The organism is Mesotoga sp. UBA5557 (assembly GCF_002425715.1).
In the GTDB taxonomy this organism is placed as follows: Bacteria; Thermotogota; Thermotogae; order Petrotogales; family Kosmotogaceae; genus Mesotoga.
Window position 1 is genome coordinate 115,343 of sequence record NZ_DIMV01000055.1, and the last position, 52,979, is coordinate 168,321.

A 52,979-nucleotide genomic window follows, 5' to 3' on the forward strand; every position below is an offset into this window, starting at 1 on the left:
AACACAAAGTGGTATAAGCTTTCGGTAGAGGAAACCCTCCAGAATCTGGATAGCTCGAAGGAGGGAATCTCATCAGAAGAAGTCAAAGAGAGGTTAAACAGATTCGGTCCAAATGAACTCCCAAAGAAAAAACCCGTCACTATCCTCCAGATAATTCTCTCGCAGTTCAAGGACCCTTTGATCTACATACTCCTGATTGCTGGATTCATTTCCGTGATAATTGGTGAACCCGATGATGCAATCTTTATCCTTGCCGTAGTTGTCCTGAACGCAATTATCGGAACAACTCAAGAATTCAAGGCCGAGAAGAGCGCCGAGGCTCTATTGAAAATCATGAAAGTGGAATCAAGAGTAATACGCAATGGGGAGACCAGAACGGTAAACTCAAATGAACTGGTGCCTGGAGACATTGTTCTAGCCGAGTCGGGTGATAGGTTATCCGCTGATATCAGGTTAATAGAAACCAACAATCTTTCTGTCGACGAGTCGTTTCTAACAGGCGAATCTACTACCGTTGAGAAGAACACGGATCAACTCGACGAAGATCTTGAGATAGGCGATCGAAAGAACCTGGCATTTGCCGGTTCAACAGTGATAACGGGTAGAGCAAAGGGAGTCGTAGTCGCAACAGGCAACAGCACCGAAATTGGAAAGATTGCAGAAGTCGTAACTGGATCCGAGCAAGGGAAGGCTCCTCTCGTGATTAGGATGGAGGAATTCACGCGCAAGATTGCATATATTGTGCTGATAGCAGCGGCCGGTTTCGCTCTGCTCAGACTCTTGCAAGGATACCCTCTTTCCGACGTATTCTTTCTCGCCGTGGCGCTCTCTGTTTCCGCCATCCCCGAGGGGCTTCCCGTTGCTCTAACTGTTGCGCTTTCAGTCGCAACGAGCAGGATGGCAAAAAGGAACGTTATTGTCAGAAAGCTCGAAGCAGTTGAGAGTCTCGGCAGTTGCACCGTCATCGCCAGTGACAAAACCGGAACACTTACAGTTAACCAGCAGACTGCAAGAATTGTAAGACTAGCTTCTGGAAAGGACTATGAAATAAGTGGTGAAGGATATAACGACAAAGGAGAGTTTCAAGGAATCGAACATGAGATTCCCGAAGCTCTGAAAGAACTAATAAAGATTTCCGTTATAGCCAATGAAGGTGTTCTCGAAAAGGAGAACGACCAGTGGCATCAAAGTGGTGACGCAATGGACGTTGCTCTTCTCTCAATGGCCTACAAATCGGGTCTTTCACCGAAGTCGCTTCGTGAAGAGACTCGGGTATTGAGAGAAGTTCCATACGAATCGGAGAAGAGATACTCTGCAGCCATTTATGAATTCCAGGGAAAAAAGATATGTGCTATGAAGGGAGCGGTCGAGACGATCCTTTCGAGATGCAAAACTGTGTTGAATGATGACGGTAGCACCAATGAGCTTGACAGCAAAGAAATTGAGGCTAAAGCGCTTTCGTTGGCTGAAGGCGGCTACAGAGTGCTCGCCTTCGCTTCAGGTGAAGTAGACCGTGATGATATTGAGATTGATGAGATTAACGACCTTGTGTTCATCGGACTAGTCGGATTCATAGATCCGCTGAGGCCGGAAGTCAAAGGTGCGGTCAGAGAAAGCCAGGATGCTGGAGTCAAAGTCATTATGATAACTGGAGATCACCCGTCTACGGCCAAAGCAATTGCAGAAGAACTCGAAATCATAGGAAAGAACGACAAAGTAGTTACGGGCAAAGACCTCGAGAGCGCTGGCGACCACGAAAGCAAAGAATTTGCCAACCTATGCCTTTCTTCTAATGTCTTTGCAAGAGTTTCTCCAGTCCAGAAGCTTCATATCGTTGAAGCACTGAAGAGAGAAGGCCACTTCGTAGCAGTTACGGGTGATGGTGTGAATGACGCTCCTGCACTGCAAAGGGCAAACATAGGTGTAGCAATGGGCTCGGGTACAGATGTTGCCAAAGATACCGGTTCGATAATCATCACAGATGATAATTTTGCTTCGATAGTATCGGGAATAGAGGAGGGTAGGTTCGCGTTTGCAAACGTTCGCAAAGTGATCTACTTATTGATATCGACTGGCGCCGCTGAACTTCTGCTATTTGTTCTCGCGGTGATCTTCAATGTTCCTCTCCCTTTAGTTGCGGTTCAGATTCTCTGGCTAAACCTTGTCACGAATGGAATACAAGACGTTGCCCTTGCCTTCGAGAAAGGCGAACCCGGGGTGATGAAGAATCCCCCAAGAAGAACAGACCAGGGGATCTTCGACAGATTGATGATTGGAGAGACACTCTTGTCAGGGTTCTCAATGGGGCTTGTTGCCTTTGTTGCCTGGATGGTGTTTCTGGGTTCCGGAATGGAAGAGGACTCCGCAAGAAATCTACTTCTTCTTCTGTTTGTCCTTATGCAAAATGTTCATGTTTTCAATTGCAGATCAGAAACAGAGTCGGCCTTCAGAGTACCCCTTAGGAGAAACTACATTCTGGTTTTTGGAGTTATTGCAGCACACGGCCTCCACCTGATTGCAATGAACACTTCCTTATTCCAGAACTTGCTCGGTGTTTCTCCTGTTTCGATCTCCCAGTGGCTGATTTTGCTGGCATGTGCAGCGCCTCTGTTGGTAGTGATGGAGCTTTTCAAGCTATTCCAAAGAAGAAGCTCTTGACTGATAACGGTCATAAAACTAATTAAGCTTCAAGATCTGAGTTCTTCATAATGAAGCCTAGAAGCAGGCTGTTCAGTACGTCTGGCTTTTCAAATATTGTCACGTGACCACAATCAGGAATAACAGCGAATTCCGATCTCTGGATCCTGTCCGCCATGATTTTCGAAAACCTCCTGGGCTTCAGAATATCTTCTTCGCCACAGACTAGAAGCGTTGGGCAGCTGATTCTTCCAAGCGAATCGCTCATGTACACGTCGCTCAAGAACGTATCATATAGAGTTATCTGGCCCTCGAAGTAGTCCTCTGATACCCTTTTCAATGCATCCGCTCGCTCTTCAAGCATCTTGATATTGCTCTTGATGAAGGAATTGCTGTAGATTGTCGGCACCATATTCCAGAAGAATTTCACAGGGTCACCTTTGCCAGCTGCTTCTTTCCAATTGCGGATAAAAAGCTTTAGAACCTCGTCGAGCTCACTCACCGAATCAATGATTGAAATTGACTTAACCATCTCAGGAAAATCAATGGCAAATCTTAGAGCTACTTCGCCTCCGTAAGAAGTACCGATTATGTGCACTTTGTCAATATCCAGTTCCTTCATTAGAAGCAAAGCCTCTTCAGCATGCTCTCTGAACGTGTAAGGCCCAGCCGGTTTTTCCGAAAGAAGCTGGCCCTTGAAATCGTGAAGGAGAATCTTGTACCCGAATCTCTCAAAGACACCTGTTTGCAGCGACCAGCTGTTCGTCGAAGCCATGACTCCATTGAAAAAGGCGACCGTCTCGCTTCCTCCTTCATTGCCTCTAATCTCGTAGTAAAGTCGAGTTCCATTAATTGTCTTGTAAGCCATTTTGTCCTCCCTTTATTGCCTTGCTGCTTAATAGCATTTCATGAGCTGCGGGATACGATATTGCTCTTATAGAATGCACATCAACATATTAACATATTAACGGATTGCTTCGCTGAAGAAATTCCTGAAGCCATTACGACAGCTATAAGCACTGGCCCTTTCTTCGTCGGTAAGGTCAACAAAGTACTTACCCGACTGAACATCAACAGAGAGCGAATTCATAGGGACCCCTTCAACTCTTATCGAATGCGGCTTGCTCACAAGATAAAACGTCTCTTCTATCGTGTCATCCATCAGCCAGCGTTTTCGATCGTCGCTCAAGACAAGAAAGATGGCGTTTCTATAATGAGCCACTGTCCGCCCTCCGAGTCCGGCTACAAGCCTACTGTAGTAGTCGATCATTTCGTCGTCATTCATAACCTTGTCACCCAGCCTTCTGATCTTCACTCCCGGCTGAAGTTCAAAATCTAGGCCTTCGATGTAAAGTCAGGAGTCGCAAGCAAAGATGGGTTTGCCAATTAAGCGATAGTAAGCCTCCGCCTTTGTTTTGGCATTTTCGAGAGGACTAATTCCGGACTCCTCAACAGTCGGAAGATGATCGAGTGAACACAGGTCTTTTATCTGGAGATCCAGTCCATCAAGCATCGTCTTAGTGCTCCTCACTTTTGCCGGGTTTCTTTTACCATAGACAAGCTCCATCCTTGCACCCCTACGAACCACATTGTACTCCCTTCTTCAATGATAACACCCCGGTCATTTGGCGATCCATAATACGGATGAGGCTTCTCGCTCCTTGGCAATATGAGCTATCGGCCTATAAGATTGAAGTAATAGTCCTGCGATAACTCCAATGCAGCGAACAGATTACATAGGGTCCGTTCCAGTCGGATTGTCATATCGGTCGTATTGTGTTGGGACTCCAAAAGCATATAATGAAAGCGTAGGGGAGTCGACTTCTCACTGCCAGTTTCCTATCGAACCAATTACCCTTGCCGCCTCAATCAAAGCCACTCCCTCGACAATGGACTGGGAGGGTTCGATATGAAGCAATTTCTTATTGTTCTGTTTTTACTCCTTGTGGCTTGCAGCGCAATTTCCATGGAGTATGAAAGAGAAGACACTATAGTAATTGACGGCAGTGGAAACGCTAGAATATCGAGAGTAGAATTTGCTCCCCCTTCTGCCCTTGCTTCACTGTACAGAATTCACTGGGAATACGTCGAAAAATCCGGGGAAGAACAAGACTTCTTTTCACAGGCATCAACGGAACTGAAATTCCTGCTTCCGGGTGAGTTAGCCTGGGATTCTGCTCAGCGGGATCGTGAAACAGATTCACTTTTCAGAACTATGGAAGGACAGATAAATGGATTTTCAGTTCACAGTTCTGAAAATGATTTCTGGAAAACTGAGAAGGACCTGCTTAGCAGATGATGGAGGAGTATTTCTACTGGTTTTCTCACAGATGATGTTTCAAACAGTATTTCTCGAATCTCACGGGAAGCCCTCTAAAGAATTCCAGGATCTTTCAGTGACGGAGCAATTACTCACACGAAGATCACAAAAATCGTTCTACCCGAAGGCCAAAAGCCATCAACCTCTGAACAACTAGGATGATTGAACTGGCTGGTTGACTTCGGAGGCCGCTCAAAGGTGGCGGCCACACTCTCGGTGGCGAATAACACCCTGTACTTGATTGAGAGTCTCGATTCTTCCTTGTCATGACCAACCACGCTTTTCGAGCAAAGGGGCGTCTTTATCAAGATGCTCTATAACAACAGCAGGTTCAAGGCAGAGTATCGTCCTCCGGAGAAGGATTGTACGAACTTTACGTAGCATAAGCGATCAAAACGATGCAGGCTTCGGACGTGACGCGGGTGACTCTCGTCCAGAATTTCCCCGCTGCCGGCTCCACCCGGTCTGCCGCTACCCATACCGGTACGCTTATTGAGTCAGTTATAGCGGTTCACAGAATATAAGCTATCAAATTTCGCAGAAGGAGCAGAGTGGTTCTTGAGAATCGTCAGACAATCTGGTGGTGGAGAGCACACGTTCTCTGTCTCCAGAGGACCTCTGCTGAAAGACCGGTGAAGTGAATGAAACGCCGAGAGGAAAACCGGTTTCCGCATGATTGAAAGCAGTAGTGAGTATGCTTTTGCTTCTTTCTGAAGACTTCTCGTCTCTCGGTGTGTTACCATCTAGGTATCTCACACCAGGAGCTTCAGATGGAGAACCTGCTCGTCGCAACCGGTCTAGCACTGGACGCATTTGCCGTTTCAATATGTGCTGGAATCTCTCTGGAGGATGTAACCCGCAGACATGTTTTCAGGGTAGCATTTCATTTTGGACTGTTCCAGTTTGGAATGCCGATCATCGGATACTTCCTCGCAGCAAGCTTTCGAGACTATATAATGGATTTCGATCACTGGATTGCCTTCATTCTTCTTGGAAGTATCGGCGGAAAGATGCTGCTCGAATCTCTTGACAGGAAAGAAGAAGTCTCATGCAAGGATCGAACCAGAGGCCTTACGCTCATCTTACTTTCGATAGCTACCTCTATAGATGCACTGGCTGTAGGGAGTGCATACGCATTCCTTGGAAAACCAATCATCCTCACTGCTATGATGACGGGATTGATAACTGCAACGCTCTCCGCTCTAGGTGTAACGGGCGGACAGAGACTGGGTCAGAAATTCGGCAAGTTGATGGAAGCAACCGGAGGAATTGTGCTAATCTCGATTGGACTAAAGATCCTCTTCGAACATCTCTACTAGGTCTATTTAGGTCTATTGGACAAGTCTTTCGATGATTCCGGCTAATTGTTTCCCGCTTTCTATAAGATTCGATTTGACCTCCTTCAAATCCTGTTTAATCTGCAATCCTTTGAAGTTTTTCGTCCCGACTACTTTCGCGCCGGCCTTTTCGGCTTTTGCGGAGAATCTCTTTAGAGCTTTCTCATTTGTCTCACCTGCTCCTACACCTACTAGAAACACGCTCTTGCCTTTCAGATCGGCATTGTTCACGAAAGTATTCATCTGAGGCGAAGGATGCCAGGCGTAAATTGGAGTCAACAGCACCAGGAATTCGAAACTGCCGATATCTGGAAGCGGTTCCTTCAACGGACTTCCGAGGCCAAGCAGCGCATAGAGACCGGATATCGATTTCAAGGGCTTTTTGTCTTCAAGTTTGAAGAGTTCTGCACCAATAGAATCGGAAAAGCTTTCCGCAATTTCCTTTGTCGAACCAGATCTACTGTAATAAACTGCACATAGTTTCACACCGATCATCGCCTTTTTTCCAAAATTGATCTTCCACTGGAAATCACTTCGACTATCTGGAAATCCCGATCAATGAATAAGATGTTTGCAGAGCCTCCCCTCTTGAGCAGCCCAATTCCGTTTCTCTGCAGATGATAGAACGCAGCCGGGTTTGCCGTAAAAGGCTTCAGAGCTTCATGTATCGGAAGACCTCTGCCTTTGACCAATCTTGTGAAGGTTTTAAGAAGAGTATCGACCGGTGCCGGCCTTATCCCGACCAGGTTCTTTTCATCATCGAATCTGGGAAGAGAACCGAGGCCGTCAGAAGAGACACAGATCCTGTCGAATCTGATCTTCTTGCTGTAGATGTCTTTCAGAACCAGGTGTGTGCTTTGTTCATCTGCAGTGATGTCAATATATCCGCCCTTGTTGCTCACCCAGTCGATGCCCTGACTTAGGAGTTCCTCCGATCGACAGATGTGTGTAGGGATAATCTGTCGTGGATTGAGAGTACCGTCGGCAACTGCTTCATAAAGAGGTTTAAGCTTCTCCTGTCCATCTCCAAGATGCAGCACGGTCACTCCAGCCTTGCCGGAAAGCATTCCGGCCACACGCGCGTCCATAGCAAATCTCTGAAGCTCTGTGGAACTAAGGTTACTGCTTCTATGATCCGAGACGGCAACCTCGCCCACGCCGATTATCTCGGGAATGAATACAATATCCCTCATGACATCCCCCGTAAGCGTCTTCAAAGGGTATCTGTAAGAGCCTGTCAGCATGTAAGAATCTATCCCCGAGTTTCGGAAGTCCCTAACCTTTGCAAGCAAAGAAGCGTGATCTCTGGTAACACCATCGGTGCCCAACATTCCAACAACTGTCGTGGTACCGACTTCGGCGAATTGATGCGAAGAACCTTCAGGAGTTCTTGTTGAAAAGCCTCCTTCTCCGCCTCCCCCGATTAGATGCACGTGCCCGTCAACAAATCCGGGAATCGCATACGCCTCACCTAGGTCGAATACATCTCCCCTGAGCGACCGAACGGCCGATTCGTCGATCCCTTCATCGATTTCGACAATCCTCTCTCCAGAAATCAGAATGTCTTTCCTTCCGAGAGGTTCTGGAGCAAATACTTCAACGTTCTTAAACAGAGTTAACATCTATTCCTCCCCTTCCCATCCATAGGTCATAACGGCTTCAAAGGCTAGATCGCGCATTTCGTAATAGTCCTGGAAGGATCTCACCGCCAATATGTCCGGCATAAAAGCTTCCGATGTATCGGATGTAGTCTTCCAATAAGTGGTTGAACAACTTACGGAAATTCCCGAGTTAGGCAGCTGAAATTTCTCTACTTCACCATAGTGCCTCGGACTGCCACCGGTCGGTTCACCCACAAAGATCGCGTTTGTGCGTTTTCTCATGGAAATGGCATTGAGAACTGCCGAAGAGAAGGTTCCGCGATCGATTAGAACAAAGAGCTTTCCAGTTCTGTTCAATCTCCAATCTATCATCATTCTTAGAATAAAGGGTGCCAGAACGACAGAGCTGCCTCCTCTATTTCCCCTGAGATCAAGAACGAATTTGCTTACTGGGTTGGTCCAGGTGAATAGAAACATTCTACAATTAAACAGTATGAACGGGTTTCCTTTTTCCGAACCACATGAAGCATAATGAAAATGCAAGATCCTGGAATCAGGGTAGTACTGATACCAGTACTTCCTTCCTTGATAGGTTCTGTCTATCTCATCCGCTCTCTTCTGTAACCAATGAAATACTTCTCTTTGAGGCTTTACGGAGGCTTCAATTATCTCTCCTTCCTTTTCGACCTTAAGAAGAAGATTTCCATCCATGTCAACCATTCCCAGGCCCTTCATAATCTCTTCTTTATTCAAATAGTCAGAGTGAGATTGGAGAAATCCCCATTCATTGTCGAATGATACAACCTTTCTCAACCGTTCAAAGACATCTTCGACTTCCAGGCCTGCAATCTCAACTACTCTGCAGTTCAGCAGGTGCTTTTCACTATCCGATGTGGCGACTATATAAAGCCCGTCAGTAAACCAGTAAGTGTAAATTGGATACACGGCAAGCCTGCTATCGGGATAGATCGCAGTGTGGCCGTCTCCAATCGATGCGACGATTTCTGTAAGCCTTGTGTAGATCTCGCTGGACGACAGATTCTCCAGATCGCGTTCCAGACTTCGCAGAAGCTGTCTGAACGTACCCTCATCTGTATTGAAGAATGCATTAGGGTGAGTACTCAGCAGTTTCTCTTCGAGAAACCCGATGTCCTGCCTCCACTCGTCGGCAGTTAAATCTTCTAGACTCTTAGCGGAGAGCAGCAAAGTCAGTGAGAGCAGAAGTAAGAACACTAGTGGAATTCTCTTCATCTTTACCATCCTTTCCGATATTCGATGAGATTTTATCATTTACTTCAGGTCTTGCAGAAATCAAGCTATTCGCTCTCAAGAAGAAGCGCTTTGCCCGGTTTGCTATGTATAATTGACTTCTCATGGTTCAATAGAAGCAGAGAGTTGATATCGTGAATCCTGGGCTCAGTCGACATACAAGTGGCTCTCTCCTTTGTAAGTTGTTTAGAAGAAGATACCAAGTCATAAGCGAAATCGTAGCTCGGAAAGAAGTTTGGACTGTCAACAAGAGGAGAGATCTCTCCTCGTCAAGCATTCGGGGCATTAAGATGAGGAAAGTAATATGCTCTATGCCGGAGGAAGATTTGATGTTCATCCTGTGGACTCTCATTGGCTTTTTTTCAGGCTCAATAATGTTTTCTAAAATGATTTACGAGAAGACGACCGGTAAGAAGATCAGGGAGATTGGCGACGGCAACCCGGGATGTTCCAATGTGATAAGGGGAGCAGGACTAGCACTTGGGTTGTTTGCGATGGCGCTCGACTACTTCAAGGGGTATCTTCCCGTGTTGCTCGCCCTTTCAATTGGAGGAATTTCCGGCTGGGAGATAGTACCCGTCGCAGTCTCTCCGGTCCTGGGTCACGCTTTTTCACCCTTTCTGCGAATGAATGGAGGTAAGGCTGTAGCAGTCTCTTTCGGCATCTGGTCAGGTGTAACCCAATGGGTCGGACCTTCAATAATCGGAGCGTTTATGTTGTTATTCTCATTCGTCATTAATCCCAGGACCGATGGCTGGAAGGTAATTCTTAGCATGTGCGGCCTCCTGATCTTTCTCGTCGTTCAGAAGGACGTTATTGCTATCTCAATTTGGACAATAAACACAACAATCCTTGCTTTCAAACACAGGGATCAGCTTGCTTTTCCCATAGCATTCAGGTTTCGGAGGAAGGAAAAATGACCTCTCTTCTCTCCCAGTCAGTTTCAGTTGCTCTCTTCCTAGGTATGATGTTTTTAATTTCAGTCTCTAACGCGATTCTGATGAAAAAGATCAGCCGTTTCGAAAGGGTTCTGCATGGCCCTCTGGTTTCAGTACTGATTCCTGCCAGAAACGAAGAGAAAAACATCTCGAGGTGCGTTTACTCCCTTCTTAATCAAGATTACCGCAATCTCGAACTAATCGTACTCGACGATAGCTCATCCGACGCAACACTCCAAATCCTTGAATCAATGAGAAGTGAGTTTAACAACCTCAGAGTAATTAAGGGAGAAGCTTTGCCAGAAGGATGGCTTGGGAAGCACTGGGCATGCCACCAGCTTGCAAGAGAAGCGAAGGGAGAGATCCTCCTTTTCACAGATGCCGATACCGTTCACGCTTCCCCCACAATTTCACACGCTGTAAGCGTCATGATTAGAGAAAAAACAGATCTGTTGACGGCCGTGGTTAAGGAGAAGACCGACACGCTGGGTGAGTTGATAACTATACCATTTATGATTCACAGTGTCTTCTCGATCTTTCCACTCATTATCGCGTATGGCAAGAGGTGCAAATCACTCGCGGCAGCCAGCGGTCAGTTCATGATGTTCAGGAGGCTATCCTATCTCTCAATCGGAGGCCATGAGGCCGTGAAGGACCACGGGGTCGATGATATCTCTCTTGGCAGGCTGATAAAGAAGGCTGGGATGAAGTGGAGACTGTACGATGCTTCAGATCTTGTAGAGTGCAAGATGTACGATGGATTCAAAGCCGCATATTTGGGCTTTCTCAAGAATTACTTCTCCCTGTTTGACTACAGAATAGTCCCCGCTGCCTTTGTTTGGGGTTGGATGCTTACTTTGGATTTCTTTCCTCTCACTGTAGCTTTACTATTCATTCTTGGAGCCGCCGTTCCAGAGTCCGCCGGGATTCTGTCTCTGATTAGTCTGACACTCTCATTCGGTATGTGGCTTCTCGCCAGCGTTAAGTTTTCACTCAGGCCCCTGGTGATTATTCTGTATCCGCTGATCACACTCGTCTCATCAATTATCGGATTCCATTCGATAGTTGCTCACCTTTGTGGAGCTACGAAATGGAAAGGTAGGGTGCTTGTAAAGAAGAAATCACGGTTATTTTAGTGACTGCCTGAACCGACTGCTGAATAATCATGTAGAATCGGTTCGCATGACACAACTTTATGAGGGAATGGTTTTTTGAAGCATTGGAAGATCTGGTTAATTGTTGCCGGCATAATCGCCTACATTTTTTTGATAGAACCAAACATTCTGACGATCGAAAGGCTTACGTTCTCGGAAGAACCTTCGGCGAAAATTGCCTTCTTTGCCGATATTCACATTTGGATGAAGAAACCCATTCACGATCATCTTCTTGAAAGGCTCGTCGACGAAGGTGTAGATCTGATTCTATTTGGGGGCGATGTTTTGTCTCCTTATACAGATATGGAGTTTATGAAGAATTACTTTTCGCAACTAGTCAGAATAGCGCCCGTTTATGCCGTATATGGAAACTGGGAGGAATCCGAGACAGATGTCATGGGGAAGATCTACGAGGAGCTGGGGATAAACGTGATTCATACCCGCTCGACTGTGATTCAAATTGCAGGAAAAAAGCTGGGATTGACGGGCACTCCGTCCCATCATTACTTCTCGTGGACTAAGTTCCTTCCTGATGATGAGTATGATCTGAAGATACTCATGGTCCATGCACCTAATATGCTCGAAGAACATCCTGACATTCTTGAAAAATTCGATCTTGTGCTGGCAGGACACACTCACGGGGGTCAATTCTACATACCCTGGCTTACAGAAATCATCCTGAAGAGCTCTAGAGGTTTTAGTGGCGATTACTATCGCGGGCTTTACGAAACAAACGGAACAAAGATTTTCGTTACTAGAGGTATAGGCGGCTGGTTTCCCGGAAGACTGGCAAGTCCTCCCGAGATCTTATTCATCGAGTTCTGAATTCCGCCTATTCTCCAATGGATTTCCCTTCAGTTTCTGCTACCTTCGTCTCTTTCTGCCCGATCTCTCAAAGATGGCTTCGAATCTATGTAATACCGTGATATAATCTATCAACTTTTCTTTCTCCCTATGGAGGCTAATATGTTCTTTGCGATAATTCCGGCAGTTGTTTTTGGCTGGGCATTAGGGGCAAACGACGCTGCGAATGTATACGGTACGGCGGTTACTTCGGGACTTGTGAAATATCGTGTTGCGGTCGTGTTGTCGGCGATATTCATACTAATCGGTTCACTGCTTGAGGGTTCCCGAGGTCTTGAAACGATCTCGAGTGTAAGCACCCAGACGCTTCTTACTGCTTCAATAAGTACCATAGGAGCCGCTCTTTCCATGATTGTAATGACATATTTGGGAATTCCTTCTTCTTCATCTCAGGCAATGATGGGAGCGATTCTCGGAATCGGAATTCTGAATTCCACTGTAGACTGGTCAGTACTGACAAAGGTGGTCATTTGCTGGGTAACAACACCCATAGGAGCCGCTGCAGGTGCGTTCTTCCTTTATAAGATCTCGGCGGTATTCTTTCGAAGAATAAAGACTATCCAGGCCCAGGACTTGTCTCTGAAGGTAGGAGCTTTGATCATTGGCGCGTATGGCTCTTACGCTCTGGGCGCCAACAATGTTGCAAATGTTACTGGACCGTATGCCGGAATCATACCCCTGGAAGTCGCCGCTCTCGTAGGCGGATTGAGCATCGGCCTAGGCGTGTTGACTTTCAGCAAGAGGGTCATGTACACTGTTGGAAAGCAGATTATCCAGCTAGATCACTTCTCGGCCGTAATAGCTGTTCTCGCCCAGGCAATTACGGTATGGATCTACGCTTTAATTGGAGTCCCTGTTTCAACTTCACAGGCAATCGTTGGTGCAGTAATTGGTGCTGGACTGGCAAGAGGCTCGACAAACATCAACTACAAAATCCTTCGAAACATCGTTCTTGGTTGGCTACAGACCCCTTTGATCGCTGGACTAGTTTCAGTTGGGCTGTACCTTTCGATTAACGCTATCAGAGCTCTCTTTTGATCAAACCCTTCTCTTGAGCACGATAATTTCCATTCTGTCGGAACAGTCTTCAGAGAGATTCGCAATATCACCTATTGATAGAACAAGTTCCCGGAGCTGCCTCTTCTCTGCGAGGGACAAATTCATCTCGAAGATCTTCTTGACTAGAGCTCGCTCGTGACTGTCTTCAATGTTTTCGAGTCGTTCAGTCTCCTTGATTTTCTCTTCGGCAATGCTTAGCTCTTGAAAGAGATTGATAGCCGCTTCCTTTGATGTCTCATATGTCTCAACAGCAAGCTGTAACTGTTTTAGAAGATCGGCCTTCAGTTCTGCCGGGATCACAAGACGCTGCAGCTCAATCTGGTCAACGACATTCTCTGCTTCATTGGCCACCTTATCGAAGGATTCCGCCAGACCAAGAAAATCTCCGCGGAAGTTTGGAAGAAAAGCACCCTGATACATCGCGTTTTCCATCTCGCGTCTCTTTGCATCGGCGGCCGATTCCATTTTTCGTACCTCTTCCGAATAGATCTCCACAGAAGATAGGTCATCATTCTGGATGGAAATGAATACCTTTTCAAGGTTTTCGAGAGTTCTTGAGATGAAATCCAGATGCTCATGAAAAAGCTGAATAATCGCCACTTCTTTCTTACCAAAGAACATAAGAGGTCCACCTCCGGGCATCAGAATACTAGCAAATCTACTAGAGCCTCCGTTTCCCTTCATCTCATCACACCCTGTCATCTTTATCTGCTTTGGTGTACTTGAAAGACTCTAATAGATTCTATTATTTATATATTATGCCACTTTTACCTCAGAGTTATCCGACTGGTTCTCGAGAAAATGAACTATGATGAATTAAGCTGAGCACGAATTCAAATTCCAATATACTTATAATGTAAGTGGTGATTATCAGAATCCTATGAAGCGGCGAATGCTTCTCGGTTTCACGGAGGCGATTTTGTGAGAATAGTCGGCTACTCTAAAGAATACACAGATCAGATGTTAGCCATTCAGTGCAGTTACGAGAAAGATCACCCCTATGCGGAGAGGTTCACCGCGGATGATCTCAAGAACCCCTTGTTAAATGGGAGAAAAAACACTCTTTTGGCCATAAACGAAAGAAGAGTGCTCGGTTTCTCCAGATTTCTTTCCCGACAGAACTTCTCAAGAGTTCACTTTCATCACATATGGCTCGACATAAATGTAGCCGACTCTCCCGCTACCAACTTGATGTCACTTCTGTTCGAGGCTTCACTCCCTTTGATCTCCGAATCCACAAACTCTTTTTTTCCTGCAGCTGGAACTAGAATCTGTGTAAGGATTGCCGAAAGCGAAAAGACAAAGAGAGATTTCTTCTCGTCTTTGGGGTTCACTCGATGGAAGGATTTCAATTACATGGAAAGAGACTTGAAGGATGAAGTCGTTTCTTATCCACTTCCCGAAGGTCTATCAATGTCAAGACTTAGGCCCAGAAAGGAACCTGAGATTATCAATTATCTACGTGCAGAGCAATCGTGTTTCCCTGACTCGCCGCTCGAGTACAAGTATCTCCACTACTTCATCAACAGACCTTACTGGAAGAAAGAGGGAGTGATCCTTGCAGCATTGGACGGCAAAAGCTCAATTGCAGGCAGTGTGATGATCTATCCTGACAGACTGAACAACGAATACTGTTTCACGGAAGAGATCTTTGTCGTTGAAAAATGGAGAGGAAAGCGTCTCGCGCGGGCACTGGTCTCTAATGCCCTTGACTATCTCCGGAAGGCCGGGAAAAGGAAGGCGTTGCTCTCTGTTACTTCTGACCGTCTCGCGGCAAAACGCATCTACGAAGATGCTGGTTTCACCACAACATATAGCAAGGAAGTGCTGTCTGTAGAGATCTGAGTACTTTCACCGAGGTAGAGTGAACGATCAGATCACAGTCAGTCATCTCCAGATGATTACCCATTACATTTGATAATCCTTCTTTTGTCTATATATAAGTAAACATTGCTCTACATTGTTTGCAAAACCTTGTTTTTCTCTTATACTCTTATTCGGGAGGTGAGATAATGGAATCATCGGAGCTTTTCTGGGATAGCAGCATTGAAGAACTTGAAGCCGGCTACAAACTCCTTAACGATTCATTTGTCTGTCTTGCTTGTGGGAAGACCTTCGAAAAGGGTATTGTCTTCAAAAGCAGTAACGATCTGTTGATGGATGCCGAGAAGGCAGTAAATGAACATATTTCTTCCTGCCACGGGTCGGCCTTTAGTACCCTATTGGAACTCGATCGCAAGTACACAGGCCTATCTGAACAACAACAGACCTTGATGCGGCTATTCTACAAGGGCATGGGTGATAAGGAGATCGCAAGAGAACTAAGCCTTAGTCAGTCAACTGTTAGAAATTATCGCTTTAGGTTGAAGGAAAAGGCAAGGCAGGCAAAAATCTTCCTCGTACTCCATCTTATGATGGAAAGAAGCGTCGGCAAGGAAGACAGAATTGTTGACGTACATAGAAACGCCACCATGATCGATGAACGATATGCTGTGACCGAGGCCGAGCGCAATGAAAGAGTGGCGAGATTCTTCGGTGAAGACCGGAAATTGGCGAGATTTCCAAAGAGAGAAAAGGACAGAGTGATTGTCCTGAGAGAGATTGCTAAAGTCTTCAAGCCAGGTGTGAAGTATACCGAAGAACAGACAAATGAGAATCTGAGAAAGTTCCATGATGACTACGCTCTTCTTAGGAGATATCTGATTGAATACGGTTTGATCGATCGAAGGCCCGACGGGAGTTGTTATTGGTTGGTATTCTAGTCAATATGAACAATATCTTACACGTCTAGGGATAACTGCTCATCACTCCGAATAACGGAAATCCTCATAATAGGACTTTACACACGTTAACAATTGACGATGTTATAATGATTTTGGTTATACAAACGAATAGCTATTTCACACGGAGGTGGTTCTTTGAAGTTGCTAACAAAAACCGACAAAATAACGATCAAACGATTTAAGAATCTAGAGAAAGTTGAGAGTGATGTAGGAATAGGCAGAATCGTCGAATTCCTTCACAAGCACCTGGAAGAGTACGGTGACGATAGACAGGCCATAAGAAGATCCATAGATTACGCTTTCTCTAACGAAGAAGGAAAAGGCGGATTTGTTTTGGCGGCCATGGAGGGCGAAAAGGTTCTCGGTGTTTCGGTTATCAACGATACCGGAATGAAGGGGTACATTCCTGAACACATATTGGTCTATATTGCTGTCGACAAAACGGCAAGAGGTACCGGCATCGGAAAGAAGCTCATCAAACAGATAAAGAGATTATGCAACGGAGATATCGCCTTGCATGTCGAGCAGAATAATCCTGCAAGATTCCTTTATGAGAAGATGGGTTTCAAAACTAAGTACGCGGAAATGAGATTCACCCAAGAGTAGTATTCGAAAGAGAAAGGAAACCACTTGGAAGAAAAGGAAATATGTGAGAGAATAATAACGAGAATAATAGTCGGAGATAGGAGGTAAGATTTATGCCTAATGAAGATGATAAGAAGATTCTCGTTGTCTATTACTCTCACGATGAGAGTACTAAATCGATTGCAGAGTCTATTGCCAACGAAACGAATGCAGATTTGCTAGAGCTAAGACCTATGGAGAAGAAGGGCGGAAGAAAGGTCAGGTATATCTGGGAAGGCAAAAGCGTTAGCATGGATCCCGTGCCTGAGCTTGAACCCTATTCGATCGATCCGAATCAATATGACCTGATATTCCTTGGTTCGCCTGTCTGGGCGATGAGCTACGCACCACCGATGGAGAGCTTTTTAAAAGAAGCAAATCTCTCTGAAAAGAAGATAGCTCTTTTCTGCACTCATGAGGGCCTTATGGGGATAGTTTTTCAGGAGATGATTAGCAAACTGTCGGCCAACAAGATAATTGGAGCTGTTGATTTCTACGATCCAATCGGATCTGGCGTCAATTATGCGGCCAACGCTAGCGTCAACTGGGCTAGGCAGGTGCTGAAGTCAATCAGCTAGATTTGTAAAGAAGTTCTTGTGCAATTTAACTCTTGCCGTTTTTAAGGCAGGAGTTTTTTAAGCCCCAGCCTTTTTCAGACTATGACTTTCATGAGTTCAAAGGGAAAAGGCTAATAACCATAGTGATGCTCTTGCTCAGCTGGTCGTGCTTGACTAACTGTTGTGAACTCTGATAAGACAGACAAATGAGGTATAATCTACGCGTAGAGATCTTTGTCAGGAGTCAGAGGAGATGATTTTTAGTGGAAGATCACAGATGGATCTATCTGATAATTTTCTTGCAGGCAGTTCTCTTAGGTACTGTGCTTTTCTTCGGCGACACTCTGTTTCACTCTTCTGTAGAAAGCTCCTTTGCTCGCGAGGCAAGCATAAGAGAAACCGGCAGTTCTCTTCTTCGTGAATACATGAAGCGATACGAAGATCGTGGGCTTCCTCCGGAGTCGAGACTGACGGGATTCTTAATTGAGAATATGAAGGTCCATGAGGAATCCAACGGTATAGCCATACTAACCGCATCGATTTCCATTAAGCCTCTCGATATCGACAGCTGCAAGTGGAATTCGTTGGGTTCTCGCGAGGGAAACTGGATAAAGGACATAAGGATTTCTGTCTACCTTGAAGAGGGTCCCGATGGCAACTTTTCGATCGTGAGAACAGTCCCTTCTATTTAGCTCTGACTCTCTCTGAAAACGCGTAAGCGGTCCTTACCCTTACTTTTGGCTTCATACAATGCGGAATCGGCGCGGTGTATCATACGGTCAATATCATCCCCATCACCCAGAAAGCTGGTAATTCCAATGCTGACGGTTATTTCTGCCCTTTCTTCAATGGTTCTCTTCTTCAAGTGGTCAAGTATTCTCTCCGCCATAGATTCCGCTCCCTCCAGAGTTACTTCCGGCAAGACAATCAAGAACTCATCGCCTCCCCATCTAATAACCTGATCGGTACTCCTGATAATCATTCTAACCGACTCTACCAACCAGGAGAGAACCGAGTCACCATAAACGTGACCGAAAGAGTCGTTTATCCCTTTGAAATCGTCAATGTCGAGCATCATTAGCGACAAGGGTACAGAGTGTCTGATTGATTTTTCAATCTCTACAGAAGTGAACTTCTCCAGACCATTCCTGCTGAGTGCTCCCGTCAGAGGATCATTGTAAGTGAGTCTTGTGATCTCTCCTCTGTTCCTTATTCCATTGATGGCTTCGGCGGCATGAGCGGCCAAAATCTCTGCAAGCTCTACGTCTTCACTATCAAAAGCGTCAAGCTCGGTAGAAATCGTCTGAAACACACCGAAGTTGCCTATTGGAATGCTCAAAGCAGAGCGATAATCACTGCTTTTTGGTTTTGCCTCGATGCTTATTGAGATATCCGGGAAGACAAGTGTCTTGCCTTCCCTCAGAGTTCTTCCGGCAATTCCCTCGTGCTTGTTGTAGCAATCATCCCCTTTATCGGGAACGGAATTTGTAACTCTCTTTACTACCAGAAAATCCCCCTCCACAATATCGAGACTATATACATCGAACTCCAGTATCTTCTGCGAAGCTTCCACGATGAGGTCGTACACCCTTTCCTCACTATCGGCTTTTGAAAGCTTCAGAGCTATTTCGTGAAGCTTCTTGATCTTGTTCCTGCTTTTCTTAAGCTCAAGCTTAGCTCTTTCGCTATCTGTTATGTCGACCGAGTACTTTGCCCGGCCCGTATGCGAACCATCCCACTGAAAGTCGACAATGAGGCTCCTGAAATATCTCTTGGTCTCTTCTGATCCAACAGACTCAATGAAGGGCTTCCCTTCAGACGAAACCGATAAGGCGGAAATGTCAAAACCCGCTTCCTTCGCTCTCTTGTTGAAGAATACAGAGTCAAAGTTGCTGTCGTAAAAGCAAAGGGCAACGGGAGAATTCTCCAAGATTCTGACCAGGTTAGCGAATAGGCGTTCCCGGTTCTTGTATCTTGCCAAGTAGTGCTCGAGCTCCTCGAACACTACCGAAACGAGACTTTCATCGCTCCTTTCCGCATGACCCAGATAATACCTGCCCTTGTCAAGAACCTCTGAGCGAAACGCGAAGTCAACTTCCCTCCTAGGATGCGCGCTGAGGATGATAGAGGAAAGATCCTCCACACCAAGAACTGAGGATAATCTGTCAATGTCTTCTCCTGCCCGCGAAATCTCATTAAAAAGCGGACTAGATTCATCTAGACCACAGATTTTCTCAAGAATTGTCCTGCCATCATATAACCCGAAGACAAGTTCGAGTTCTCTATTCTCCTTCACTGAAGAATAGGGGCTTTCCGAGTCAAATCCATCTGCGAAGAAATGTAATTCGTCACACATCTATAATCATCCTCCTGCTTTTTGGATTATGCAACTCTGTGCCATCATATCGACGCATTGAACGTTTCGGCGTAAATTAGTATAATTCTACTGCCCGCAAAAATCTGAGTTTAGGATGCGATTCGCATGAAAAGGATTCACCAATGGACTACCAAAACAATTGCCGTTTTGGTCGTCCTGATCCTAATAAAATCGTTGATATTTTACGGTTATACTGCAGAGCTTGCAAGAGCATCGATATTGCTTGGAACACTAGCATGGATGTCGTTCTTGATGCTGCTTTTCTGGATTGTATTCAGGGGAAAGTTCTTCCTACTCTACTGCATAATCTCGTGTATACTATTCGTAGATTTCATATACTTCCAGTATTTCGGATTTCTACCTTCAGTTAAGGAGCTCATTCATGTAGGCCATGTTGGAGCCGTAAGAGAAAGCATTATGTATGTCCTTAATCCTATTAGCTTTATCTTCATTGTCGACTTGATTCCAATAGGACTGTATCTAAGGAAGAAGACTTTGAGAGCCTCGGAAGGAACAGTAAGAAAACCGGGGTATCCAGATACTCTTGTGACGATAATTCTGCTCATTAGTCTGCTCATCCCTTTCTCGTCAGAGTCTTTGCAGCCTTATTTTGTCTTCAACAGATATGGGGTGTTTGCCTATCACATGTTCGACCTGGTAAGAGCGATTCCAGGAGTTGATAGAGGAATAGAAGTTGATGAAAGGGTCTCTTACGAAGGCTATATCAACAAGATGGCCGATAAGGGAAAATACTTCTCCGTTGCAAAGGATAGGAACGTCATCATGATCCAACTAGAGTCATTTCAGGACTTCTTGGTAGGTTTTGAGTACAATGGGCAGGAAGTAACTCCTAATATAAATAAGATTGTCTCACGTGATTCGATTTACTTCGAGGAGATCTATCAGCAAATAGGTGCTGGCAATACATCTGACTGCGAGTTTGTTGTGCTCAACTCAATGCACGCTCTTGGGGAGGTTTCCGTTTATCAGACAAGAGAAAGCAACAGCTTCTATGCTTTGCCTTCACTAATGAAATCAAAAGGGTATCATACAGTTGCATTTCATGGAAACAACGGATGGTTCTGGAACAGAGAGAATATCTACCCTTCATTAGGGTTTTCGGATTTCGTAAGCCTTGAAGACATGGAAAGCGACGAGATCATCGGATTTGGGCTTAGTGATTCCTCTCTTTTCAGACAAACTCTGGAGCATCTAGGGCTTCTTGAGGAACCGTTCTTTGCCTTCATAGTAACGCTTACAAGCCACAATCCATACGATATGCCAGAAGAACTGAGGGGACTGAATTTGCTGCCCGAACATGAAGGCACGCTTTTTGGTAACTATATTCAGTCCGTTCATTACGCGGATGAAGCGCTCGGTCATTTCGTTGATGGGCTGAAAGAATCAGGTCTCTACGAGGATTCCGTGATCGTCCTTTACGGTGATCATGCGGGTCTATACCCGTTCAACAAGGAAAACAAGGACATACTTACCGAACTCTTGAAAACAGAATACGATTTCACACAGGCTATGAACATACCTCTGATCTTTCACATACCCGGTTCCGAAATCCAGGTAAATAGCTCTACCGTAGGAGGACAGATTGATCTGTTCCCGACACTTCTCAATCTTATGGGAATAGTGGAACGAAATGGGATTCTGTTTGGAAGGGATCTACTAAACATCTCGTTTGGGTTCGCCGCTCTCACCCATTACGTCCCCGAGGGATCATTCATAGACGATAATAGGGTCTTCATAATGTCAAGCGATGGAATACTTAAGAACAGCAAAGCAATTGACAGGAAGAGCGGTATAGAGATAGTTCCTTTCAGTTGCCTGGACGGATATAAAGATTCCATACAGCAGATAGCTGCGTCGAAGTATTTCATACTCAACGACTCGATATCGAATCTGACTGGCGCAAAAAGCGCCAAAGAAGACTAGACCCTGAAAGCGGAAGAACCAAGAGAGGTCTCGCTTTGTCGCTTTGCATTAAGCACTGTTTTGCTCTGCTGCAGAAGATGTCAAGAGATCTATCGTTTCTCTATTCTCCCTGAAGAAGTTGATATAACACGGAACTTTATCTGTTTTTTCTTGCTTATCTTATGCGCGCTCCTGGTCGACTTATTCCTTTATGCCTGTGCCGACGAGGCTTTTCACAAAGAGGTTCTGCAGCAAGAAGAAGACCAGTAATGTGGGAATCACTGCAACCATCGTACCGGCCATAATAATACCCCAATTGTTCGCAGATTCGGCATCAATTAGCATCTTGACTCCGATCTGGACTGTCTTCATTTTGTCTTCCATTGTGACTATCAACGGCCAGAGATAGATATTCCATGAATAAACGAAGTTTATGATCGCGGAGCCTGCGATAACCGATTTTGAAAGAGGCAAGAGTATTTTGAGGAAGTATTTGATCGGTCCGGCACCATCGATCCTTGCAGCGTCCTCCAGAGAAAGGGGAATCGTCATGAACTGCTGTCTCATCAGAAAAGTGTTTGTTGCGCTGGCCATAAACGGAATAGTAAGGGCCCAATATGTATTCACCCATCCAAATCTGTTCATAAGCGAGAAGAGAGGAACTATCATTATCGTCTCTGCCGGCAGAAAGAGCGTTGCAAACAGAAAACCGAAGGCCAGTCCTCTTCCGGTGAACCTAAAGTTTGAAAAGGCGTATCCCGCAAGCGTTCCCGTTACGAGCTTGCCAAGAGTAATCGCTGTTGACACGATTGCGCTGTTCAGAAGAAGGCGTGCAAAAGGAACTGTCTTGAAAGCATCGAAGTAGTTCTTGATATAAAACGCAGTCGGGAAAAACTTCGGAGGAAAGGAAAAGACACTTTGAGGCGGCTGAAGGCTCATTGTAATAGCCAAGATCACCGGCATGATGAAAATGAAAGAGACCGAAATCAGCACGACTTCAATAATCACTGTATTCAGTAGTTTCCTAGTAGACTTCTTCATAGCCGCACCTCATTGGTAGTGAACTCGCCTTTCTGCAACGGCAAAGTAGATGATAGTAACAACTACCATAATCATGAACATTATTACGCTCTGAGCCGAGGCAGGTCCTCTTTTCTGGAAAGTGAAGGCATCCAGATATAGCCTATAAATCATGTTTGTCGTGTACCCTGCAGGACCTCCTCTTGTCATCACGTCTACTATTGCAAATGAGGAAAACATCGTACTAACAATATTCATAATTACCAGATAGAAAGTTATCGGAGAAACCATGGGGAAGATGATTCTCCAGGTTTTTTTCATCACCCCGGCCCCATCAAGAGTTGCAGCTTCGAGAAGGTCTCCCGAGACGTTTTGAATACTCGCGATATAGAATATCATATTGAAAGGCAGTATCTTCCAGACAGTGGCGAAGAGCAAGGCATAGAATGCATACGGTTTCGAAGTCAACCATTCGACCTGAACTCCGAAAAGCTTCATGAACGCATAGTTGACATGACCAACAACCGGGTTGAGAAGGAAGGTCCACAGTGTGCCGGCAATCGCCGGAGAAACAGCATAAGGCGCAAAGAGAAAGGTTCTGTAAAGCTTCGTCCCCGGGACGTTTTGAGTAAGGAGCATAGCAATTATGAAGCCGAGGAATACAGATAGTGTTACAGAAAGCCCAACATAGACCACCGTTAGTTTCACTGAGGAGAGATACTGCTCATTGTTGAAAAGGTTTATGTAATTCTGAATTCCCACAAATGTCGTTTTGTTGCCAAAGGTGGAGACTCTGTAGAGACTCATCCTGAATGCTTCTACTGCAGGATAATAAATGAATAAAACAATAACTAGAAAGGTAGGTACCAGCAGAAGGTATGGTAACCACTTTCGCATTCTACACCTCCAGCATTAAGCGGAGCGGGCAGTCAGCCCGCTCCAACTAAAGAAAAGTATCAGTAGTTAGCTTCGTTATAATCGCGAATTGCCTTTGTTGCACCGTCCTCGGCATATTTTAGCGCCTGTGCAGGTGTCATTTCCCCTGCAATCATCTTCTCGATGGCAGTGGTCACAACCGTCCTGATCTCAGGAAAAGCGCCAGTTATTGCACCGTTTGTATTGTAGCTTTGCACAGAAAGCAGCAGCTGCAGTAACGCCGTTAGGTGATCGGGATAATCACCATAGTAACCACTTGCAACAAGCTTTTCAACCGAGTCTTTCCTGACTGGGAAGTAGCCGGTCGCCTTGTGCCACTCAATCTGCTGCTCTGTTCCGGCCATGAATTTTATGAATTCCCATGCTGCCCTTGTTTCTGCTTCAGGATGGCCATCAATCAACCACAGACTTCCTCCGCCGATAATCGCTCCTCCGGCCTTTGAGTCTGCCGGTCTAGGCAAGAAAACACTGCCAAGTTCAAATCCGTTTGCCTCTGCAGATTCCATCATAAGAGCTACATCTGAAGTTGAAGTCATGAGCATTGCGGCTTTCTGAGAAATGAACAGGTTTCTTGCTGCGGTCCAATCCTCAAATTTCGTGTTAATCATGGTGCCTTCTTGGGACATGGCATTCCACCATTCAAAAATCGCAAGACCCTCTGGCGTGTTAAACACAGCTGCAGTAGGTCTCCCCGTTCTACCATTGTTCTGATTGATAAGCGGAGCATCTTGAGCTGCCATAAGCTGTTCAAAGAACCAGGAATTCAAAGATACAGTAAAGCCTGCCTGCTCAACATTCCCCGAGGCATCCTTCACAGTGAGCTTTCGCGCCACATCGATGAAGCTCTCGAAAGTCGTTGGTGGATCGTTGGGATTCAAGCCTGCTTTCTCAAAAAGCGTTTTGTTATAAAATACGATGGCATTAGAAGAGTTGAAGGGCATAGAATAAAGCTTGCCGTTCACTCTGTAATAGTTCAGCACCTGAGGCATGAACTTCCCGATGTCAAAGGACGGATCGGCCTCCATCATCTCTTCGATTGGAATTGCGACCTCTCCATCAATCATCATCTGAGTACCAATTTCGAAGACCTGAACGACATGAGGAGCCGTTCCTGCCTGAACCCCGGCGATCATCTTGTTCAGAGTGTCTCTGTAGCTTCCAGTGTACTGCACTTCAACCTTGATGTCAGGGTGCAATTCCATAAATGCATCTGCCTGAGACTGCAGAAAGTCAATTCTCCAGCCACCCATTGCATGCCAGAACTGGATTGTTGTTGCAGAAAGTGCGAGTGAGAAGATCAGCACAATTGACAGAAGAAGAAGCTTTCTCAAAAGAACCACCTCCAGAATTGAGTTAGGAACTTAAGCCAAAGCAACTGCTCAGACCAACAAAGAGAAAACCGCGCAGCTTTGACAGGGGCGGTTTTCTCTTTGTCAGTACCACCATGTTTTCATTGTACTACAAAGCTTACAAAAAACAAAACATAGAATTACGCTTCCAGACTATCTGGTTTTTTCGCGGTAGTCTAGGAGGAGCCTGTCGATCTCACCAATCTTTCCACTTTCAGCCTTCCAGAAATCTTGAGACATTGTGCTGTTGAGTTCGTCAACTGTCTTCCCCTGTTGTTCAACCCAGGTATAATACTTCAAATTGTGCCATCTCATGCGGTTCTCCATTGTCCCTTCGAATATCCAGTCCGTCTTTGCTCCAAGGGCAAACGATTCGAACCTGTGCTTTGCTTCATCCCTGGTGAGGCTACCGTAAGTCTTCGTCATGTTCGCCATCACAGAATGATAACGATCCATGTTGTCTGTAGCAATGGTCACGATGTTATCTTTGTCGGTCATTTTGTAGTGCTTCGCCATCTTTATCGCACCGACAACATTCGCAACTCCCGAGATACCAAATATATCTGCCATTGTCTCTACATCTTCTTCCTTCAAAAACTCCTTCAAGAAGCTCTTGCCCTCGCCATCGGTCATAACCTGGAGCAATTTCTTGCATTCGATGTCGTCAAGCGCGACAACGGCATCGTTGTTCATCACATTGTGAATCCAGGTCACGTGTTTGTCTCCGATTCCCTGAATGTCGTGGCCGCCATAGCCATTGAGCGAAAGAGTCGGACACTGCACAGGCTCACCGGCAACGATTTTGACCTCAGGATACACTTCTTTTATCCTGTCTCCACAAGCTATTGTTCCGGCAGAACCGACGGTTGCAACGACCGCGGAGACCCTGCCGTTGCCGAGCCTGAGCTCGTCCATCATCTCCAGAATCGTGTTTCCTGTCACATAATAATGAAATCTGTAATTTCCGAGCTCTTCAAACTGATTGAGAACACGAACTTTTTCTGGATTGGCTGCCTTCAATTCTTTTGCTTTGTCGTAAATCTCCTTCACGTTCGACTCACAACCGGGGGTTGCTATAACTCTCGCACCATACTCTCTAATTATGTCGAATCTCTCAGAGGACATCTCTTCCGGCAGAATTACCACGGAATCGAATTTCATTCTGCAACCTACCCAAGCCCCGCCAATTCCATAGTTCCCCGTGGACGGCCAGACAAGGGTGTGATAAGTTGGATCTACCTCTTTTCGCAGAACCTTCTCCATCAAGATTGAATATGTAGCCCCCACCTTGTGGCTGCCCGTCGGGAAATCCTTTCCGTACAGGACAACAATATTTGCATCGACTCCTGTAAATTCTTTTGGAAGTACGAAGTAGTAGATCCTGTTTTCAATGTCTCTCCATGAGATGTTAAACAGGTTGATCGGATCCAGAGGATCTTCCTTTCTCATCTTCCAGGCGATCTCTCTCGTTTTTCTGTCGATCTTATCTGGATGCAGCATTTCTTCGAACGTTGGACCAAGCACAAACTTAGCCATTATAAGCCTCCTTGTTAACTAACTACTGTATTATGAAGAAAAATCACTTTCAGTTAGTCGAAGCACGTACTCAGGAGTAACCGGTACCTGCCTTACTCGCCTTCCTATAGCCATAGAAACAGCGTTAGCAACTGCTGCAGGAACAGGCATAAGTGAGGGCTCGCCTATCCCCTTGGCTCCATATGGCCCTTCTGGGAAGGGGTCTTCAACGACATCAATGACCAACTCATGAGGGATTTCGTGGACCGTTGGAATAATGTAAGTGTTGAAATTATCTGAAACGATCCTTCCATCTCTCTGCTTCAAATCCTCGTAAATCGCGTACCCCATCCCCTGAGCAAAACCACCTTGTATCTGACCAATAACTCCTTCGGGATTTACGGACTTTCCCACGTCATGAGCTGTGAAAGCCTTCAAAACTTTGATTGAGCCCGTTGCTAAATCGACTTCAACCTGTACAACCTGACTCGCATAAGAGTAGGTAACGTATGCCTCGCCTATCCCGTTTTCCATGTCAAAACTCAATTTTGGAGTCTCATACCAACCTGTCTCAAACAACTTGACATTTCTCTTGTAGGCCTCTTCGACTATTTCATCGAATCGCATTCTCTTTCCATCTTCATCATAAACAGAGCCGCCTCCAAACTTCACACCGGCGAGACTGCCACCCGTTATTTCGCAGAATACGCCAACCAATTTCTCTCGCAATGCAATACATGCGCTTCTTACCGCGTTCCCTGAATAGATAGTAGTCCTGGAGGCCACTGTCGGTCCACTGTCAGGGACAAAGGCCGTGTCCGGCTGATGGACAAGGATTTTTTCTATACTCTGACCCAGCTCTTCGGCAGCCATTATCGCAATTACTGTTTTTGCGCCCTGTCCCATTTCCGTTCCACCGATTCTTACTTCTACAGATCCGTCTCTATTAATCAGAACGTGCGCACCCGACTTGTCAAGAGCCTGTCCACCGGCGCCAAGACTTACTCCATAGAAGATGTGAGAAACTCCCACACCCCTCTTAAAATCATCGTTTTCCTTGTTGAACCGCTCTGTCTCTGCCACAAGTCTCTGCCAGTTCGAAGCCTTCTTGACTCTCGATAGAGTCTCCGGTGCTCCGACACTGTTAAGCAGAAGATGATCTGTAGAAGTTCTCGATCCTCTCTTTAGCGTGTTGATTTCTCGGAACTCCATGGGATCGAACCCCATCTGAAAAGCTATATCATCAAGCATACTTTCAACTGCAAAGAGAACCTGCGGCGATCCAAAACCCCTGAAAGCTCCGGGTGGAACCTTGTTGGTGTAGACGGCGCAAACATCGACGTCCACATTATCAATTTCGTAAGCTCCGGCCGCATGCACAAGCGTCCTAAACATGACGATTGGTGTGAGCGTGGCATAAGCTCCCATATCCATATAAGCCTTAATCTGCATCGCCTTGATTTTCTTTCCTTCAAGCGCAACTTTATAATAAGACTTAACTGGATGGCGCTTAGAAGTGGTCTGAATATCGATCTCTCTTGAATAAATGAGCTTCGCAGGTCTTTTTAAATTGTATGCTGCTACGGCCGCATAAGAAGCAACGTAAGACGGAACGTCTTCCTTACCTCCAAACGCTCCGCCCGTCTCGGTCTGAATTACTCTGACCCTGCTCATCGGGACACCGAGAACGTGTGACACTGCCCCCTGCACATAGTAAGGGCACTGCATCGATCCGTATACAGTGAATCCGTAGTCGATATCCGGAACCACAATTACTCCCTGAGGCTCCATATAAGCCTGCTCTTGATAATGGGCATAGAATTCCCCTTCAAAAACGAGTTCTGAGTTCTCGATATATTTCGAGGCATTGCCCTTTCTTATCCTCTTCGACACACCAACGTTCGTATCCTCATGGACCAGAATCTCATTCTTCAAAGCGTCTTCTATTGTCAAAACCGGCTCCAATTCCTGAATCTCAACTTTGACCAGATCCGCGGCTTCTTCGGCAATTCTCTTGCTTTGTGCGGCAACCACAGCTATAACATCACCGTAGAACCTGACCTTTTCCCCTTCCCTGACCAAACATGGCATATCCCTCACCACATCGCCTAGCTGATTCTCACCGGGAATATCCTTCCAGGTGAAGACACCTTCCACACCGGGGAGCCTTATGGCAGCTGAAACGTCAATCGACTTCAGAACTCCGTGCGCCTTCCTCGCGATCACGAGAGCACAACAGACCTGTCTGTCAAAAGAAACGTCGGCAGCGAATTTAGCCCGGCCATCGACCTTCTCCAGGGCATCTACCCTCTTGATTCTTCTGCCAACAACTCTCTCTTGTGAATCAGACATCTTCATCCTCCTCAACGAAAAGCGGTACGAAATCGTTCTTCTCTACATCGACGAGACCGAGATTCGTTAGCTTCAACTTGGGAATAACTGAAAGCTGAACAAAAGAGAGCGTCATGAAAAGGTCAGGAAGAATGCTTCCCATTGATCTTGTCGCTTCCTTCAACTCCACCAGTCTCTCAGCCACTTCCCTGCTTGTCAGATCCGACATCAGTCCAGCGATCTTCAGAGGCAGTTCAGATATTATCTTTCCATCTACTACTGCAACAAGACCTCCACCCATGTCAATCACTCTATTGGCGGCAAAAACCATGTCTGAATCACTAACCCCCAAGACTCCCAGATTGTGAGAATCATGACCGACAGATGTTGCCACTGCCCCCTTCTTCAACCCAGATCCCTTCGCAAATGCTACCGACATGGATTTCCCTTCACAATATCTGCAAATAGCGGCGAGCTTCAAAACGTCTCGAGAAGTATCGCTGACTGCGTTTCCTCCCTCTAACTTCGCCTCAACGATGGAGCCTCCTGTAAGAACCTCGCTCCCAAGAAGCTCTATCACCCTAATGAATTTACTTCTGGCTCGGACAGCCAGGTCGCTCTCATTGATTCTCTGGCACTTGAATGTATTCGTTTTTTCCTGCGGAAAGCTTCTGGATATCACGTCAGCAACCAATTTTCCATCTCTTGCAACCACCCTGGAGTCTTTGAAAACCATTCTGGGGTTGAAGGACTTGAGGTCATCGACCACTACTAGGTCCGCCTTGTATCCGGGCGCGATGGCACCCATCGATCTAAGATTGTAATGTCTAGCCGTATTGATGGTCGCCGCCCTTATTGCGATTATCGGATCTATCCCGTGTTTTATGGCCTTTCTAATATTGTGATCGATATGACCTTCTCTGATGATGTCGTCGGGGTGCTTGTCATCGGTACAGAAAGAGACGAACGGATAGGTCTTGTCATTTATTAGTGGAAGAAGCGGAACGAGGTTTCTCTCAACACTGCCCTCTCTCATGAGAATCTGCATTCCTCTTGAAAGCTTCTCACGCGCCTCCTCAACATATGTGCATTCATGCTCCGATCGCACAAAGGCGCAAATGTAAGCATTGAGCGGTTTGCCAAGAACTCCAGGGATATGTCCATCTATCTTCTTGTATTTGTGACGGATCAATTCGATTTTCGCTATTGAATCACGATCACCGTTTATGATATCGGGGAAATTCATCACCTCTCCCAGCCCGAGAACTCTGTTTTGAAACTTCTCCACAAAGCCTATCATATCCATTACACTGATCGTTGCGCCGGAGGTCTCCATTGTTGAAGCAGGGACGGCCGAAGGAATCATGATATACAGATTGACAGGAACACCTTCCGTAGATCTTATCATGTACTCTATACCGGTAAGCCCCATTACGTTTGCAATCTCGTGAGGGTCTGCTATTGCGGTCGTGGTTCCTCGTGCAAGAATCGTCTTGGAGAATTCGACGGGCGATACCATAGATGATTCTATGTGAAGATGCGCATCAATAAGGCCGGGCACTACGAATGAGCCTTCAAGATCTATAACTTCAACACCTTCTTCGTAATCGCCAATTCCGGCTATTCTCTTCCTGAAGAGAGCAAGATTCGCTTCTTCAACCTCGCCACTGAACACATTGACCACTTTGCAGTTCTTCAGCAGAACGTCGGCCGGCTTGTCACCCCGCGCTACCGGAATAATATCAATGATATTCGTGCCAATCGCCTCCTTTCGAGGAGTTCTCGGATAGGAAAACAAGACCCCCGCATTGCAGGGGTCTCTCTATCATTCAAAAACACTCGTGGCCCTTCTACTTTTGATCTCTTCAGAGAGCTTCTCGATAAACTTGTCGAGTTCAATGGATCCAAGATCTTTTTCACTACGCAGTCTTACCGATACCGTTCCGCGCTCTCTTTCTCTATCACCGACTATCAACATATAGGGCACTTTTTGCATCTGAGCATCCCGTATCTTGTAGTTTGTAGATTTCTGCCTGTCATCAACCTCGACTCTGAACCCCTTGTTCTTCAGTTCAGAAGCGACTGACTCGGCGTATTCGATGTGTCTGTCGGCTATGGGGATGACTGCAACCTGGGTCGGAGCAAACCACGTTGGGAAGGCTCCTGCGAAGTGCTCGATAAGTATTCCCATGAATCTCTCAACTGAGCCGTAGATGGCTCTGTGAATCATAACTGGCTGGTATTCCTCGTTGTCGGAGCCCACATACTTGATTCCGAAGCGCTCGGGCATCATGAAATCGAGCTGAATAGTGGCGCACTGCCATTCCCTTCCTAAAGAATCCTTTATATGGTAATCGATCTTAGGACCGTAAAACGCCCCATCACCTTCATTGACCTTGAACTCCATATTCTTTGCCTTCAGAGAATCTTCAAGTGCCTTTGTAGCAATATCCCAGAGCTCCACTTCGCCCATGTAATCTTCAGGCCTCGTCGAGAGCTCCGCCCTGTACTCGAAATTGAAAGGCGAGTATATCTTCTCTACGAAGTCGATCACGCCCATGATCTCCTGCTGTATCTGTTCTCTGGTACAGAATATGTGAGCGTCATCCTGAACGAAGCCTCTTACCCTGAATAGCCCATGCAGGACACCCGAACGTTCGTATCTGTGGACCTTCCCAAACTCGAAGAGCTTCATCGGAAGATCCCTGTAGCTCACAGACGAGGACTTGTAGACTATGATATGACCGGGACAATTCATTGGCTTTACCGCAAACTGCTGGTCCTCTTTCTCCGTGAAGTACATGTTGTCCCTGTAATGATCCCAGTGCCCTGATGTTCTCCACAGGGCATCCGACATGACCTGTGGCGTACTCACTTCCCTGTAACCGTCCTCTATGTGCTTCTCTCTGGAGAACTGAAGGAGTTGATTCAACACTTCCGTACCTTTCGGAAGGAAAACCGGCATCCCAGGAGCGTATTCGTAATTGATTGTAAACAGACCTAGAGCAGGACCAAGCTTTCTATGGTCCCTCTTCTTCGCTTCTTCTATCATCTTTAGATAAGCTTCGAGATCGCTCTTCTTGGCGAAGGCAGTACCATAAACCCTCTGAAGCATCTTGTTGTTCTCATCGCCTCTCCAGTAGGCCCCGGATACAGATGTGAGCTTGAAATACTTAACCTTGCCCGTCGAAGAAACGTGAGGTCCCCTGCAAAGATCGACAAATTCTCCCTGCTTGTAGAATGTGACGCTATCAGTACCAGTATCCTTTACAAGATCCTCTATCAGCTCTACCTTGTAAGGCTGGCCCTCCTTTTTCATCAGAACTATTGCATCGCTCACAGGCAGCTCGAACCTCTCCACCGTGAGATCTTCCTTGATTATCTTCTCCATCTCGGATTCGATCTTCGGCAAATCCTCTTCAGTTATTCTAATATCTCCCAGATCTATGTCGTAGTAAAATCCATTCTCAATTGTAGGCCCTATGGCCAGCTTGACTTGATCCTTGCCATAGATCCTCATGACAGCCTGTGCCAAAATATGAGACATCGTGTGCCTAAAGAAGACAGCCGATTCAGGATCTTTGTCGAGAATCAGTCTCACAGAAGCATCCCGTTCAATTGGCCTGTCCGCATCCCAGAACTCATCATTGACAACAGCACCGAAGGTTCGTCTGGCAAGGCCCTCGGAAATGTCACTTGCCAGTTCTGATGGTGTTACGCTTTGCCCGTACTCCTTGATTGTGCCATCGGGCAGCTTTATAGAAATACCCATGATATCCTCCTGATTACGGTATTATCGCCACGGCTTCCATTTCTACCAGCGCATTCTTGGGCAAGTTAGAGACTTCAACGACAGCTCTCGCGGGCTTGTGTTCCTTGAAATACGTCATGTAGATTTCGTTTAGTATCGAGAATTTCCCCATATCTCTAACATAGATGTTCACTTTCACGATATTGTCCAGACTCGACCCGCCGGCGGCGATAACCGCGAATAAATTCTCCAGTGACTGTCTGCATGCTCCTTCGAAATCCGTCACCAGTTCACCGGTCAACGGGTTGAGGGGGATCTGTCCAGAAACAAAGAGGAAACCGCCCGCCGCTATCGCCTGAGAATATGGTCCAACCGCTGCCGGCGCCTTGTCAGTACTGATAACCCTCAACACAGTAACACCTCCTATTTTGGTTAATTATATCATTACAGAATAGATGAAGTGACGCATATGCACTTTCAAAAACGCATTCGTGAAGAGAAACACTGTAGAATCTATCTGTATATGATTAAAGAGATAAGAGCAAGCAAAGCCCTTACAAAATCAGGCATCCCTTTGACGGATTTCACGGTCAATCCTTATGTTGGATGCACAATCGGCTGCAAGTACTGTTTTGCAAGGTTTATCGGCCCTTTCAAGTACAGCCGCGGCAGATGGGGCAGAGACGTTCAGGTTCGTAAGAATATTGTCTCTCTTCTGAGGAAAGAGATCACTCACCATCCCAAGCGCGCCGTGTTTCTCAGTACGGCCTGTGATCCATATCAGCATATAGAAGAAAAATACGGCATCACCCGTGAAATTCTGAGAATACTCATCTCTCACCGAATTCCTGTGTTCTTGATGTCAAAATCCGCTTTGATTAGAAGGGATATTGACCTGCTGAAAGCCTCCGAAGGAGAAGCAAGGGTTTTGATAACGGTCACTACGGACATAAACGATGTCAGAAAGATCCTTGAACCCGGTTCATCTTCCTTTGAAGAAAGGCTAGCGACAATCGACATGCTTATTGCCAACGACATCAATGTTGGCGTCTTCGTTGGTCCGGTTCTCCCGATGAACGCAGCAAGGGTTGCCTTCGAGCTTTCAAGAAGGGTCGAAGAAGTACACATAGATCCGATGAACTACATTTTTCAAGTCAGAGACATTTACAGAAAATACGGCTGGCAGAGATGGCTCACTGGCGATGCGTTTGAAAATGTTAAAGAAGAATTCTCCAGATTACTCAAGATCAATTAGCTAGAAAACAAATCCACCCACAATGTAAGGACAGAATTCGGAATTTTCGAGTGACGGCGTGAAATCGAGATTCAAACCGCCCTCAAGAAAAAGACCGGAATCGGAAACGCCTAAGCCGACCGTAACTCCGGCTGGAAGATCCCAGCCTTCGATTTTTGCTCCAAGTACGTCAATCACTCCCCTTACCTGAACCCCCAAACCGGCTTTTATGTATAGAACGGTAATGGGAAGCTTCAGATTAAGACCAACATAACTCAAGAACGGATCCGAGAATTCAATCCTTCTTTCTGAAGGCCATACTTGAGCGACAGGAATATCCAGAGAGATTGGCCCGATACTGCCGAGAAGCGAAAGCCTGGCACAGCTAAGGCTGTTTTGATCAGATTGAATAACATCCACACTCATCCCCAGATCGATCTCCACAGCTATCATAGTGGAAACTAAGACCAAAGAAAGAATCATCAGAAAGAACACCCTCACAGACAACACCCCCAGAAAGAGCCCCTACACAAAATATGCTCTAAAAACTATTATAAACCAATCGCTAGCAAGAAAGCGGATTACCAGCAGCAACTCATGATCCTTTCATGAAAGGTTGTGCGTCAGCGCGAAAGAACCGCGTTGTAAGGCAAGCGTTCATCTGATCTGCTCCTGATATTGAACTGAAACCATTTCAGAAAACAACCTCCGACTGCAATCAGTCCAACTATAGCTTGATAATCAAGCCTATTTTGAATTATTCGATCGTGATCGGCTCTGAAGACATTAAAACCATTCAAGAAAATAATGATACACTGTGCATGATGTATAATGCATCGCGTTCATTTCGTGTTAATCTTTCTTCCCAAAGAACGGGGCTTGCTATAGAAGGCCCCAAATATGGAGGTGTTTGGATGAAGTTAAGCAAGGTACTCGTAGTCGCGATTGTCTTGTTAATCGGGGTTGCGGCATTCGGAGCAACAATCAAGGTCGCATTGGTTGCGCCGTTTACCGGTCTCGGTTCGATTTTGGGCGACTACATCAAGATGGGTGCTCAGTTAGCACTGGAAGAGATCAACGCTGCCGGTGGAATTAATGGAGATATGCTTGAAATGATTGTATACGACGATGCTGCCAATCCTAGCACGGCTTCCAGTGTTATTAGAAGGGCATTATTTCAGGACAACGTAGTGGCAGTTTTTGGACCTAACATGAGCAGTGCGGTTATTGGAGTTCACCCGTTGGCTCAGCAGGCCAAGGTTCCGATGCTAGTCGGTGCTACTTCTCCTTCGTTCAGGTACTCAGTTATTCCCAATGATTTTCTTTTCAGACTCAGAGCTGACGACAAAGTAAAGGTTATTCAGCTTGTGAAATACGCGGTTGAGGTTCTTGGGATTGAAAAACCCGGAATCGTCTACGGATCTACTGATTACTGTCTTGCAGGGCTTGACGTTGCAAAAGAAGAGTTTCCCAAGTACGGAATAGAGATTGTGGCAATGGAACAGATCAAGGAAGGAGACAAGGATGCGACTGGTCAGCTGTTGAAGCTCAAAAACGCAGGCTTCGACGGTTTGATTGGACTTACTCACGAATCCGAGGCCGCCGTTACTGTCAACCAGCTAAGGCAGTTGCAGATTGATGTGCCGATTATCGGTTTCTCTGCATGGGGCGTTCCGGCATTTACAGATCTCGCTCCAGAAGCCGCAATTGGCGTCTATTCTGTTCAGGGTTTTAACCCGATCGATCCAGATCCCGCGGTCCAGGCTTTTGTTGAAGCTTACAAAGCAAGATGGGACGGAAAGGAACCGAGCGATCCCGGTCAGGCGTATTACGATGGAATGTATCTTCTAGCGGATGCCCTGAGAAATGTTGGAACCGACGGCACTAAGCTCGCACAGTACCTGGCCAATGAAGCAAATATCGTTGGTGTTCAGGGAGAACTGAAGTGCGATGAACACCATAACTTCACCAACGTCTGTCTAATCTCCCAGTTTGATGGAAAGGACTGGCAGATTATCAACAAGCTGTACTGAGCCTCTTTGCGGGAGGGGGCGTGCTCAGCCTGCCTCCCGCTTCACTTATCAAGACAAGGAGTGTGAATAATGCTTCAAGACATTCTCCAAATCATTGTTTCAGGGGCTTCAATCGGTGCTACGTATGGACTTGTAGGGCTCGGAGTTGTTTTCCTGTGGCTGACGATCTCAAGAATAAACTTCGCTAACATTTCATCAGCTATGTTAGCGGCGTATCTGTTCTATACTTTCTATACACTGGCGAATTTGGGGTTCTTCCTCTCTTTCGTCTTTTCTGTGGCGATAATTGCCTTGTATGGTCTTGGACTCAGGACGTTCATATATGAGCCGATAAGGAAGAGAGGTGGAGGTAGGCTTGAATTTGTCGTTGCAACATTGATGCTGTGTACCTTCTGGCTCAATCTGATAATCGTCACTTATGGGGCTTTGCCCAAGCCATTTCCACCGGTATTTGGGGGAAGCCAAGACTTCATTTCTTTAGGCGGAATAAGAATTCCCACTCTCTATCTCAATATCTATTTGGTAATCGGAATCCTTATGGTATTCATTTACTTCTTACTGAACAAGACGCTCATAGGAAAATCATTCCGGGCTGCCGCACAGAATAGGGAAGCCGCGGCTCTTATGGGAATAGATGTGAAAGTAACGACCTCTCTTTCTTTTATACTGGCCACGTGTGTGGTGGGAATTGCAGGTATACTTCTTGCCCCGATATACTTCGTGTCATTAGAACTTGGTGGTGGGTCAATTGGTGTCAAAGGGTTCGCATCTGCCGTTCTCGGCGGATTGACCAATCCGTACGGGACGATACTGGGCGGAATATCTCTTGGATTGCTGGAGAACTTCTCCACCCTCTACATCTCTTCTACATACAGAGACATCATATCCTTCTCGGTTCTTGTCGCCGTTCTAATACTCAAGCCTTCCGGAATATTCAACTGGAAGAGCAAGAAGATATAGGGGGTGCGAGATGAAGAAGCTGATATTGATTGTAGGAGCGATACTACTAATAATGCTATTCCCACTTTTCACGAATAACATGTATCACCTTTACCTAATGAACAGGGCCTTGATACACGCCATCCTTGCAACAGGGTTGGTCTTCCTTACAGGTTTTGCCGGGCAGATATCGCTCGGGCAGGCGGGTTTTTACGCAATTGGAGCATACACTTCGGCATACTTCACTGTGCGGCTGGGACTACCAATTCCGATTGGGGTTATTGCGGGAGTAGTTCTGAGCGTTGTTGCGGGCTTCCTGCTGAGTATCCCCTCGTTCAAACTAAAGGCCTTCTTCTTATCTCTAGTAACAATCGCCTTCGGGCAAATAGTCTGGATGCTCGTGATAAATCTCACACCGATAACCGGGGGGCCATATGGTTTCTTCGGAATCCCATTCTATTCAGTGGGAAATAACATGCTTTCCTACGGTCAGGTGTTCTGGCTTTTTGGAGGGATACTGCTCGTGTCAGTTTTCATTATGTACCGCATCAAGCACTCTCACTTCGGCAGAGCGATGCTTGCTATGAATGACGATGATGTGGCCACTGAGACCTGCGGAATATCTACAAAGAAGTTAAAGATCGCCGCTTTCGGTTTTTCGGCAGGCTTGGCAGGGCTTGCAGGAGCGCTTTACGCTCACCTAGCAGGATTTCTTTCGCCCGAACCATTCACGTTTTTTGAGTCATCGAATTTCGTTGCGATGGCCGTTGTTGGTGGTCTTAGACACATGAGCGGAGGAGTTGTCGGCGGAATCGGGCTAACTCTTCTGCCGGAATTCCTCAGATTCGGCGGCTGGGAGAACTACTACTTAATGGTGACCTCACTGATCGTTATCGTTATCATAATATTCGTACCCATGGGGCTCGGGCCGATACTTGAGAATCTCTTCAGAAAGGTCTTCAAACTTAAGAGAAGCAACACAAAGACATTGTAAGGTGGGCTGAAGATGGACATACTAAGAACGGAAAAGTTGACAAAGAGATTTGGCGGAGTTGTGGCAAACAATGAACTTTCGGTAGGAATTTCTCAGGGAAATATCACAGCTCTTATCGGTCCGAATGGCTCCGGAAAGACGACGTTCATAAATGTGGTAACAGGAGTACACCCGATTACAAGCGGAAAAGTGTATTACAAAGATCAGGATATCTCTCAAATGGACATAAACAGGATAAGTAGATTAGGTATTGCGCGCACATTCCAGAAAATCCGGCTCTTCGAGAACCTATCAGTTATAGAGAACGTTCTGGTTGCTCGAAAGTCGTTTTACAAGTCAGGCCCATTGAGCGTCGTTTTGGGAACCCCGAAGTTTAGAAGAGAGGAAAGTGAGAACAAAGAGAAGGCTCTCGAGCTCTTGAGGCTTGTTGGACTTGAGGAGAGAGCATATGACTCTCCTACCGGCATGGCATACGGATTGAGACGCTGTCTAGAAATAGCAAGAGCACTAGCCCTTGAACCTCAGTTGATTTTCCTCGACGAACCGGCAGCGGGTATGACTAGAGATGAATTCAAGGTGATCATGGACTTGATGATTATTCTTAAGGAAAGAGGAATAACGATTCTACTGGTAGAACACACGATGGACTTTATCAAGGCAGTTGCCGACTGGGTCTATGTTCTCAACTTCGGTCAGGTTATTGCTGAGGGGAAGTTCGACGAAATCGAAAAGGATCCACTTGTCCTTAAAGCCTACCTGGGGGAGGATTGATTATGGCCTTGCTTGAAACCATAGATCTTTCAGTCTCGTATAATGAGGTTCCTGCTCTCAGAAAAGTCTCTATAAAAGCCCAAAAGGGAGAGGTCGTCTCTGTTCTTGGACCAAACGGAGCAGGTAAGACAACTCTACTAAAGAGCATTTCCGGACTAGTGGCTTCCGAGTCGGGAAGCAAGGTCTTGCTTAACGGAGAAGAGATTCAACATCTGCCGCCCCACAAAATCACCAGGTTGGGGGTAATACACGTTCCAGAAGGAAGGCAGGTATTCGCAGAACTCTCCGTGCAAGAAAACCTTGAAGTTGCTGCTACTAGAATTGGACTCGCAAAGGCTCGCCCAAACATCGAGAAAGTTTATGAGCTTTTCTGGGAACTGAAGTCCCGGAAAAATCAGATGGCCGGCACACTTTCCGGTGGAGAGCAACAGATGCTCGCAATTGGAAGGGCCATCGTTTCCGATCCACTGATCATGATGATAGACGAACCTTCCATGGGACTGGCTCCTGTTATCGTGAAGAGAATATTCGAGACTTTGAAAAACTACGTGAAGGATACGGGTCTCACCATGTTGATTGTGGAACAGAACGCGAAGCTCTCACTCCCGATGAGCGACAGAGTCTACATCGTATCGCAAGGTCAAATAAAACTCGAAGGCTCTGTTGACGAAGTGAAAAGCGACGAGCGACTCCGAGAAATGTATTTTGGTGGTAAGTGAGATGAAATTCTCACTTGACTATAGAGAGAAGGAGAGGCTTCAGTTGGAAGTTCCGGCTGCCAGAGTGCTCCCTCCGACCGCGTCTCTTAAGAGAAGCGAAGAGGGCAGCTCTCTGCGCGAATCGTTACTGAAGCCGTTTGATGCTGCTCCGATCCTGGAGCTTGCGGAATCTGCGAAAGAGATAGTCCTGATCGTAGAGGATCATACAAGGCACTCTCCGATCTTTGAGACTCTCTCTTTCATGAAATCGCTTTTCGTCGAAAACAAGATTCCCTGGAGCAAAGTCTCCTTGCTTGTCGCGACTGGAACTCACAGACAAATGACGGCTGATGAGCTAAGTGAGAAGTTTGGCAGTTTTTCTCGCGATACTAAGATCATCCAGCACGATGCCGAAGCAGCGGGCAGGATGAAAGACTATGGAGAATTCCTTGGAGTGCCGATCAGGATAAACGAAGCGGTTGGAGCCGACTTCACAATTGGAGTGGGTTCGATCGTTCCTCACAGGTTCTCCGGATGGTCGGGCGGAGCGAAAATTGTGATTCCGGGCGTCTCTGCATATGAAACTGTCTTTTTGTCGCACAGGATGGCAATACTGAAGAGCAGAGCCGACGTCGGAGTTCTTGACAATGAGTTCAGGGAACTTATAGATGAAACCGGAAGACGAGTAGGACTTGATTTCATAATAAATTTCTACTACGATATCGAAGGAAGAATCGCCGGATGTGTATCGGGCAATCATGTAACTGCACACAGAGAAGGCGTCAAAGTCGCGAGAGAAGAGCTGCTCCGAGAGTACCCGGAAAGGGCCGATGTCACCGTGATATCTTCATTCCCCTCTGTGACCGATTTCTGGCAGTGTGGCAAAGCGCTGTACACATCCGATCTTGTTACCAGAAATGGAGGAGACATCGTTATGGTCTCGTCACTCGATGAAGGCTTTGGCGACCATCCTCTATTCGCCTCATTACTCAAGTTGGAGGCAGAAAAGATCCTAGAAAGACTGGACATGATTACCACCGAAGACCCGCTAGCGTATGTGGCGGCCTATGCAGTAAGGAAAGTTATTGAGAAGAAAAGGATTCACATTGTGAGTGACACAAAATTTGCAGATCAGTTCAATGAACTCGGGTTAACGGTCCATCCAGATATTCAATCGGTTGTTGACCGGGTGGCGCCGGCCGGCAAGAGCATCGCGGTTCTTCAGAACTCACTTGTGTTGCCGGAAATATCGAATAAGGAGGCACAATAATGAAACCGAAAGATCTTGATTACATGAAGCTAAATGGAACACCATACTTCGATGAATCCCGTTGGGTGAGTCCTCTCAACTATGAGAGAGAGATCCGGGGAGAAAACGCAAAAGACAGTATCTACATACACGATGTTACGTTGAGAGATGGAGAACAGACTTGCGGTCTTACCTGGAGCGAGGATCAAAGGGTGAGAATCGGAGTTGCTCTGAATGATTTGGGTGTGAAGTCCATTGAGGTCGGAATGCCGATAGTCTCCGACGAAAACAAGAGGGCGATACGAAGACTAGTTGACATGAATCTCGATTCGGAAATCGTTCCATTCGCAAGGTCTTTGAAGAAGGATATCGATGAATCTGTCGATTGCGGCGCCACACGAGTAGTTGTCGAACACGCGGTAAATCCATACGATAACGAGCTTGTCTATGGTGTATCCCCCGAAAAACTGATCGACCGAGTCGTTTCGGCAATACTCTACGCGAAGGAACAGGGCATGAAGCCAACCTTCATGGGCTGGGACGCAACAAGATCGACCCCCGATTATGTCCTGAAAGTCTTCACAGAAGTGGCAAAGCAAGCAAAACCGGAGAGTATTGTCTTTGTGGATAGCTTTGGAGTCGCCTCCCCATTTGCAATCGAGTTCATCTTCACTGAGCTTAGGAAGGCCATTCCGGACATCCCGCTGGAATTCCACGTTCACAATGAATTCGGTCTGGCAATGGGATCGGTTTTCGCCGCAGTAAGAGCTGGTGTATCAGGCATTCACAGCTCGATCAACGGGCTTGGCGAAAGGACGGGCAACGTAGCTACCGAAGAGGTCGCCGCCGGCCTGAAACTCCTGATGGGGATAGATACAGGAGTCGATCTGAGGAAGATCGGATACACTTCGCGACTGGTCGAGGATATTTCGAAAATCCCGGTGGCGAACAATAAGCCGGTCGTTGGGAAGCGTCTCTTCTGGGTCGAATCGGGCATCGTAGTTGATGCAATCGACAAGTTGAATGCGGCCGGAATTAACGCCGCCATGACCCCGTACCTTCCTTCGCTCGTAGGAATGGGCGAGATAGACGTGAAGCTCGGCGCCTTCAGCGGTCAGGCAAGCATAAAATACTGGTTGAAGAGATTAGGCATACAGGCGACAGAAGACCAGCTTGAAGAACTGACGGAAATTGTGCGAAAGGAAGGAAGAATAAGAAACACGGTCCTCGAACCTGACGAATTCAAGAGAATAGTCGGAGATTACATGAAATGAGTCTGATTCTCGTCATAAATCCCGGTTCGACATCAACCAAGGTAGCCGTCTTCAAAGATGGGAATGAAGTGTTCAAGAAGACGCTTTCTCTTGGCGATGGTATGCTCGAGCTTCCCCTTTTTCCCGATCAGTACACAATAAGGAAGGATCAGATCCTCAAAGAACTGGACAGAAACGGGATAAGACCATCCCAACTGACTGCCGTAGCGGCCAGAGGGGGGAGATTGAAACCTCTGAATTCCGGAGTTTACCGCATCAACAGAGAGATGGTCAATGACGCCAGAAAGGGCCTTCAGGGCATTCACCCTGCAAACACAGCGGTCGTGATAGCTTTTGAATTGGCTCAGGAATTCGGAATGCCGGCTTTCACCGTCGACCCGATCAGTGTGGACGAACTCGCCGAGTGGGCAAGAATAACGGGAATAGAGGAGATCAGAAGAAACTCACTCTCCCATGCGTTGAACATGAAGGCAGTCGCGAAGAAAGCTGCGACTGAACTGGGAAAGAGGTACGAAGAAGCGAAGCTCATAGTGGCCCATTTAGGTGGTGGCTCCTCGGTAAGCGCCCATCTGAACGGAAAGATGGTCGATCTCTATAACAGTGACAAGGAAGGTCCCTTTTCTGTGGAAAGAGCGGGTGCCCTCCCGACTCACGAATTGGCGGAGTTTGCTCGCTCGAGAGACGATTATCTCGAATACCTGGCTCACAGGGGCGGTCTGTTTTCCCACTTCGGAATGCGCGACGTTGAACGGATCGCCGAAGGTGTGAAGAATGGAGAAATCGATTCTATGCCGCTTGAAGCGTACATTTACAATATTGCAAAATACTCATACAGTCTGCTGGCGGTATTTGACGGAGTTCCCGACGCCCTTGCCATTACGGGCGGCGTGGTGAAGTGCGACTACGTCAGAGAAAGACTTCTTGCGAAACTGAAGGGTATAAGAGTCCTTCTTTTCCCGGGAGAATACGAGATGGAAAGCCTTGCAGACGGAGCGCACAGAGTAATACAGGGGATCGAAGAGGCCCTGGAATACTGAGGTGATGATCGATGATTAATTCCCTTTCTGAGTTCATTCTTGAAGCAAGTAAGTTGCAGAAGCGCGTGAGAGTAAATTGCGTGCAGCCGCATGATCGAAAGACGATGAAGGCCATAGAATCAACTGCCTCCTCTAACGGCAGTTTTGAATTCACTCTCTTCGGAAGATTGGAAGAGATAAAGGAGGCGGCATCTGAAGGGTTTCTGAACACGATGCGTGTTGTCGAAGGGAAATCTGAAGAAGATAATGCTTCAAATGCAGTCTCTGCTTTGGAGGGAGATACTCCCGCCGTCCTAATGAAAGGCGACATCAATACCACCGTGTTTCTGAGAGAGCTCTTCAAGAGCCCCAGGGTAAAGGCTAGCGGAAAGCTTATAAGTCACATTTCCTGTATGGAGGTCCCCGAGCATCCAAGACTGCTTTTCATAACTGATGGGACGGTCAACGTTGCACCTGATTTGAAGGAAAAGGCAGAGATACTCAGGAATGCCGTTGAGTTTGCAAGATCGATCGGAATAAGTGAACCAAGGGTCGCGGTAATCGGTATAAACGAGCGAGTGTCGGTAACAAATCGCGACCTCGTTGAAGGAGCCGTGTTGTCTAAAATGGCGGAAAGAGGGCAATTTGGAGTGTGTCTCGTGGACGGCCCCCTGCCCATAGATACTGCCCTGAAAAAGGAAGCGGCACTGAAGAAGGGAATTACGTCTAAGGTCGGAGGCGAGGCCGACATACTGGTCTGTTCTAATCTTGAATCAGCGGCCAACCTTATTAAAGGGCTCGTACATCTAGGCAAGTCCAAGACGGCCGGGCTCCTTTTGGGAGCAGGATTCCCCGTTGTTCTCACATCGAGGAGCGACAATGAATTCGCAAAAGCGGTGTCGCTCTCAATGGCACTAGTGAGTGCGGTGGGCTGAGGTGAAAGAGATGGCAGTAAGCTTTATGGTGGCCAACGAGGATATTCCGGCCAGTGCAAAGGTCACTGGCCTCACCGGCAGGTTGGAAGAGACGCTCGCCGCAGTGGCGGGTGCCGGTTTCAACTCTTTTGAGCTCATGATCGCCGAACCCGAAAAAGTGGATGTTGAAAAACTGAAGCGACTCGAGCGACAGTACTCTTTGAAGTGCATATTTCTCTGCACTGGCGAGATGGCAGGAACTGCCGGCCTTTACCTGAACCACATAGACGCGAACGAAAGAAAGAGAGCGCTGAACTCCTTTTTGCAGGCAGCCAAGAAGGCACATGCTCTAGGAGTTAACCTTAATATCGGCAGACTTAGGGGAGTAATATGGTCCGACGGCCTCCAGAGGTCACTCGAGAGGCTTGGAGAATCGCTGGGAAAAATCGATTCATATGTGAGAAGTGAACTCGAGGGGTTGTCCGTTTTGATAGAACCATTGAGGAAGGTGGTCTGCCCGATCCTTAATAACTGTGTCGAAGCCGCCTCTTTTCTTTCTGAGAGAGAGCTGAAGAGTTTTGGAATTCTCCTTGACTCTGACCATTTCGATGAGTTGAAGGATCCCGCTTTTGTAAGTTCGAACATCGAGCTGATAAAACACGTTCACCTAGCAGATACGAATCACAAACCTCTGGGGCGGGGGGCGATTGATTTTCAGAGCTTCTTGAAAATGCTGAGCAGATCGAGTTATGTCGGTGAATACAGCGTCGAGGTCTTCTGCGATGAAGATCAGATAGAAACTCTAAGGGAAACTGCTTCATTTCTGAAAGCTTTCCCTCAAATCCTGGGGGGATCACTTTGAACAGATTGGCAGACACAAATCACTTTCAGGGAATCCAGCAGCAGCTTTACAGATCAATAAGGGATAGCATCGTAGAACTGGAAATCCCTCCCGGAGCGAGATTGACGATCGAGAAGCTGAAGAGAATCTACGGTGTTTCTTCTACTCCGGTAAGGGGGGCTCTCCACAAGCTGAAGGAAGATGGTCTTGTCGCGCCGGGAGCCGCCAAGAGTTTTTACGTAAAGGAGATTCTCGAAAATGACGTCAGGAAGCTCTTCCCGATAAGGCTTGTGCTGGAGAAACTTGCATTGAGTGAATCAATTAATCGGATCGACAGAGAGATCATATCGAATCTGATCGTGAGGATGAGAAGACACCTCTCGGAACCGGAGGAGACAAAGAACAAAGTTCCTTACGATATTGACTACAGGCTGCACAGGGAGATACTCAATAACTGCAATAATGAATATCTAATTGAAATGATGTCGAAGATCTCGATACTGCTCGCCAGAATGCGGAACGTGATCAAATACTACCTTCTTGAACAGCAAAAAGACTGGATAATTAACGAGATGGAGGAACATTTCAAAATCGCGCAGAGCATCCTGGAAGGAGACCTGGAGAAGGCTTCTGCTGCCCTGGAAGTTCATCTCAAGCACTCAATGAATATGATATGTTCTATACTCAGTTCCAACCATATTGACTATGCTGCCAAAGAAAGCTTTGCCCATTTGGAGGATTAGAAATGAAGCATGCTATTTTGCTGTCTTTAAACGACAATGTCGCAACGGTGCTTGAGAAAGTGGATATCGGCGAAGAGATAGAGGTGAAGGGTGTTTCCGGATTGCAGATGCTGGTTGCGAAGGAAGAAATACCTTTCGGTCACAAAGTCGCTGTGAGAGACATCAAAAGAAACGAGAGAATAATCAAATACAATAACAAGATAGGGATTGCAACTTCGAACATCTCGACGGGCCAGCATGTTCACATCCAAAATGTTGTAAGCGAACGAACGGAGATCAAAGAGGGAGGTGACAGGGCTTAGGCCAGATATTATGAAGACCATGATGGGTTATTTAAGAAGTGACGGAAGTGTTGGAGTGAGAAATCACGTCCTCGTTCTCCCCAGTGTTCTTTGCTCTTCGAATGTTGCCAGAAAGATTTCGGCCGCTGTTCCCGGATCGGTAGTGGCCAGCCACAATCAAGGTTGCGCTCAACTGGGAGATGACTTTCAGCAGACTAGAAGAACGCTGATTAATACTGCGCTAAATCCTAATGTGGCAGCCGTTCTTGTTGTTGGGCTCGGTTGTGAAAGGGTGTCCCCACATGAACTGAGGGACGTGATTCTAGACAGCGGAAAACCGGCTGGACTAATAATGGTTCAAGACTACGGAACCGTAGAAGCTGTAGAAAGGGGAACTGCAATTGTCAGGAAAATGGTAGAGGAAGCTTCGAAGAGTGAAAGAGAGGAAGTTCCGCTTTCAAGACTTGTCCTAGGCATGGAATGCGGTGGTTCCGACTTCTCTTCGGGTTTGTCGGCCAATCCTGTAGTCGGCGAGGCTGCCGACATTCTATGGAGAGAAGAAGGTCGTGTGATACTCTCTGAAACCACTGAACTGGTCGGTGCAGAACACCTCCTCTTTGAGAGAATGAAAAACGAAGAAATGAAGAGGCGATTTGCAGGGATGCTAAAGAGAATGATTGATGAAAGCATGAAGAACAGCCGCGATGTGGTGGATAAAGAAAACGTCCCCAACAACATCTCTCCTGGGAACGTACGGGGAGGACTGACCACACTTGAAGAAAAGTCGCTTGGAGCAATGATTAAGGGCGGCAAAGTACCGATAGTAGGTGTTAAAGAGTACGGCGAATTAATTGATCCGGAGCCAGGTCTTTACCTTATGGATACGCCCGGATATGATGTAGAATCTGTCACAGGAATGGTTGCCGGTGGCTCTACAGTTGTGCTTTTTACTACCGGGCAGGGAACTCCTACAGGCAATGCGATAGCACCTGTTATAAAAATAACTGGAAACCACGAAACGGCTAAAAAGATGAAGATGAACATCGATTTTGATTGCAGTGCGATAATCTCCGGAAAAGAGACATTAGAAGAAGGCGGAAAGAGGCTTTTCGAACTTGTTCTGAGAGTTGCTAACGGCGAAAAGACTAAATCAGAGATTCTTGGACAGGATGATTTCTCAATCTGGAATGTGGGGATAAAACTATGAGTTACAGTGATTCCCAACTCGAAAGTCTTCTTTTTGAGTTATGCTCTGCCAACACAACGAATCCTCCGGGTAATGAAGATCTCGCCGTATCGATAATCGAGAGAACTCTCACGCGAAAAGAAGTGAGCGTAGAGATTCACCGAGTTGCCGATAACCGTTCGAATCTCCTTGCAAGGATCGAACGCGATCCCCGAATCTCATATTTAGTCTTCTCCGGTCATATGGATGTTGTACCCGCCGGTTCAAACTGGAATACCGATCCTTTCAAACCTGAACAGATAGACGGGGAGCTCTATGCCAGAGGTTCCGCAGATATGAAGGGTGGTCTTTCGGCCTTAATTGCGGCGCTTGTAGATCTTTCGGAAGATAGGAAGTTCTGCGGAAACGTGGCTCTTCTTGCCACGTGCGACGAAGAAGTCGGTTGCTCGGGAATACAGTACTTTCTTGAACACAAACCATTCGACATCTCGGCTGTATTGATTGGTGAGCCCACTTCTTTAGGACTTGCCACCGGAGAGAAGGGAGCGCTCTGGCTTAAACTGAAATTCAGAGGCAAATCAGCGCACGGTTCGCAACCGCAAAACGGAGTTAACGCAGTTACAAGGCTTTTCAGTGCCTACAATGAGCTTTCTCAGGTTCTAGGGAAAATAGAAGGCCTTACTGAGAGCCTGAACATCATTCGAGGTGGATCAAAAGAAAATACCGTTCCCGATGAGGCCGAATGTGTTATCGACATTCGTTTTGCAGAGAACACAGATTCTTCAGAAATCATCGCTCTCGTAGATTCCGTTCTAAGCAAATACAATCAATCAGAGAAAATCATTTTGCTCAACAGGGAGTCTTTCTCCTCTTCAGGCACTCTCACTGAATCTGTTAAGGAAGTGCTCAAAAAGAAAGCCCTGAAAGCCGAAGAGCTCTCAATGACCTACTTCACTGACGGTGCCTTTACTGCATCGCAAGGGATTGAGACAGTAATACTAGGTCCCGGAAGCCCCTCAATGGCGCACAGGTCGAACGAATATGTGGAACTTGAAGAAGTCCATAGGGCCCGAAGGCTTTATGTAGAAATAGCAAGGAACTACTTTGAAAGGACTAGATAATTATGGGTAGACTCGTAGCATATGAAAACCTCAGGAAGCTCTGCGAAGAGATCCTTCTTTCCGAGAATTTCAACATAGAGGCCGCTCATGAAATAGTGGACGTTTTGTTGGAAGCTGATTTGCGTGGCATTCCTTCACATGGTGTTGCAAGACTTGGTAGGTACATTAAGGAAAGAGATAGCGGAAATATCCTGCTCGATTCCAAGCCATCGATAGTACATGATACTCCGATTTCGGCCACAATTGACGGTAACGGCGGCCCAGGACAATGTGTTTCCAACTACGCGATGGATCTTGCAATAACCAAAGCGAAGAAGTCGATGATCGGCCTTGTCTCGGTCAGAAACTCAAATCACTACGGAATCTCAGCCTATTACTCCGAAAAGGCGCTTTCAGAAAAGATGATAGGGATAGCGATGACCAACAGCTACCCTCTCGTCGTTCCGACTTTCGGGAAGGAGGCCATTCTTGGAACAAATCCCTTTTCAGTAGCCATCCCAGGATTGAAGAAGGATTTCATACTGGATATGGCTACTAGCGTTGTGACCAGGGGAAAACTAGAGGTTTACGATAGGCTGGGAAGAGACATTCCAAACGGCTGGGCAGTGGATGAAACAGGTAGTAGCACAACCTCTCCCAGAAGGGTTCTGAACAACTTCAACAATCGAAACCCCGGAGGTATTCTTCCCTTGGGAGGATCCGATGAGGATTTTGGTGGTCACAAAGGGTTTGGGATGGCGCTTCTTGTAGATCTGCTGTCTGCCGGGCTATCTTTGGGGACTTGGAGCGCAAAGACTTACTCGAGTTCCCAGGCTGGCGTGTGCCACTTCTTTGGCTGTTTAGACCTTAAGCTCTTTGGAGAAGCTTCACACCTAGTAAGACACATGGAAAGGATAGTCGACGAAATCGTTTCAAGTGACAAAGCCGAGGGTCATGAAAAGATCTACTATCACGGAGAGAAAGAGGCATTAGCAAGGGAGAGATCTCTAGAGTCGGGAATAGAACTGGATAACAAGACAAAAATACTGCTCACAACACTGGCAGAGAAACACGGCATCAAAAAACCTGCCGATTGGCCGCTGACCGGAACTCAACATGAATGAATTGCCCTCTAGAATACCCATCTAAAGATTATTATCGGCCTGAATGGCAGGCTGTGACCAAAACTATACGCTGATGCTATGCCTGCAAAGTCTGCGATGAGGTCTCCAACCTCCGCAGAACCTCTGCCTGAAATCAGATCCCAGACTTCCTTCCCCACACCCAGTAATGCGGTAAAGGCAAAACCGCCTGTGTCCCCAAGAAGGTAACTTGAAAGGCCAAAGGCGGTATAACTAACAGAATAATGTAAGAATTTGTCGTAACCCGTTACCGCTAAACCAACAATAGAAAAAAATAGAACAAAGAATAGCAAAAAATACTTGCTCAAAAAAGCCTCTTTAGCTCTTGATTAGAATTCGTAGAGTACTCCAAGTCCTACAGAGAAGAACTCGGGAAGGGGCCAGTAATCTCCGCCGGGGAAGTTTCCCTCCTGGCGAGTCTGATAGTCTTTCACTCTGTAACCCCTGGCAAATCCATTGAGAATCATCTTGTCAGTGATCGGTGTCATTATCTGGAACCCACCACCGAGAGCAAGATGAGGAGCTCCTAGATCAAGTATTCCTATCTCCCAGGACTGTTGACCGGCTATGGTATCCTGAACTGAACCCACACTAACAAGCAGCCTCACCTTCAGATTGAGCGTCTCGAGAACCTGAAAGTAAATGTCAGCATTTAAAAGGCCAATCTTATTGGTCGGATATCTGATTGCAGCCTGAGCACTCAACATGGTTCCAATCTTATCAGTAAATGGAAGCTGAAGAGAGAGATCAAAAGCACCGGCACCCCATCTCTCTGACTGATAAACTGGATTAGTGGCATTGATTCCAAAACCACCACCTATAAGCGCTTTAGGCGTAGAGAGACCCAGTGAGACCGCAAAAAGGAGCAAAGCTACTAAAGCGACTTTCTTCATAAATACACCTCCCCTTAATAATTGCAAAGCTATTGGCGTTATTGGCAGTATATAACAGATTGATTATACCACAACAGTATTGAGGTTCAAAGCCATTATTGCTGCTCTATTCGGAAGACAAATACGCCCAGGAAGCAAAATTATTCACAAGTCTGTCCGTTGACGCATCCTTCTTTCAACATCCCTCTTCGCGATATCTTCCCGCTTGTCGAAAAGCCTCTTTCCCTTTGCAAGCGAAATCTCAACCTTCGCCTTTCCTCTTTCGTTGAAATATATCCTCAAAGGAATAATCGTCAATCCCTTTTCTTTGATCTTCTGATCGAGCCTCAGTATCTCCTTCCTATGCATAAGGAGCCTTCGTTTTCTGCGCGGCTCGTGATTCCAGACATTTCCATGTGTATACTGACTGATATTGCATTCCATAAGAAAGATTTCTCCATTCTCGATCTTGCAATAGGCATCTATCAAAGAAGCGCCACCAAGACGCAGAGATTTTACTTCCGTGCCGACAAGCTCGATCCCGGCTTCGTATGAATCCATAAGATGGTACTGGAAACGTGCCTTTTTGTTCGTAACTACCGTTTTCATTGAGATCCCTCCGTCCCGCTGAACGGAATTCATTTTAGCACAAGGTCTATGCATTCTAAAAAAGGGATCTTAACAAGATCCCTTTTTATGGTCTGCTCTTTATTTTAGACAAGAGAAAACCATGCCCAATTTATTATAACTCTTATTCGTTGACTCAAATGAAACTTGATAAGTCAATTATGAAAAAAGCGATTCTCGGTCTGATACTGTCGCTCAGTCAACAATAACAATCGCAGGCCTCTTAACTGATACACCGTCTATTTCGAATTCAAGAGCCGGCCAGGAGCTCGAATCAGGAAATGACAGAATCGTGTTCTGTGACTTGCCTACAAGTACAGTATCCTCGGACTTCGTGCCTCTAATTGTCGGGTTCCAGGCAACCGCGTTTCCAATTTGGAGAACGATATCACTCTTCAGGTTAGCAATCACCTCTCTGGGGAGGTAACCCGCAGTTCCTCCCTGGTGATGAAGTTTCCATTCACCTGCCCTGCCAGCCGTTTCATAGGCCTCTACTAGCCTCTCAAAAACCTGTGAAAGCTTCACTCCTGGCTTCGAGCATCCGATAACCTTTGCATCGATGAGGCAGTTCTGTTCGTGTTGCCTCCTGATATCATCTGATGCCTCAAACAGAAAAGACCTGCTCGAAGAGATTATCAGCCCTCGTTTTCTTGCACAGATACTCGCGAAGCCTCTCTTCCCCAGTCTGACATCTCGCGAAAGATTGTGTCTGTAACTGAGTGAGCTCTCCTCCGAGAAGACCAGTGTCAACACCGGCTCTATATCCCTCTCTGCCATGGCCCTATAGAAGAGCCCTTGAACCTCCAGCTCAGTCATATGTCGATTCAAATCCGGCACTATCAGGGAGAAGATTTCATCGCACTCTCTTCCCAGAGCTTTGTACGTGTCGATTTCCGTCTCACTTAAGACGCTCCGCATGGGTGTTATATCAACATACTCGCTTGAGTATCTTCCCGTATCCGATATAAGCTTCCCGTTAACCACGCTGTCCAGCAGCCTTTTCTCTCCGGAGGGCTCAAACCAGCTGTACTCAAGAAACCCGAATTCTCCGAGAAGACTTTCATCCAGCTCGATCTCCTGAATTCTCTGCTTTTCAATATTGTTTGTGATCATGTAGACGCGGTCCCCTGTTATGAGAATTGAGGCTTCTCCCTCGGTGGAGTTCAGGGTAATGTTACTCCTGGCTCCGAAAGTGAACCATGAGAAATTACAGCACTTGCTCAATAAAAGGGCGCTTGCACTTCTGGCAGCCATTAGCTCTCTCAAGCTCTTAACCCTATCTCTAAACTCTTCTAAAAGCATTTCCCCCACTCCTAAACAAAAAAAGGTTGGCTTTCATATCTATCTTACCTGCTTTCGAGCAAAAAACGAGACGCTAGTTCTCTGTACGAAACACTGAAAACCAACCCGGAAATCCCCTTGCATTACTCAAAAAACCACAAGCAATGATGCCTTCTCTTACACATCAATAAAACGGCGTCTTCCTTAATTCATCGATCAGGAGATGTGCATTGCTTGCCCCAAAACGCGTTGCGCCGAGCTCATGGTATCTAAGAAGGTCCCTAAGCTTTCTTATGCCGCCCGACGCTTTGACCTGGATCCTGTTTCCCACCTCGTCCAGCAGGAGCTTAACGTCGGATTCAGTGCAGCCGGTGTCGGCAAAACCTGTAGATGTTTTCACGAAATCGGCCCCGGCATCTGCAACTATGTTAGCTCCTATCCTTTTTTCTTCATCTGTCAGGTAATGAACTTCCAGAATGACTTTCATGACTACGCCTTTGGCCGCATCTCTTACAGCCAATATCTCATTCTTCACTTCATCGTACATCTGGCTCTTCAGCCAACCTATGTTTATGACCATATCTATTTCACTTGCACCCTTCAATAGGAAATCTTTTGTTTCAAATACTTTCGATTCAGTAGTAGAATAGCCGTTCGGAAAGCCTACCGGTGCATCAACTCCTACTTCTGAACCCTTCAATATCTCCGACGCGTACTCAATCCAGGAAGCCCCAATAGCAACAGTCATAAATTTGTATTCCATGGCCAGCCTGCAAACTTCTTCGATGTCCCTCTTTGTTGCGTCGGGTTTCAACATCGTTGAATCAATCATTCTCGTCAAGCTTTCTTCACTCAATGCAACTCATCCCCTTTCAAGGTGTGACTATTCCTCCATTAACGTGTATTGATTGGCCAGTAATCCAACAAGCTTTGTCAGATGCTAAGAATGAGGCCATATCTGCTATGTACTCAGGCTTTCCGAATCTCTTCATGGGGATTTCTTCCAACCACTTTTCCCTCTTGATCTTCATTGTTTCTTCAATCATTCTGGTTTCAATAGTTCCTGGGCAAATGGATACAGCCTTCATTCCCGAAAAGCCTAACGATGAAAACCTTCGTGAAGCGTTGAAAAGAGTAAGTTAGAGTTATTTTCTATAGGTTTATCCCTCGTTATATATTATAATGTATGTAACGAGGTGAAGAGATGGGAATTGTCTACCAGAAGAACAAGAAAACAGGAATCACATATGTCTACAAAAACGAAGCCTATTGGGACAGGGAAAAACAACAGTCCAGAGCCAAGAGAACCTTAATCGGCAAGCTGGATCCAAACACTGGAGAAATCGTACCGACGAGGTCATACAGGAAGGATTCTGAACAGAAGGATGGCATCTTGAGAAAGCCCGGACCAGTATCAATAACTAAAATCCGAAGGGATT

51 protein-coding genes and 2 pseudogenes (1 of these 53 cut by a window edge) are annotated in these 52,979 nt (G+C 46.4%); 30 read left to right on the plus strand and 23 right to left on the minus strand.

What is annotated here, in order from left to right; all coding sequences use genetic code 11:
* Window positions 1-2,658 carry the 3' portion of a cation-translocating P-type ATPase gene (locus B3157_RS07105; RefSeq protein WP_214079063.1) on the plus strand. Its footprint begins 18 nt before the window's first position, so 2,658 of the gene's 2,676 nt are visible here — the last part of the coding sequence; the start codon falls outside the window, past its left edge; it ends in the stop codon at window positions 2,656-2,658.
* Window positions 2,659-2,680: 22 nt separating this feature from the next.
* On the opposite strand, the gene B3157_RS07110 is transcribed toward B3157_RS07105, so the two are convergent.
* The 3 genes from B3157_RS07110 to B3157_RS07120 all read right to left on the minus strand — a co-directional run bounded on the left by B3157_RS07110 (window position 2,681) and on the right by B3157_RS07120 (window position 4,204).
* Window positions 2,681-3,505 carry an alpha/beta fold hydrolase gene (locus B3157_RS07110; RefSeq protein ID WP_214079062.1) on the minus strand — a complete coding sequence of 275 codons (825 nt, stop codon included), beginning with the start codon at window positions 3,503-3,505 and terminating at the stop codon, window positions 2,681-2,683.
* Window positions 3,506-3,601: 96 nt separating this feature from the next.
* Complete coding sequence (locus B3157_RS07115; protein WP_214079061.1) at window positions 3,602-3,922, minus strand: hypothetical protein; 321 nt, start codon at window positions 3,920-3,922, stop codon at window positions 3,602-3,604.
* A gap of 69 nt (window positions 3,923-3,991) precedes the next feature.
* Window positions 3,992-4,204, minus strand: a complete 213-nt coding sequence (locus tag B3157_RS07120; RefSeq protein ID WP_214079060.1) for a non-canonical purine NTP pyrophosphatase — start codon at window positions 4,202-4,204, stop codon at window positions 3,992-3,994.
* A 342-nt stretch (window positions 4,205-4,546) separates the two neighbouring features.
* On the opposite strand from B3157_RS07120, the gene B3157_RS07125 reads away from it, so the two are divergent.
* A complete protein-coding gene (locus tag B3157_RS07125; RefSeq protein ID WP_214079059.1) occupies window positions 4,547-4,936 on the plus strand; it encodes a hypothetical protein in 390 nt (129 codons plus the stop codon).
* A 791-nt stretch (window positions 4,937-5,727) separates the two neighbouring features.
* The gene (locus B3157_RS07130; protein ID WP_214079058.1) at window positions 5,728-6,276 is read left to right on the plus strand and encodes a manganese efflux pump MntP family protein; all 549 of its coding nucleotides are present in this window, start codon (window positions 5,728-5,730) and stop codon (window positions 6,274-6,276) included.
* 12 nt (window positions 6,277-6,288) lie between these two features.
* On the opposite strand, the gene B3157_RS07135 is transcribed toward B3157_RS07130, so the two are convergent.
* The 3 genes from B3157_RS07135 to B3157_RS07145 are packed head-to-tail and all read right to left on the minus strand — an operon-like array spanning window position 6,289 to window position 9,146.
* Window positions 6,289-6,780 carry a flavodoxin family protein gene (locus B3157_RS07135; RefSeq protein ID WP_214079057.1) on the minus strand — a complete coding sequence of 164 codons (492 nt, stop codon included), beginning with the start codon at window positions 6,778-6,780 and terminating at the stop codon, window positions 6,289-6,291.
* Window positions 6,781-6,785: 5 nt separating this feature from the next.
* Complete coding sequence (iadA, locus tag B3157_RS07140; RefSeq protein ID WP_292589861.1) at window positions 6,786-7,916, minus strand: beta-aspartyl-peptidase; 1,131 nt, start codon at window positions 7,914-7,916, stop codon at window positions 6,786-6,788.
* Window positions 7,917-9,146, minus strand: a complete 1,230-nt coding sequence (locus B3157_RS07145) for a S41 family peptidase (protein WP_292589862.1) — start codon at window positions 9,144-9,146, stop codon at window positions 7,917-7,919.
* Window positions 9,147-9,493: 347 nt separating this feature from the next.
* On the opposite strand from B3157_RS07145, the gene B3157_RS07150 reads away from it, so the two are divergent.
* From B3157_RS07150 to B3157_RS07165, 4 genes are all read left to right on the plus strand, one after another.
* Complete coding sequence (locus B3157_RS07150) at window positions 9,494-10,084, plus strand: glycerol-3-phosphate acyltransferase (protein ID WP_292589863.1); 591 nt, start codon at window positions 9,494-9,496, stop codon at window positions 10,082-10,084.
* The gene (locus B3157_RS07155) at window positions 10,081-11,238 is read left to right on the plus strand and encodes a glycosyltransferase (protein ID WP_292589864.1); all 1,158 of its coding nucleotides are present in this window, start codon (window positions 10,081-10,083) and stop codon (window positions 11,236-11,238) included. The genes B3157_RS07150 and B3157_RS07155 overlap by 4 nt, the downstream gene beginning before the upstream one ends.
* A gap of 75 nt (window positions 11,239-11,313) precedes the next feature.
* The gene (locus B3157_RS07160) at window positions 11,314-12,081 is read left to right on the plus strand and encodes a metallophosphoesterase (protein WP_292589865.1); all 768 of its coding nucleotides are present in this window, start codon (window positions 11,314-11,316) and stop codon (window positions 12,079-12,081) included.
* A 141-nt stretch (window positions 12,082-12,222) separates the two neighbouring features.
* The gene (locus B3157_RS07165) at window positions 12,223-13,158 is read left to right on the plus strand and encodes an inorganic phosphate transporter (RefSeq protein ID WP_292589866.1); all 936 of its coding nucleotides are present in this window, start codon (window positions 12,223-12,225) and stop codon (window positions 13,156-13,158) included.
* Here the strand turns inward: B3157_RS07165 and B3157_RS07170 are convergent, their stop codons facing one another.
* Entirely contained in the window at window positions 13,159-13,800 is a 642-nt protein-coding gene (locus tag B3157_RS07170) for a TIGR00153 family protein (RefSeq protein WP_292589867.1), read from the minus strand. It abuts the gene before it with no gap.
* Between the two features lie 300 nt (window positions 13,801-14,100).
* On the opposite strand from B3157_RS07170, the gene B3157_RS07175 reads away from it, so the two are divergent.
* From B3157_RS07175 to B3157_RS07195, 5 genes are all read left to right on the plus strand, one after another.
* Window positions 14,101-15,024 carry a GNAT family N-acetyltransferase gene (locus tag B3157_RS07175; protein WP_292589868.1) on the plus strand — a complete coding sequence of 308 codons (924 nt, stop codon included), beginning with the start codon at window positions 14,101-14,103 and terminating at the stop codon, window positions 15,022-15,024.
* Between the two features lie 167 nt (window positions 15,025-15,191).
* Window positions 15,192-15,941, plus strand: coding sequence for a DUF2087 domain-containing protein (locus tag B3157_RS07180; protein WP_292589869.1), 750 nt, complete (start codon window positions 15,192-15,194; stop codon window positions 15,939-15,941).
* Window positions 15,942-16,097: 156 nt separating this feature from the next.
* Window positions 16,098-16,568 carry a GNAT family N-acetyltransferase gene (locus tag B3157_RS07185; RefSeq protein ID WP_103134399.1) on the plus strand — a complete coding sequence of 157 codons (471 nt, stop codon included), beginning with the start codon at window positions 16,098-16,100 and terminating at the stop codon, window positions 16,566-16,568.
* Between the two features lie 92 nt (window positions 16,569-16,660).
* The gene (locus tag B3157_RS07190; RefSeq protein WP_214079050.1) at window positions 16,661-17,164 is read left to right on the plus strand and encodes a flavodoxin family protein; all 504 of its coding nucleotides are present in this window, start codon (window positions 16,661-16,663) and stop codon (window positions 17,162-17,164) included.
* 242 nt (window positions 17,165-17,406) lie between these two features.
* A complete protein-coding gene (locus B3157_RS07195) occupies window positions 17,407-17,835 on the plus strand; it encodes a hypothetical protein (protein ID WP_214079049.1) in 429 nt (142 codons plus the stop codon).
* Here the strand turns inward: B3157_RS07195 and B3157_RS07200 are convergent.
* Entirely contained in the window at window positions 17,832-19,499 is a 1,668-nt protein-coding gene (locus tag B3157_RS07200) for a sensor domain-containing diguanylate cyclase (RefSeq protein WP_214079048.1), read from the minus strand. The two genes, B3157_RS07195 and B3157_RS07200, sit on opposite strands and share 4 nt — an antisense overlap.
* A 126-nt stretch (window positions 19,500-19,625) precedes the next feature.
* Here B3157_RS07200 and B3157_RS07205 point away from each other — a divergent pair, with 126 nt between their 5' ends.
* Window positions 19,626-21,464, plus strand: coding sequence for an LTA synthase family protein (locus B3157_RS07205; RefSeq protein WP_292589870.1), 1,839 nt, complete (start codon window positions 19,626-19,628; stop codon window positions 21,462-21,464).
* Window positions 21,465-21,644: 180 nt separating this feature from the next.
* Here the strand turns inward: B3157_RS07205 and B3157_RS07210 are convergent, their stop codons facing one another.
* From B3157_RS07210 to B3157_RS07245, 8 genes are all read right to left on the minus strand, one after another.
* The gene (locus B3157_RS07210; RefSeq protein WP_103134404.1) at window positions 21,645-22,484 is read right to left on the minus strand and encodes a carbohydrate ABC transporter permease; all 840 of its coding nucleotides are present in this window, start codon (window positions 22,482-22,484) and stop codon (window positions 21,645-21,647) included.
* Window positions 22,485-22,493: 9 nt separating this feature from the next.
* Window positions 22,494-23,360 carry a carbohydrate ABC transporter permease gene (locus B3157_RS07215; RefSeq protein WP_103134405.1) on the minus strand — a complete coding sequence of 289 codons (867 nt, stop codon included), beginning with the start codon at window positions 23,358-23,360 and terminating at the stop codon, window positions 22,494-22,496.
* A gap of 59 nt (window positions 23,361-23,419) precedes the next feature.
* Complete coding sequence (locus tag B3157_RS07220; RefSeq protein WP_214061563.1) at window positions 23,420-24,730, minus strand: ABC transporter substrate-binding protein; 1,311 nt, start codon at window positions 24,728-24,730, stop codon at window positions 23,420-23,422.
* Between the two features lie 171 nt (window positions 24,731-24,901).
* Window positions 24,902-26,284 carry a PLP-dependent cysteine synthase family protein gene (locus B3157_RS07225; protein ID WP_292589871.1) on the minus strand — a complete coding sequence of 461 codons (1,383 nt, stop codon included), beginning with the start codon at window positions 26,282-26,284 and terminating at the stop codon, window positions 24,902-24,904.
* 30 nt (window positions 26,285-26,314) lie between these two features.
* Window positions 26,315-28,615, minus strand: coding sequence for a xanthine dehydrogenase family protein molybdopterin-binding subunit (locus B3157_RS07230; protein ID WP_292589872.1), 2,301 nt, complete (start codon window positions 28,613-28,615; stop codon window positions 26,315-26,317).
* On the minus strand, window positions 28,608-30,356 hold the full coding sequence (gene ade / locus B3157_RS07235; protein ID WP_349680374.1) for an adenine deaminase: 1,749 nt from the start codon (window positions 30,354-30,356) through the stop codon (window positions 28,608-28,610). Before ade ends, B3157_RS07230 begins: the two co-directional genes overlap by 8 nt.
* A 63-nt stretch (window positions 30,357-30,419) precedes the next feature.
* A complete protein-coding gene (gene thrS / locus B3157_RS07240) occupies window positions 30,420-32,366 on the minus strand; it encodes a threonine--tRNA ligase (RefSeq protein WP_292589874.1) in 1,947 nt (648 codons plus the stop codon).
* Window positions 32,367-32,379: 13 nt separating this feature from the next.
* Entirely contained in the window at window positions 32,380-32,757 is a 378-nt protein-coding gene (locus tag B3157_RS07245; RefSeq protein WP_099829693.1) for a RidA family protein, read from the minus strand.
* Window positions 32,758-32,814: 57 nt separating this feature from the next.
* Between B3157_RS07245 and B3157_RS07250 the strand changes: the two genes are divergently transcribed.
* Complete coding sequence (locus tag B3157_RS07250) at window positions 32,815-33,600, plus strand: SPL family radical SAM protein (protein ID WP_292589876.1); 786 nt, start codon at window positions 32,815-32,817, stop codon at window positions 33,598-33,600.
* On the opposite strand, the gene B3157_RS07255 is transcribed toward B3157_RS07250, so the two are convergent.
* On the minus strand, window positions 33,601-34,080 hold the full coding sequence (locus B3157_RS07255) for a hypothetical protein (RefSeq protein WP_292589877.1): 480 nt from the start codon (window positions 34,078-34,080) through the stop codon (window positions 33,601-33,603). It abuts the gene before it with no gap.
* A 413-nt stretch (window positions 34,081-34,493) separates the two neighbouring features.
* Between B3157_RS07255 and B3157_RS07260 the strand changes: the two genes are divergently transcribed.
* The 15 genes from B3157_RS07260 to B3157_RS07330 all read left to right on the plus strand — a co-directional run bounded on the left by B3157_RS07260 (window position 34,494) and on the right by B3157_RS07330 (window position 48,742).
* Window positions 34,494-35,612 (plus strand): ABC transporter substrate-binding protein, encoded by a 1,119-nt coding sequence (locus B3157_RS07260; RefSeq protein ID WP_103135198.1) that lies wholly within the window; start codon window positions 34,494-34,496, stop codon window positions 35,610-35,612.
* Between the two features lie 69 nt (window positions 35,613-35,681).
* A complete protein-coding gene (locus tag B3157_RS07265; RefSeq protein WP_103135197.1) occupies window positions 35,682-36,572 on the plus strand; it encodes a branched-chain amino acid ABC transporter permease in 891 nt (296 codons plus the stop codon).
* A gap of 10 nt (window positions 36,573-36,582) precedes the next feature.
* Complete coding sequence (locus tag B3157_RS07270) at window positions 36,583-37,545, plus strand: branched-chain amino acid ABC transporter permease (protein WP_292589878.1); 963 nt, start codon at window positions 36,583-36,585, stop codon at window positions 37,543-37,545.
* A gap of 12 nt (window positions 37,546-37,557) precedes the next feature.
* Entirely contained in the window at window positions 37,558-38,316 is a 759-nt protein-coding gene (locus tag B3157_RS07275) for an ABC transporter ATP-binding protein (protein ID WP_103135195.1), read from the plus strand.
* 2 nt (window positions 38,317-38,318) lie between these two features.
* Window positions 38,319-39,035, plus strand: coding sequence for an ABC transporter ATP-binding protein (locus B3157_RS07280; protein WP_214079041.1), 717 nt, complete (start codon window positions 38,319-38,321; stop codon window positions 39,033-39,035).
* A gap of 1 nt (window position 39,036) precedes the next feature.
* Complete coding sequence (locus tag B3157_RS07285; RefSeq protein ID WP_292589879.1) at window positions 39,037-40,284, plus strand: lactate racemase domain-containing protein; 1,248 nt, start codon at window positions 39,037-39,039, stop codon at window positions 40,282-40,284.
* The gene (locus B3157_RS07290; RefSeq protein WP_292589880.1) at window positions 40,284-41,537 is read left to right on the plus strand and encodes a LeuA family protein; all 1,254 of its coding nucleotides are present in this window, start codon (window positions 40,284-40,286) and stop codon (window positions 41,535-41,537) included. Before B3157_RS07285 ends, B3157_RS07290 begins: the two co-directional genes overlap by 1 nt.
* Entirely contained in the window at window positions 41,534-42,574 is a 1,041-nt protein-coding gene (buk, locus tag B3157_RS07295; protein WP_292589881.1) for a butyrate kinase, read from the plus strand. The genes B3157_RS07290 and buk overlap by 4 nt, the downstream gene beginning before the upstream one ends.
* Window positions 42,575-42,585: 11 nt before the next feature.
* Window positions 42,586-43,488 carry a phosphate acyltransferase gene (locus B3157_RS07300; RefSeq protein WP_214079037.1) on the plus strand — a complete coding sequence of 301 codons (903 nt, stop codon included), beginning with the start codon at window positions 42,586-42,588 and terminating at the stop codon, window positions 43,486-43,488.
* A gap of 10 nt (window positions 43,489-43,498) precedes the next feature.
* Window positions 43,499-44,329: a sugar phosphate isomerase/epimerase family protein gene (locus B3157_RS07305; protein WP_214079036.1), complete on the plus strand. Its 831-nt coding sequence runs from the start codon at window positions 43,499-43,501 to the stop codon at window positions 44,327-44,329.
* Window positions 44,326-45,051 carry a GntR family transcriptional regulator gene (locus B3157_RS07310; RefSeq protein ID WP_214079035.1) on the plus strand — a complete coding sequence of 242 codons (726 nt, stop codon included), beginning with the start codon at window positions 44,326-44,328 and terminating at the stop codon, window positions 45,049-45,051. The genes B3157_RS07305 and B3157_RS07310 overlap by 4 nt, the downstream gene beginning before the upstream one ends.
* A gap of 2 nt (window positions 45,052-45,053) precedes the next feature.
* Window positions 45,054-45,353, plus strand: a complete 300-nt coding sequence (locus tag B3157_RS07315; RefSeq protein ID WP_039659601.1) for a UxaA family hydrolase — start codon at window positions 45,054-45,056, stop codon at window positions 45,351-45,353.
* A complete protein-coding gene (locus B3157_RS07320; RefSeq protein ID WP_214079034.1) occupies window positions 45,340-46,539 on the plus strand; it encodes a UxaA family hydrolase in 1,200 nt (399 codons plus the stop codon). The genes B3157_RS07315 and B3157_RS07320 overlap by 14 nt, the downstream gene beginning before the upstream one ends.
* Entirely contained in the window at window positions 46,536-47,639 is a 1,104-nt protein-coding gene (locus tag B3157_RS07325) for a M20 family metallopeptidase (RefSeq protein ID WP_214079033.1), read from the plus strand. The genes B3157_RS07320 and B3157_RS07325 overlap by 4 nt, the downstream gene beginning before the upstream one ends.
* 2 nt (window positions 47,640-47,641) lie before the next feature.
* Window positions 47,642-48,742, plus strand: coding sequence for an Ldh family oxidoreductase (locus tag B3157_RS07330; RefSeq protein WP_214079032.1), 1,101 nt, complete (start codon window positions 47,642-47,644; stop codon window positions 48,740-48,742).
* A gap of 8 nt (window positions 48,743-48,750) precedes the next feature.
* Here B3157_RS07330 and B3157_RS07335 read toward each other — a convergent pair whose 3' ends face one another.
* The 6 genes and pseudogenes from B3157_RS07335 to B3157_RS07360 form a co-directional block, all read right to left on the minus strand.
* Window positions 48,751-49,068, minus strand: coding sequence for a hypothetical protein (locus B3157_RS07335; RefSeq protein WP_292589882.1), 318 nt, complete (start codon window positions 49,066-49,068; stop codon window positions 48,751-48,753).
* A gap of 21 nt (window positions 49,069-49,089) precedes the next feature.
* Entirely contained in the window at window positions 49,090-49,653 is a 564-nt protein-coding gene (locus tag B3157_RS07340) for a hypothetical protein (RefSeq protein ID WP_214079031.1), read from the minus strand.
* Between the two features lie 144 nt (window positions 49,654-49,797).
* Window positions 49,798-50,241, minus strand: coding sequence for an SsrA-binding protein SmpB (gene smpB / locus B3157_RS07345; protein ID WP_039659593.1), 444 nt, complete (start codon window positions 50,239-50,241; stop codon window positions 49,798-49,800).
* A gap of 213 nt (window positions 50,242-50,454) precedes the next feature.
* Entirely contained in the window at window positions 50,455-51,561 is a 1,107-nt protein-coding gene (locus B3157_RS07350) for a M24 family metallopeptidase (protein WP_292589884.1), read from the minus strand.
* A 163-nt stretch (window positions 51,562-51,724) separates the two neighbouring features.
* Window positions 51,725-52,396, minus strand: a complete 672-nt coding sequence (deoC, locus tag B3157_RS07355; protein WP_214079029.1) for a deoxyribose-phosphate aldolase — start codon at window positions 52,394-52,396, stop codon at window positions 51,725-51,727.
* Between the two features lie 16 nt (window positions 52,397-52,412).
* A pseudogene (locus B3157_RS07360) lies at window positions 52,413-52,631 on the minus strand (SDR family oxidoreductase); the annotation flags it as partial.
* Window positions 52,632-52,744: 113 nt separating this feature from the next.
* On the opposite strand from B3157_RS07360, the pseudogene B3157_RS07365 reads away from it, so the two are divergent.
* Window positions 52,745-52,979 (plus strand): annotated as a pseudogene (locus B3157_RS07365) (transposase); the annotation flags it as partial.

Excerpts from the sequence above, each read along its gene's own strand:
- B3157_RS07290 (WP_292589880.1), top strand. The coding sequence starts at position 40,284 with ATGAAACCGAAAGATCTTGATTACATGAAGCTAAATGGAACACCATAC.
- B3157_RS07260 (WP_103135198.1), top strand. The coding sequence starts at position 34,494 with ATGAAGTTAAGCAAGGTACTCGTAGTCGCGATTGTCTTGTTAATCGGG.
- B3157_RS07150 (WP_292589863.1), top strand. The coding sequence starts at position 9,494 with ATGTTCATCCTGTGGACTCTCATTGGCTTTTTTTCAGGCTCAATAATG.
- B3157_RS07265 (WP_103135197.1), top strand. The coding sequence starts at position 35,682 with ATGCTTCAAGACATTCTCCAAATCATTGTTTCAGGGGCTTCAATCGGT.
- B3157_RS07170 (WP_292589867.1), bottom strand. The coding sequence starts at position 13,800 with ATGTTCTTTGGTAAGAAAGAAGTGGCGATTATTCAGCTTTTTCATGAG.
- B3157_RS07180 (WP_292589869.1), top strand. The coding sequence starts at position 15,192 with ATGGAATCATCGGAGCTTTTCTGGGATAGCAGCATTGAAGAACTTGAA.
- B3157_RS07125 (WP_214079059.1), top strand. The coding sequence starts at position 4,547 with ATGAAGCAATTTCTTATTGTTCTGTTTTTACTCCTTGTGGCTTGCAGC.
- B3157_RS07275 (WP_103135195.1), top strand. The coding sequence starts at position 37,558 with ATGGACATACTAAGAACGGAAAAGTTGACAAAGAGATTTGGCGGAGTT.
- B3157_RS07155 (WP_292589864.1), top strand. The coding sequence starts at position 10,081 with ATGACCTCTCTTCTCTCCCAGTCAGTTTCAGTTGCTCTCTTCCTAGGT.
- B3157_RS07270 (WP_292589878.1), top strand. The coding sequence starts at position 36,583 with ATGAAGAAGCTGATATTGATTGTAGGAGCGATACTACTAATAATGCTA.
- B3157_RS07230 (WP_292589872.1), bottom strand. The coding sequence starts at position 28,615 with ATGTCTGATTCACAAGAGAGAGTTGTTGGCAGAAGAATCAAGAGGGTA.
- B3157_RS07330 (WP_214079032.1), top strand. The coding sequence starts at position 47,642 with ATGGGTAGACTCGTAGCATATGAAAACCTCAGGAAGCTCTGCGAAGAG.
- B3157_RS07130 (WP_214079058.1), top strand. The coding sequence starts at position 5,728 with ATGGAGAACCTGCTCGTCGCAACCGGTCTAGCACTGGACGCATTTGCC.
- B3157_RS07210 (WP_103134404.1), bottom strand. The coding sequence starts at position 22,484 with ATGAAGAAGTCTACTAGGAAACTACTGAATACAGTGATTATTGAAGTC.
- B3157_RS07325 (WP_214079033.1), top strand. The coding sequence starts at position 46,536 with ATGAGTTACAGTGATTCCCAACTCGAAAGTCTTCTTTTTGAGTTATGC.
- B3157_RS07305 (WP_214079036.1), top strand. The coding sequence starts at position 43,499 with ATGGCAGTAAGCTTTATGGTGGCCAACGAGGATATTCCGGCCAGTGCA.
- B3157_RS07315 (WP_039659601.1), top strand. The coding sequence starts at position 45,054 with ATGAAGCATGCTATTTTGCTGTCTTTAAACGACAATGTCGCAACGGTG.
- B3157_RS07205 (WP_292589870.1), top strand. The coding sequence starts at position 19,626 with ATGAAAAGGATTCACCAATGGACTACCAAAACAATTGCCGTTTTGGTC.
- smpB (WP_039659593.1), bottom strand. The coding sequence starts at position 50,241 with ATGAAAACGGTAGTTACGAACAAAAAGGCACGTTTCCAGTACCATCTT.
- B3157_RS07145 (WP_292589862.1), bottom strand. The coding sequence starts at position 9,146 with ATGAAGAGAATTCCACTAGTGTTCTTACTTCTGCTCTCACTGACTTTG.
- B3157_RS07250 (WP_292589876.1), top strand. The coding sequence starts at position 32,815 with ATGCACTTTCAAAAACGCATTCGTGAAGAGAAACACTGTAGAATCTAT.
- B3157_RS07300 (WP_214079037.1), top strand. The coding sequence starts at position 42,586 with ATGATTAATTCCCTTTCTGAGTTCATTCTTGAAGCAAGTAAGTTGCAG.
- B3157_RS07165 (WP_292589866.1), top strand. The coding sequence starts at position 12,223 with ATGTTCTTTGCGATAATTCCGGCAGTTGTTTTTGGCTGGGCATTAGGG.
- B3157_RS07215 (WP_103134405.1), bottom strand. The coding sequence starts at position 23,360 with ATGCGAAAGTGGTTACCATACCTTCTGCTGGTACCTACCTTTCTAGTT.
- B3157_RS07285 (WP_292589879.1), top strand. The coding sequence starts at position 39,037 with ATGAAATTCTCACTTGACTATAGAGAGAAGGAGAGGCTTCAGTTGGAA.
- thrS (WP_292589874.1), bottom strand. The coding sequence starts at position 32,366 with ATGGGTATTTCTATAAAGCTGCCCGATGGCACAATCAAGGAGTACGGG.
- B3157_RS07120 (WP_214079060.1), bottom strand. The coding sequence starts at position 4,204 with ATGGAGCTTGTCTATGGTAAAAGAAACCCGGCAAAAGTGAGGAGCACT.
- B3157_RS07200 (WP_214079048.1), bottom strand. The coding sequence starts at position 19,499 with ATGTGTGACGAATTACATTTCTTCGCAGATGGATTTGACTCGGAAAGC.
- B3157_RS07115 (WP_214079061.1), bottom strand. The coding sequence starts at position 3,922 with ATGAATGACGACGAAATGATCGACTACTACAGTAGGCTTGTAGCCGGA.
- buk (WP_292589881.1), top strand. The coding sequence starts at position 41,534 with ATGAGTCTGATTCTCGTCATAAATCCCGGTTCGACATCAACCAAGGTA.
- B3157_RS07350 (WP_292589884.1), bottom strand. The coding sequence starts at position 51,561 with ATGCTTTTAGAAGAGTTTAGAGATAGGGTTAAGAGCTTGAGAGAGCTA.
- B3157_RS07280 (WP_214079041.1), top strand. The coding sequence starts at position 38,319 with ATGGCCTTGCTTGAAACCATAGATCTTTCAGTCTCGTATAATGAGGTT.
- iadA (WP_292589861.1), bottom strand. The coding sequence starts at position 7,916 with ATGTTAACTCTGTTTAAGAACGTTGAAGTATTTGCTCCAGAACCTCTC.
- B3157_RS07110 (WP_214079062.1), bottom strand. The coding sequence starts at position 3,505 with ATGGCTTACAAGACAATTAATGGAACTCGACTTTACTACGAGATTAGA.
- B3157_RS07225 (WP_292589871.1), bottom strand. The coding sequence starts at position 26,284 with ATGGCTAAGTTTGTGCTTGGTCCAACGTTCGAAGAAATGCTGCATCCA.
- B3157_RS07340 (WP_214079031.1), bottom strand. The coding sequence starts at position 49,653 with ATGAAGAAAGTCGCTTTAGTAGCTTTGCTCCTTTTTGCGGTCTCACTG.
- B3157_RS07190 (WP_214079050.1), top strand. The coding sequence starts at position 16,661 with ATGCCTAATGAAGATGATAAGAAGATTCTCGTTGTCTATTACTCTCAC.